The sequence below is a fragment of the Pseudomonas sp. S2_A05 genome, assembly GCF_054668485.1.
This window is the reverse complement of record NZ_CP162775.1, coordinates 114,185-171,146: the sequence shown is the minus strand read 5'-3', so window position 1 is coordinate 171,146 and position 56,962 is coordinate 114,185. Positions and strand designations below refer to the sequence as shown.

51 protein-coding genes and 3 pseudogenes (1 of these 54 only partly in view) are annotated in these 56,962 nt (G+C 60.9%); 25 read left to right on the top strand and 29 right to left on the bottom strand.

The window, feature by feature from the left end; genetic code table 11:
* Positions 1–608, top strand: partial view of a methyltransferase domain-containing protein gene (locus tag AB4O12_RS00830; RefSeq protein WP_460060117.1) — the 3' portion only. The gene continues 199 nt to the left of window position 1, outside the view; 608 of the gene's 807 nt are visible here — the last part of the coding sequence; the start codon falls outside the window, past its left edge; its stop codon occupies positions 606–608.
* Between the two features lie 103 nt (positions 609–711).
* Here AB4O12_RS00830 and pcaC read toward each other — a convergent pair whose 3' ends face one another.
* The 11 genes from pcaC to pcaR all read right to left on the bottom strand — a co-directional run bounded on the left by pcaC (position 712) and on the right by pcaR (position 11,784).
* On the bottom strand, positions 712–1,104 hold the full coding sequence (pcaC, locus tag AB4O12_RS00825; RefSeq protein WP_007917093.1) for a 4-carboxymuconolactone decarboxylase: 393 nt from the start codon (positions 1,102–1,104) through the stop codon (positions 712–714).
* A 10-nt stretch (positions 1,105–1,114) separates the two neighbouring features.
* Positions 1,115–1,906, bottom strand: coding sequence for a 3-oxoadipate enol-lactonase (gene pcaD / locus AB4O12_RS00820; RefSeq protein WP_310214661.1), 792 nt, complete (start codon positions 1,904–1,906; stop codon positions 1,115–1,117).
* An 11-nt stretch (positions 1,907–1,917) separates the two neighbouring features.
* On the bottom strand, positions 1,918–3,282 hold the full coding sequence (locus AB4O12_RS00815; RefSeq protein ID WP_460060114.1) for a 3-carboxy-cis,cis-muconate cycloisomerase: 1,365 nt from the start codon (positions 3,280–3,282) through the stop codon (positions 1,918–1,920).
* A gap of 45 nt (positions 3,283–3,327) precedes the next feature.
* Positions 3,328–4,623 (bottom strand): MFS family transporter, encoded by a 1,296-nt coding sequence (locus AB4O12_RS00810; RefSeq protein WP_041478914.1) that lies wholly within the window; start codon positions 4,621–4,623, stop codon positions 3,328–3,330.
* Between the two features lie 261 nt (positions 4,624–4,884).
* Entirely contained in the window at positions 4,885–5,451 is a 567-nt protein-coding gene (gene pcaG, locus AB4O12_RS00805) for a protocatechuate 3,4-dioxygenase subunit alpha (RefSeq protein ID WP_095180561.1), read from the bottom strand.
* A gap of 1 nt (position 5,452) precedes the next feature.
* Positions 5,453–6,157 (bottom strand): protocatechuate 3,4-dioxygenase subunit beta, encoded by a 705-nt coding sequence (pcaH, locus tag AB4O12_RS00800; RefSeq protein ID WP_041478916.1) that lies wholly within the window; start codon positions 6,155–6,157, stop codon positions 5,453–5,455.
* Positions 6,158–6,193: 36 nt separating this feature from the next.
* Positions 6,194–7,399, bottom strand: coding sequence for a 3-oxoadipyl-CoA thiolase (pcaF, locus tag AB4O12_RS00795; RefSeq protein WP_177434204.1), 1,206 nt, complete (start codon positions 7,397–7,399; stop codon positions 6,194–6,196).
* On the bottom strand, positions 7,396–8,175 hold the full coding sequence (locus AB4O12_RS00790) for a CoA-transferase subunit beta (RefSeq protein WP_016771341.1): 780 nt from the start codon (positions 8,173–8,175) through the stop codon (positions 7,396–7,398). Before AB4O12_RS00790 ends, pcaF begins: the two co-directional genes overlap by 4 nt.
* Entirely contained in the window at positions 8,175–9,032 is an 858-nt protein-coding gene (locus AB4O12_RS00785; RefSeq protein ID WP_024011937.1) for a CoA transferase subunit A, read from the bottom strand. The genes AB4O12_RS00790 and AB4O12_RS00785 overlap by 1 nt, the downstream gene beginning before the upstream one ends.
* A gap of 269 nt (positions 9,033–9,301) precedes the next feature.
* On the bottom strand, positions 9,302–10,648 hold the full coding sequence (locus AB4O12_RS00780) for a 4-hydroxybenzoate transporter PcaK (RefSeq protein WP_041478919.1): 1,347 nt from the start codon (positions 10,646–10,648) through the stop codon (positions 9,302–9,304).
* A 293-nt stretch (positions 10,649–10,941) separates the two neighbouring features.
* Positions 10,942–11,784 (bottom strand): pca regulon transcriptional regulator PcaR, encoded by an 843-nt coding sequence (gene pcaR, locus AB4O12_RS00775; RefSeq protein WP_016771343.1) that lies wholly within the window; start codon positions 11,782–11,784, stop codon positions 10,942–10,944.
* A gap of 631 nt (positions 11,785–12,415) precedes the next feature.
* Here pcaR and AB4O12_RS00770 point away from each other — a divergent pair.
* The gene (locus AB4O12_RS00770) at positions 12,416–12,616 is read left to right on the top strand and encodes a hypothetical protein (protein WP_008080067.1); all 201 of its coding nucleotides are present in this window, start codon (positions 12,416–12,418) and stop codon (positions 12,614–12,616) included.
* Between the two features lie 370 nt (positions 12,617–12,986).
* A complete protein-coding gene (locus tag AB4O12_RS00765; protein WP_016771345.1) occupies positions 12,987–14,462 on the top strand; it encodes an inorganic phosphate transporter in 1,476 nt (491 codons plus the stop codon).
* Positions 14,463–15,454: 992 nt separating this feature from the next.
* Here AB4O12_RS00765 and ccoM read toward each other — a convergent pair.
* The 3 genes from ccoM to AB4O12_RS00750 form a co-directional block, all read right to left on the bottom strand.
* Positions 15,455–15,568 (bottom strand): cytochrome c oxidase subunit CcoM, encoded by a 114-nt coding sequence (ccoM, locus tag AB4O12_RS00760; protein ID WP_016771346.1) that lies wholly within the window; start codon positions 15,566–15,568, stop codon positions 15,455–15,457.
* A gap of 154 nt (positions 15,569–15,722) precedes the next feature.
* Positions 15,723–15,884, bottom strand: a complete 162-nt coding sequence (locus tag AB4O12_RS00755; protein ID WP_016771347.1) for a hypothetical protein — start codon at positions 15,882–15,884, stop codon at positions 15,723–15,725.
* Positions 15,885–15,978: 94 nt separating this feature from the next.
* Positions 15,979–16,320, bottom strand: coding sequence for a hypothetical protein (locus AB4O12_RS00750; RefSeq protein WP_024011931.1), 342 nt, complete (start codon positions 16,318–16,320; stop codon positions 15,979–15,981).
* Positions 16,321–16,572: 252 nt separating this feature from the next.
* On the opposite strand from AB4O12_RS00750, the gene rapA reads away from it, so the two are divergent.
* Entirely contained in the window at positions 16,573–19,419 is a 2,847-nt protein-coding gene (rapA, locus tag AB4O12_RS00745) for an RNA polymerase-associated protein RapA (protein WP_460060110.1), read from the top strand.
* Between the two features lie 110 nt (positions 19,420–19,529).
* Here rapA and AB4O12_RS00740 read toward each other — a convergent pair whose 3' ends face one another.
* Complete coding sequence (locus AB4O12_RS00740) at positions 19,530–20,879, bottom strand: spinster family MFS transporter (RefSeq protein WP_056783397.1); 1,350 nt, start codon at positions 20,877–20,879, stop codon at positions 19,530–19,532.
* 301 nt (positions 20,880–21,180) lie between these two features.
* On the opposite strand from AB4O12_RS00740, the gene AB4O12_RS00735 reads away from it, so the two are divergent.
* The gene (locus AB4O12_RS00735; protein ID WP_024011928.1) at positions 21,181–21,549 is read left to right on the top strand and encodes a YkgJ family cysteine cluster protein; all 369 of its coding nucleotides are present in this window, start codon (positions 21,181–21,183) and stop codon (positions 21,547–21,549) included.
* A gap of 150 nt (positions 21,550–21,699) precedes the next feature.
* The gene (locus AB4O12_RS00730; RefSeq protein WP_460060107.1) at positions 21,700–23,982 is read left to right on the top strand and encodes a putative bifunctional diguanylate cyclase/phosphodiesterase; all 2,283 of its coding nucleotides are present in this window, start codon (positions 21,700–21,702) and stop codon (positions 23,980–23,982) included.
* Here the strand turns inward: AB4O12_RS00730 and AB4O12_RS00725 are convergent.
* Positions 23,873–24,768: pseudogene (locus AB4O12_RS00725) on the bottom strand (NAD(P)-dependent oxidoreductase). The gene AB4O12_RS00730 and the pseudogene AB4O12_RS00725 overlap by 110 nt on opposite strands.
* A 196-nt stretch (positions 24,769–24,964) precedes the next feature.
* Here AB4O12_RS00725 and AB4O12_RS00720 point away from each other — a divergent pair.
* The gene (locus AB4O12_RS00720) at positions 24,965–27,163 is read left to right on the top strand and encodes a hypothetical protein (RefSeq protein ID WP_041478027.1); all 2,199 of its coding nucleotides are present in this window, start codon (positions 24,965–24,967) and stop codon (positions 27,161–27,163) included.
* 282 nt (positions 27,164–27,445) lie between these two features.
* On the opposite strand, the gene AB4O12_RS00715 is transcribed toward AB4O12_RS00720, so the two are convergent.
* Positions 27,446–27,751 (bottom strand): DUF2288 domain-containing protein, encoded by a 306-nt coding sequence (locus AB4O12_RS00715; RefSeq protein WP_016771353.1) that lies wholly within the window; start codon positions 27,749–27,751, stop codon positions 27,446–27,448.
* A gap of 351 nt (positions 27,752–28,102) precedes the next feature.
* Between AB4O12_RS00715 and AB4O12_RS00710 the strand changes: the two genes are divergently transcribed.
* From AB4O12_RS00710 to AB4O12_RS00670, 9 genes are all read left to right on the top strand, one after another.
* On the top strand, positions 28,103–29,230 hold the full coding sequence (locus AB4O12_RS00710) for a branched-chain amino acid ABC transporter substrate-binding protein (RefSeq protein WP_016771354.1): 1,128 nt from the start codon (positions 28,103–28,105) through the stop codon (positions 29,228–29,230).
* 229 nt (positions 29,231–29,459) lie between these two features.
* Complete coding sequence (gene livH, locus AB4O12_RS00705) at positions 29,460–30,383, top strand: high-affinity branched-chain amino acid ABC transporter permease LivH (protein WP_016771355.1); 924 nt, start codon at positions 29,460–29,462, stop codon at positions 30,381–30,383.
* A complete protein-coding gene (locus AB4O12_RS00700) occupies positions 30,380–31,636 on the top strand; it encodes a high-affinity branched-chain amino acid ABC transporter permease LivM (RefSeq protein ID WP_016771356.1) in 1,257 nt (418 codons plus the stop codon). Before livH ends, AB4O12_RS00700 begins: the two co-directional genes overlap by 4 nt.
* On the top strand, positions 31,633–32,400 hold the full coding sequence (gene livG, locus AB4O12_RS00695) for a high-affinity branched-chain amino acid ABC transporter ATP-binding protein LivG (RefSeq protein ID WP_016771357.1): 768 nt from the start codon (positions 31,633–31,635) through the stop codon (positions 32,398–32,400). The genes AB4O12_RS00700 and livG overlap by 4 nt, the downstream gene beginning before the upstream one ends.
* Positions 32,401–33,102, top strand: coding sequence for an ABC transporter ATP-binding protein (locus AB4O12_RS00690; protein WP_003222380.1), 702 nt, complete (start codon positions 32,401–32,403; stop codon positions 33,100–33,102). It abuts the gene before it with no gap.
* Between the two features lie 291 nt (positions 33,103–33,393).
* A complete protein-coding gene (locus AB4O12_RS00685; RefSeq protein WP_016771358.1) occupies positions 33,394–33,699 on the top strand; it encodes a BufA1 family periplasmic bufferin-type metallophore in 306 nt (101 codons plus the stop codon).
* A gap of 25 nt (positions 33,700–33,724) precedes the next feature.
* Positions 33,725–34,612 carry an MNIO family bufferin maturase gene (gene bufB, locus AB4O12_RS00680; protein ID WP_460060101.1) on the top strand — a complete coding sequence of 296 codons (888 nt, stop codon included), beginning with the start codon at positions 33,725–33,727 and terminating at the stop codon, positions 34,610–34,612.
* The gene (locus AB4O12_RS00675) at positions 34,609–35,367 is read left to right on the top strand and encodes an HvfC/BufC N-terminal domain-containing protein (RefSeq protein ID WP_460060099.1); all 759 of its coding nucleotides are present in this window, start codon (positions 34,609–34,611) and stop codon (positions 35,365–35,367) included. Before bufB ends, AB4O12_RS00675 begins: the two co-directional genes overlap by 4 nt.
* Entirely contained in the window at positions 35,364–35,840 is a 477-nt protein-coding gene (locus tag AB4O12_RS00670; RefSeq protein WP_460060097.1) for a DoxX family protein, read from the top strand. The genes AB4O12_RS00675 and AB4O12_RS00670 overlap by 4 nt, the downstream gene beginning before the upstream one ends.
* A 110-nt stretch (positions 35,841–35,950) precedes the next feature.
* Here the strand turns inward: AB4O12_RS00670 and AB4O12_RS00665 are convergent, their stop codons facing one another.
* Complete coding sequence (locus AB4O12_RS00665) at positions 35,951–36,865, bottom strand: LysR family transcriptional regulator (protein ID WP_252877607.1); 915 nt, start codon at positions 36,863–36,865, stop codon at positions 35,951–35,953.
* A gap of 104 nt (positions 36,866–36,969) precedes the next feature.
* On the opposite strand from AB4O12_RS00665, the gene AB4O12_RS00660 reads away from it, so the two are divergent.
* The 3 genes from AB4O12_RS00660 to AB4O12_RS00650 all read left to right on the top strand — a co-directional run bounded on the left by AB4O12_RS00660 (position 36,970) and on the right by AB4O12_RS00650 (position 39,993).
* The gene (locus AB4O12_RS00660) at positions 36,970–37,569 is read left to right on the top strand and encodes a short chain dehydrogenase (protein WP_252883296.1); all 600 of its coding nucleotides are present in this window, start codon (positions 36,970–36,972) and stop codon (positions 37,567–37,569) included.
* Positions 37,570–37,629: 60 nt separating this feature from the next.
* A complete protein-coding gene (locus AB4O12_RS00655) occupies positions 37,630–38,283 on the top strand; it encodes a COG3650 family protein (RefSeq protein ID WP_252868910.1) in 654 nt (217 codons plus the stop codon).
* Positions 38,284–38,379: 96 nt separating this feature from the next.
* Entirely contained in the window at positions 38,380–39,993 is a 1,614-nt protein-coding gene (locus AB4O12_RS00650; RefSeq protein ID WP_041478036.1) for an NAD(P)/FAD-dependent oxidoreductase, read from the top strand.
* A 136-nt stretch (positions 39,994–40,129) separates the two neighbouring features.
* Here AB4O12_RS00650 and AB4O12_RS00645 read toward each other — a convergent pair whose 3' ends face one another.
* Entirely contained in the window at positions 40,130–41,224 is a 1,095-nt protein-coding gene (locus AB4O12_RS00645; protein ID WP_236168019.1) for a PLP-dependent cysteine synthase family protein, read from the bottom strand.
* 251 nt (positions 41,225–41,475) lie between these two features.
* On the opposite strand from AB4O12_RS00645, the gene nhaA reads away from it, so the two are divergent.
* From nhaA to AB4O12_RS00620, 5 genes and pseudogenes are all read left to right on the top strand, one after another.
* Complete coding sequence (gene nhaA / locus AB4O12_RS00640) at positions 41,476–42,660, top strand: Na+/H+ antiporter NhaA (RefSeq protein ID WP_041478038.1); 1,185 nt, start codon at positions 41,476–41,478, stop codon at positions 42,658–42,660.
* A 171-nt stretch (positions 42,661–42,831) separates the two neighbouring features.
* Positions 42,832–44,044: pseudogene (locus AB4O12_RS00635) on the top strand (S-type pyocin domain-containing protein).
* Positions 44,045–44,051: 7 nt separating this feature from the next.
* On the top strand, positions 44,052–44,303 hold the full coding sequence (locus AB4O12_RS00630; RefSeq protein ID WP_095180548.1) for a colicin E3-like toxin immunity protein: 252 nt from the start codon (positions 44,052–44,054) through the stop codon (positions 44,301–44,303).
* Positions 44,304–44,549 carry a colicin E3-like toxin immunity protein gene (locus AB4O12_RS00625; protein WP_252868908.1) on the top strand — a complete coding sequence of 82 codons (246 nt, stop codon included), beginning with the start codon at positions 44,304–44,306 and terminating at the stop codon, positions 44,547–44,549.
* Between the two features lie 22 nt (positions 44,550–44,571).
* Positions 44,572–44,823 (top strand): pyocin S6 family toxin immunity protein, encoded by a 252-nt coding sequence (locus tag AB4O12_RS00620; RefSeq protein WP_252868907.1) that lies wholly within the window; start codon positions 44,572–44,574, stop codon positions 44,821–44,823.
* A gap of 73 nt (positions 44,824–44,896) precedes the next feature.
* Here AB4O12_RS00620 and AB4O12_RS00615 read toward each other — a convergent pair whose 3' ends face one another.
* The 6 genes from AB4O12_RS00615 to dinG form a co-directional block, all read right to left on the bottom strand.
* The gene (locus tag AB4O12_RS00615) at positions 44,897–45,361 is read right to left on the bottom strand and encodes an outer membrane lipoprotein (protein WP_016771369.1); all 465 of its coding nucleotides are present in this window, start codon (positions 45,359–45,361) and stop codon (positions 44,897–44,899) included.
* A 180-nt stretch (positions 45,362–45,541) separates the two neighbouring features.
* On the bottom strand, positions 45,542–46,189 hold the full coding sequence (pdxH, locus tag AB4O12_RS00610; RefSeq protein WP_024011915.1) for a pyridoxamine 5'-phosphate oxidase: 648 nt from the start codon (positions 46,187–46,189) through the stop codon (positions 45,542–45,544).
* A 24-nt stretch (positions 46,190–46,213) separates the two neighbouring features.
* Positions 46,214–47,317: an OmpA family protein gene (locus tag AB4O12_RS00605; RefSeq protein ID WP_305382346.1), complete on the bottom strand. Its 1,104-nt coding sequence runs from the start codon at positions 47,315–47,317 to the stop codon at positions 46,214–46,216.
* Positions 47,318–47,430: 113 nt separating this feature from the next.
* A complete protein-coding gene (locus tag AB4O12_RS00600; protein ID WP_460060091.1) occupies positions 47,431–48,576 on the bottom strand; it encodes a serine hydrolase domain-containing protein in 1,146 nt (381 codons plus the stop codon).
* Positions 48,577–48,786: 210 nt separating this feature from the next.
* On the bottom strand, positions 48,787–51,255 hold the full coding sequence (locus AB4O12_RS00595; protein ID WP_460060090.1) for a beta-galactosidase: 2,469 nt from the start codon (positions 51,253–51,255) through the stop codon (positions 48,787–48,789).
* A gap of 95 nt (positions 51,256–51,350) precedes the next feature.
* Complete coding sequence (gene dinG / locus AB4O12_RS00590) at positions 51,351–53,495, bottom strand: ATP-dependent DNA helicase DinG (protein WP_024011911.1); 2,145 nt, start codon at positions 53,493–53,495, stop codon at positions 51,351–51,353.
* A 97-nt stretch (positions 53,496–53,592) separates the two neighbouring features.
* On the opposite strand from dinG, the gene AB4O12_RS00585 reads away from it, so the two are divergent.
* The gene (locus AB4O12_RS00585) at positions 53,593–54,057 is read left to right on the top strand and encodes a CopD family protein (protein ID WP_016771373.1); all 465 of its coding nucleotides are present in this window, start codon (positions 53,593–53,595) and stop codon (positions 54,055–54,057) included.
* A 200-nt stretch (positions 54,058–54,257) separates the two neighbouring features.
* Here AB4O12_RS00585 and AB4O12_RS00580 read toward each other — a convergent pair whose 3' ends face one another.
* The 4 genes and pseudogenes from AB4O12_RS00580 to AB4O12_RS00565 form a co-directional block, all read right to left on the bottom strand.
* Entirely contained in the window at positions 54,258–55,016 is a 759-nt protein-coding gene (locus AB4O12_RS00580) for a collagen-like triple helix repeat-containing protein (protein WP_122698367.1), read from the bottom strand.
* Positions 55,009–55,290, bottom strand: coding sequence for a DUF1145 domain-containing protein (locus tag AB4O12_RS00575; RefSeq protein WP_016771375.1), 282 nt, complete (start codon positions 55,288–55,290; stop codon positions 55,009–55,011). The genes AB4O12_RS00580 and AB4O12_RS00575 overlap by 8 nt, the downstream gene beginning before the upstream one ends.
* Before the next feature lie 160 nt (positions 55,291–55,450).
* Positions 55,451–56,172: pseudogene (locus tag AB4O12_RS00570) on the bottom strand (OmpA family protein).
* Positions 56,173–56,262: 90 nt separating this feature from the next.
* The gene (locus AB4O12_RS00565) at positions 56,263–56,958 is read right to left on the bottom strand and encodes an OmpA family protein (protein ID WP_024011908.1); all 696 of its coding nucleotides are present in this window, start codon (positions 56,956–56,958) and stop codon (positions 56,263–56,265) included.
* Between the last annotated feature and the right edge of the window lie 4 nt (positions 56,959–56,962).

The window sequence follows — 56,962 nt, the reverse complement described above, 5'->3', positions numbered from 1 at the left end:
GCGTCGACAGCTCGGCGCAGATGCTCGATGAGGCACGCTGCCTGCCGATCCGGGCGTTGTGGAAACATTGCGACCTGCTTGATTGGCAACCTGAGCAACCGGCGGATCTGCTGTTCGCGGCCGCCGTGCTGCACTTTATCGAAGGCCATGAAAAACTGCTGCCGCGCCTGCTCGATTATCTGAATCCCGGCGGCTGTCTGGCGGCGCACATGCCGGACTGGCGCGATGCGCTGTGGTATCGGCTGATGCTCGACACCCTCGAAAACGGCGGCCCCGGTGGCACACCACTGGGCACACCTGAACTGCGCCAGCGCATGGCGGCGCGGCCGTTATTGGCACTGGAAGATTACTATCGGTTGCTCGCGCCCATGACTACGTCGCTGGATATCTGGGAGACCGAGCAGTTGCAGGTGGTTGACGGCAAGTCGCCGGTGTATGACTGGGTGAAGGTCTCGGCGCTGCGGCCGGTGATGCAGGCGTTGAGTTCAGCGGAACAGGCGCGGTTTATCTATCACTACCTGATGCGGGTGCATGAGCATTATCCGCAGGAGGGGGATGGGCATACGTTGTTTGCATTCAAGCGAATATTTATTGTCGCCAGGGTGTGATTCGTTACGGCCGCTACCGCTTTCGCGAGCAGGCTCGCTCCCACAGGGAAATGCATTCCAATGTGGGAGCGAGCCTGCTCGCGAAGGCGTCAGTGCAACAACCTCACTCGCGGGATTCAACCCCGAGTTCATCCCACACCGATTCGGCCAAATGAAACGTCGCGTTCGCCGCCGGTATGCCGCAGTAGATTGCGCTCTGCATGATCACTTCCTTGATCTCGCCACGGCTCACACCATTATTGGCCGCCGCACGCAGGTGCAGTTTCAGTTCGCCCTCGCGGTTCATGCCGATCAGCATGGCGATGGTGATCAGGCTGCGGGTATGGCGGGGCAGGCCCGGGCGGGTCCAGATGTCGCCCCATGCGTGGCGGGTGATCATCTCCTGGAATTCCGAGTTGAACTCGGTCAGCGTGGTCAGGCTGCGATCAACGTGGGCATCGCCCAGCACCGCGCGGCGGACTTGCATGCCTTCGTCGTAACGTTGTTTCTCGTCCACAAAATCTTCCTCACTGAGCCTGCAAAAACGCCAGCACACGGTCGCTGAAATCGGCGCCGGCCTGCACGTTGGACAAATGCGCCGCATGGAACTCGGCGTACTCGGCGTCGCGCACATGGTCGCGAATGAAGTGCCCGCCGGACGGCGGCGTCACCGCATCTTCGCTGCCGGCAATCACCAGCAACGGCACGTTGATCGAAGCCAGTTGTTCACGAAAATCGGCATCTCGCACGGCCGCGCAGTTAGCCGCATAACCTTGTGGATTGGTCGCGGCGAGCATGTCGGTAATCTTCTTCGCGGCCTCGGGATGCGCTGCGGAAAAGTCTGGGGTGAACCAGCGCGCAATCGAGGCATCACGCAGTGCGACCATCGCCGCCGGGCCGTCACGCAACACGGTTTCGATGCGTGGATTCCATACCGACGGATCGCCGATTTTCGCCGCCGTGTTGCACACGATCAGTTTGTGCAGACGATGGCCTGCGTTGATCCCCAGCCACTGACCGATCAGCCCGCCCATCGACAGTCCGCAGAAATGCGCGCGCTCGATATGCAGCGCATCGAGCAGACCGAGTACGTCATGGCCCAATTGCTCGATGCTGTACGGCCCTTCGGTGACCAGCGATTGCCCATGGCCGCGCGTGTCGAAACGCAGCACGCGAAAATGCTCGGTGAACGCCGGCATCTGCGCGTCCCACATGTGCAGGTCGGTGCCCAGCGAGTTGGACAGCACCAGCACCGGCGCAGCGGCCGGGCCTTCTATTTGATAGTGCAGTTCGCCATCGGCGAGTTGAACGAAAGCCACAGCCCTCTCCTTCAGACAGTCAAAGCGTTGTGTTCAGCCACCGCACGCTCGACCCAGACTTGCGCCTGGCCGAGGTAATGCGCGGGGTTGAGAAGATCATCGAGTTCAGCGCCACTGAGTTCGGCGGTGACTTGCGGCTCGTCAGCGAGCACCGCACGCAGATGGCGCTGCTCGGCCACCGCGCGTTTGCAGCACTGTTCGAGCAGATGATGCGCGGTGTCGCGGCCGACGCGTTGGGCGAGGACGATGCTCACCGCTTCGGCCAGCACCAGGCCTTGGGTCAGTTCGAGGTTGCGGGCCATGCGCGCCGCGTCGACTTCCAGACCGTCGGCCAGCAAACGCGCCTGTTGCAGCGAACCGGACACCAGGCAGCAGATCTCCGGCAAGGTTTCCCATTCGGCGTGCCACAAACCGAGGCTGCGTTCGTGCTCCTGCGGCATCGCGCTGAACAGCGTCGACACCAGCCCCGGCACCCGCGTTGCCGCGCCGATCAGCACCGCCGCGCCGACCGGGTTGCGTTTGTGCGGCATGGTCGACGAGCCGCCCTTGCCCGGTGCGGCGGGCTCGAACACTTCCGCCGCTTCGGTCTGCATCAACAGGCTGATGTCGCGGCCGAATTTGCCGAGGCTGCCGGCGATCAGTCCAAGCACGGCGCCGAACTCGACGATGCGATCACGCTGGGTATGCCACGGTTGCTCGGGCAGGGTCAGTTGCAGCTCTTCGGCCAAGGCCTCAGCGATTGGCAACGCCTGTGCCCCCAGCGCCGCGAGCGTGCCCGAGGCGCCACCGAATTGCAGCACCAGCAGACGTGGCTTGAGTTGTTGCAGACGCTGACGGCTGCGCGTGACGGCACCCAGCCATCCGGCGATTTTCATACCGAGGGTCACTGGCGTCGCGTGTTGCAGCCAGGTGCGACCGGCCAGTGGCGTGGCGGCGAAACGTTGTGCCTGAGTGGCGAGCGAGTCGGCCAGTTGTGCCAGTTGGTTTTCGATCAGCGCCAGCGCCTGGCGCAATTGCAAGACCAGCCCGGAATCCATCACGTCCTGACTGGTCGCGCCCAGATGCACATAGCGCTCGGCCTCGGCATCGCTCGAGGCGATCTGCTTGCCCAAGGCCTTGACCAGTGGAATCGCCGAATTGCCGGCCGTGGCAATCGCCTCGCCCAGCGCCGCGAAGTCATACAGACCGGCGTCGCACGCTGTGGCAATCGGTGCCACGGCCGATGAAGGAATCAGCCCGACCCGCGCCTCAGCCCGGGCCAGCGCCGCTTCGAAATCAAGCATCGCCTGCACCCGGCCCTGATCGCAGAACACTTCGCGCATATCGCGGGCGGTGAAGTAGGCATCGAACAATTGATTGCCCGGTCGCTGAGTCATAAACAGTCCTTGCCGGCGCGGGCCTCGCAGCCCGCGCACATGGGTTTACAGATCGTGGTGCAGATACTTCGCCTGCTTGGGCAAACGCAGGCTGAACAGGAAAGCCACCGCCATCATCGCCGTGACGTACCAGTAGAAGGCGTTTTCCATGCCGCCAGCCTTGAGGCTCAAGGCAACGAATTCCGCCGAACCACCGAAGATTGCATTCGCCACCGCGTAAGCCAGGCCGACACCAAGCGCGCGGACTTCCGGCGGGAACATCTCGGCTTTCACCAGACCGCTGATCGAGGTGTAGAAACTGACGATTGCCAGCGCCAGGGTGATCAGCACGAAGGCGAGGAACGGGCTGCTGATACTTTTCAGGCTGAGCAGAATCGGCACGGTGAACAGCGTGCCGAGGGCGCCGAACCAAAGCATCGAGTTACGCCGGCCGATCTTGTCGGCGAGCATGCCGAACAGCGGCTGCATGCACATATACAGGAACAGCGCGCCGGTCATGATGTAGCTGGCGGTCTTGGCGTGCATCCCGGCGGTGTTCACCAGGTATTTCTGCATGTAGGTGGTGAAGGTGTAGAAAATCAGCGAGCCGCCAGCGGTGTAGCCGAGCACGGTGATGAACGCCGCTTTGTGATCGCGGAACAGTGCAGTGATGCTGCCGGCGTCTTTGTGTGCGCGGGTTTCTTTGTTGGTGGTTTCCTTCAGCGAACGACGCAGGAACAGCGAAATCAGCGCCGCCACCGCACCGACCACGAATGGAATCCGCCAGCCGTAGGCACGCAGGTCTTCTTCAGTGAGGAACTGTTGCAGCACCACCACCAGCGACACCGCCAGCAATTGCCCGCCAATCAGCGTCACGTACTGGAACGAGGCGAAGAATCCGCGCTGGCCCTTGAGCGCGACTTCGCTCATGTAAGTCGCGGTGGTGCCGTACTCGCCGCCGACCGACAGACCTTGCAGCAAACGCGCGAACAGCAACAGCACCGGTGCCCAGACGCCGATGTCCTTGTAGGTCGGCAAACAGGCGATCAGCAACGAGCCGAAGCACATCATCAGAATCGAGATGAGCATCGAGTTCTTGCGCCCGTGCTTGTCAGCGACCCGGCCGAAAATCCAGCCACCAATCGGACGCATCAGGAACCCGGCAGCGAACACGCCAGCGGTGTTGACCAGTTGCACGGTGGGGTTATCGGAGGGGAAAAACGCCGGGGCAAAATAGATCGCGCAGAAGGCGTAGACGTAGAAGTCGAACCATTCGACGAGGTTGCCGGACGAAGCGCCGACGATAGCGAAGATGCGCTTGCTGCGCTCTTCGCCGGTGTAGTGGGAGGTGGTGGTTGTCATTGTTTTTCACTCGATAGGGACAGTCACAGTCTAGACATACTTTGCAACAGTCCCGTTCCACATCGGATCATCACCCACGTCTGGATCAGCCTTTATGGCGAGGGGATTTATCCCCGCTCGAGTGCGAAGCACTCGCAAATCAGATACACGCGGTTCATCTGAATACCGCGCCGACTGGTTTTTGGGGCTGCTTCGCAGCCCAGCGGGGATAAATCCCCTCACCACAGGGACTCTGTCCTGCAGGGGATTTGGGGTGTTCTCTCAATAATCGAAGAACACCGTCTCGGCATCGGTGCCCTGCAGAACTACATTCCACTGGTACACACCCGACGCATCCGCCTTGGCCAGCAACGTCTGGCGACGCTCCGCCGGCACACATTCCAGCAACGGATCAGCCACGTTCGCCGGTTCACCTTCAAAATAAATCCGCGTCAGCAAATGCTTGACCAGACCACGAGCAAACACCAGCACCACCAGATGCGGCGCCTGGGTCGAGCCTTTCAACCCCGGCACAGAGCCCGGTTTGATCGTGGTGAAACGGAAGCGCCCTTCGGCGTCGACCGGCACCCGACCGAAACCTTCAAAATTCGGGTCGAGCGGTTTGTCCTGCTGATCTTCCGGGTGGTCGTACTTGCCGGCGGCGTTGGCCTGCCAGACTTCGAGCATGGCGTCGTTGACGACATCGCCATTGCCATCCACCACTTGGCCGGTGATTGCCACGCGCTCGCCGAGGGTCAGCTCGTTGGCCAGGGTTTCGCGGTTCAGCCAGGTCAGGCCGATGTGGTAATACGGCCCGACGGTGTGGGACGTGGTCGCATAGAGCGTCATCTTATTTCTCCATCGGCGTGGCTTCACGGCCGCGCAGCACGATGTCCCAGCGGTAACCGAGGGCGTAGGACGGAATGGTTTTTTCCAGATCGAAACTGGCGATCAGGCGTTCCTTGGCCGAAGTGTCCGGCACGCAGTTGTAGATCGGGTCATACGCCAGCAGCGGATCACCGGGGAAGTACATCTGCGTGACCAGACGCGTAAGAATGCTCGGCCCAAACAGGGAAAAGTGGATGTGCGCCGGGCGCCAGGCGTTGTGGTGGTTGCCCCACGGATAGGCGCCGGGCTTGATGGTCTGGAACTGGTACCAGCCATCGGCATCGGTGACGGTGCGGCCGGTGCCGGTGAAGTTCGGGTCCAGCGGCGCGTCGTGCAGGTCGCGGGCATGGTTGTAGCGGCCGGCGGCGTTGGCCTGCCAGATCTCCACCAGAATCCCCGGCACCGGCAGGCCGTCTTCGTCGAGCACGCGGCCGTGAATGATGATGCGCTCGCCCAGCGGCTCGCCGTCGTGCTGCGCGGTGAGGTCATTGTCCTTCTCGGCAACGTGTTCGGCACCGATGGTCGGCCCGGTGATTTCCGACAGCGAGTGCGGCAGGTGCACCAACGGCTTGGACGGCGAGCGCAGGTTGGTGGATTGATACGTCGGGTGCAGGTAGTCAGGCTGAGTGCCTGCCTGTGGGCGACGGTAACCAGGCTTGTCAGTCATTTCGCTTTCCTCAGTTCTTGTAAGTGCCGCAGCGCGTCAGACACGTTCGATGGCTAGGGCCAGACCCTGGCCGACACCGACGCACATGGTCGCCAGACCTTTCTTGCCGCCAGTCTTTTCCAGATGATGCAGGGCGGTCAGCACCAGCCGCGCACCGCTCATGCCCAACGGGTGACCGAGGGCAATCGCGCCGCCATTCGGGTTGACCTGCGGCGCATCGTCGGCCAGACCCAACTCGCGCAGCACCGCCAAGCCTTGGCTGGCAAACGCTTCGTTGAGTTCGATCACGTCGAAATCGCTGACCGCCACGCCGAGGCGCTCGGTCAGTTTGCGCACCGCCGGCACCGGGCCGATGCCCATCACCCGTGGTGCGACACCGGCGCTGGCCATGCCGAGCACTTTTGCGCGGGCGGTCAGGCCGTGTTTTTTCACCGCTTCGGCCGAAGCCAGAATCAGCGCAGCAGCACCATCGTTGACCCCCGAGGCATTGCCGGCGGTGACGGTTTTGTCCGCGCCGTTGACCGGTTTCAACTTGGTCAACGCTTCAATCGTGGTATCGGCGCGCGGATGTTCGTCCTGGCTAACCACGGTTTCGCCCTTCTTGTGGGCAATCCGTACTTCAACAATTTCTTCGGCGAAGTAACCGGCGGCCTGCGCGGCGGCGGTACGTTGCTGACTGCGCAAGGCAAAGGCGTCCTGATCTGCGCGCGAGACCTTATAGTCGTCGGCGACGTTGTCAGCGGTTTGCGGCATGGCATCGACGCCGTACTGCGCCTTCATCAGCGGGTTGATGAAACGCCAGCCGATGGTGGTGTCCTCCAGCTTCATGTTGCGCGAGAACGCCGCGTCGGCCTTGCCCATCACGAATGGCGCGCGGGACATCGACTCGACGCCACCGGCAATCGCCAACTCCATCTCGCCACTGGCGATAGCGCGGAATGCGGTGCCGATCGCGTCCATGCCCGAAGCGCAGAGGCGATTGAGCGTAACGCCGGGCACGCTGTCCGGCAGGCCGGCGAGCAGCAATGCCATGCGTGCGACGTTGCGGTTGTCTTCGCCGGCCTGATTGGCGCAGCCGAGGAACACCTCATCGACGGCATTCCAGTCCACCGATGGATTGCGCTCCATCAGGGCCTTGATCGGCACGGCGGCCAGGTCGTCGGCGCGCACGGCGGACAATGCGCCACCGAAGCGGCCAATGGGGGTGCGAATCGCGTCGCAGATATACACGTCACGCATCATGCTTCTCCCGGTGCCTGACCGTGGGCGGCAGCGGTGCGCGCTTCAAGATCACGCAGCGCCGTCAGCTCGACTTCGGTCGGCTCAGCGGTGGTTTCAACAGAGTCGGCAAAACGGATCGCCCAACCGGTGGCGGCGACCACTTGCTCGCGGGTCACGCCCGGATGCAGCGCGGTGACCACAAATTCGTGGGTGCCCTCCTCCGGTTCCATGATGCACAGGTCGGTGATGATCCCCACCGGCCCGGCGCCCGGCAGGCCGAGACGTTTACGCGAATCGCCGCCCTCGCCGTGACCGACCGAGGTGATGAAATCGAGTTTGTCGACAAACGAACGCGCCGACTGTTTAAGGATGATCAGCACGCTTTTCGCCGAACCGGCAATCTCCGGCGCGCCACCGGCACCCGGCAGGCGCACTTTCGGCGCGTGGTAGTCGCCGACCACGGTGGTGTTGATGTTGCCGAAACGGTCGACCTGCGCGGCGCCGAGGAAGCCAACGTCGATGCGCCCGCCCTGCAACCAATAGCGAAAAATCTCACCGGTCGGCACCACGGTGTCGGCGGTCTCGGCCAGCTCACCGTCACCGATGGACAGCGGCAGTACGCTCGGCTTAGCGCCAATCGGGCCGGATTCGTAAATCAGCACCACGTCCGGCGATGAAGTCAGGCGCGCGAGGTTGGCGGCTTTCGATGGCAGGCCGATGCCGACGAAGCATACCGAGCCGTTCTTCAGGCGCCGGGCCGCCGCGACGGTCATCATTTCATTGGTGGTGTAAGTCATTACTTGGCCTCCGAAGCAGCGGCCAATTTGGCCTGGAATTCGCTGAAGTCAGCGCAGCCATGGATGTATTCGTTGATCCACGCGGTAAACGTCTCACGGTCGCGAGCGATCGGGTCCCACGCCTGATAGAAACGATTGTCACGCTCGGTGTAACCGTGGGCGTAGGACGGATGCGCGCCGCCCGGCACGTGGCAGACCGCGCTCAAGGCCCAGGTCGGCAGTACGCAAGCGTTCATCGGTGCGTTGAGGTCATCGACGATCTCTTCCACCGTGACGATGCAGCGCTTGGCCGCCAGCGCGGCTTCTTTCTGCACACCGAGAATGCCCCAGAGCAGCACGTTGCCTTTGCGGTCGGCCTTTTGCGCGTGGATCACGGTGACGTCCGGGCGCACCGATGGCACTGCCGCCAGCACTTCGCCGGTGAACGGACAGGTCACGGTTTTGATCAGCGGATTGACCTTCGGCAGGTCGGAACCGGCGTAGGCACGCAGCACCGCGAACGGCAGCCCGGACGCGCCGGCGACGTAGGCGTTGGCGAGGTCGGCGTGGCTGTGTTCTTCGATTTCCAGCGCGTGTGGCCACTGCTTTTCGACCGCGTCACGCAGACGGTGCAGCGAACCCACACCCGGGTTGCCGCCCCAGGAGAAAATCAGTTTGCGCGCGCAACCGGCGCCGATCAGTTGGTCGTAGATCAGGTCAGGCGTCATCCGCACCAGCGTCAGATCTTTCTTGCCTTGACGAATGATTTCATGACCCGCTGCCGTAGGGATCAGGTGAGTGAAGCCTTCGAGGGCGACGGTATCGCCGTCGTTGACGAATTGCTTCACCGCGTCGTGCAGCGAAAGGATCTCAGCCATGGAGCGGGCTCCTGTTCTTGTAAGGAATCGCCAGTGATAAAAAGGCGCGAGGTTCAGCGCCGGAGTCACTGAAGATTAAGCTCGGGAAAATCGCCAAACAATCCGATAATCGACTGAGTGTTCGTTTATCGAACGGATTGTTGTTCAGCTAACAATCAGATCAAAAGCTTCGCGAGCAGGCTCGCTCCCACCTTGGAATGCATTCCAGAATGTGGGAGCGAGCCTGCTCGCGAAGGGGCCAGCCTGTTCAATAACGATCTGCGCCCGATTCAGGTCGCATCCGCATGACTGACCATGCCCTTGATCAACACCGCCGCCGTCGCCAACCCCGCCGGGATCACCAGAGCGGTCAGCACTTGCTCGAAATTCCAGCCCAGGCCGAGCAAGGTTGCGCCCATCCACGCGCCAAGAATCGCGCCGAAGCGGCCGATGCCGAGCATCCACGACACCCCGGTCGCACGGCCCTGGGTCGGGTAGAAGCGCGCTGCCAATGACGGCATCGCCGATTGCGCGCCGTTAACGCACATGCCCGCCACCAGTACCAGCGTCGCCAGCAAAGTGATGTTGCCCAGGCTCTGCCCCACGGCGTAGGCAAACACCCCGGCCAGCAGGTAGAAAATGCCGATGACCTTGTGCGGATTGAAGCGGTCCATCGCCCAGCCCACCCCGACCGCGCTCAACACCCCACCAAACTGGAACAACGCACCGATGAACGCGGCCTGTTCCATGCTCGCGCCGCTGTCGCGCATCAGCGTCGGCAGCCAACTGGTCAGCAGGTAGACGATCACCAGGCCCATGAAATAGGTCAGCCACAACAGCAGCGTGCCGGTGCTGTAAGTGCCGGAGAAGATCACCGCGAAGACATTGCGCGCCTTGACGGTTTTCTGTTCCGGCACGCTGAAGCTCGCAGCCTGGGCGACGGTAATTGGATCGATCGGTGCCAAGGTCTTGCGAACTTTGTCGGTGCCGCGGTTGCGTACCACCAGGTAGCGCGCCGACTCCGGCAGCCAGAACACCAATACCACGGCGAGGATCAGCGGCAGGATCCCGCCGATCATCAACAGCGCGTGCCAGCCGAACGCCGGGATCAGTTTTGCCGAGATGAAACCGCCGCCGGCCATGCCGAGGTTGAAGCCGCAGAACATGCTGGTCACCAGCAGCGACTTCTTGCGCTCCGGGGTGTATTCCGAGAGCAGCGTCGTCGCGTTGGGCATGCCCGCGCCGAGACCGAGGCCGGTAAGGAAGCGCAACACCAGCAGTTGTTCGACGTTGGTGCTGTACGCCGAGGCCAGGCTGAAGCCGCCGAACAGAATCACCGCACCGACGAGTACGACTTTGCGCCCGAAGCGGTCAGCCAAAGGGCCGGAGCCGAGGGCGCCGAAGACCATGCCGATCAGCGCAGCACTCATCACCGGGCCGAGGCTGGCGCGGTCGATGCCCCAGTCTTGCGACAGCGCCGGGGCGATGAAGCCCATGGCGGCGGTGTCGAGGCCGTCGAGAAATACGATCAGGAAACACAGGATCACCACTCGCCACTGATAGCGCGAGATCGGTTGGGCGTTGATAAAGGTCTGCACATCGAGGCAGTTACCCACAGCGGACTGAGGCTGGTTCATTATTTTTATTCCACGCAAAAAACGCAGTCGAACGGCGGCCGGCCAAAGGAAGGCACGGTCACAAGAATAGAAGGTTGTTATCAGGCGTTGCGGTGAACCCGGCAACAACGGGTGGGATACGGACAGTCGGGGAGCGAGCGCATGGTGAGTTGCCTCTTGTCATTATTATGGGGTCGACAGTCCGGCGAGCTCATTCACATCAGCGCCGGATGACGCTGCCGCGACATTAATGATCCGAGGGTTTTAGCGTCAATTCGATAAACGCAACACTGTGCGTTTATCGAACAGCTTCCTCAGGCGAACAACTGCGCACTGAGGTCGCGGCTGGCGCTGAGCAGGCCGGGCAGGAAGCGCTGCTCCAGCTCGGCGCGGCTGACTCGCCCGGCGTGGGTGCTGACATTCAGCGCGGCGACCACTTGCCCGGAGGCGTCGTACACCGGCACAGCGATCGAGCGCAGGCCCTGTTCCAGTTCCTGATCGACAATGCACCAGCCCTGCTGACGCACCTGCTGCAAACATTCGAGCAACGCGTCCGGGGTATGAATGGTGCGGCTGGTCTTGGCCACCAGTTCGGCGTGGTCGAGGTATTCGCCCAGGGAGGTGTCATCCAGTGCCGCTAGCAGAATCCGCCCCATCGACGTGCAATACGCCGGCAACCGCCCACCGACGGAAAGGTCGACCGAGATCAATCGCTGAGTGGTCGCCGAACGTGCGATATAGAGAATGTCATCGCCCTCCAGCGTCGCCATGTTGCAGGCTTCGTGCAGTTGCTCGCTCATACGGTCGAGATACGGCTGTGCGGAAACGGCCAGCGGGGTTGAGGACAGATAGGCGTGGCCGAGGGTCAGCACTTTCGGCAGCAGCGAATAGGTGCGCCCGTCGGTGGTGGCGTAGCCGAGCTTGATCAGCGTGTGCAGACAACGGCGCACGGCGGCGCGGGGAATTTCCGTGCGATGACTGATCTGCGCGATGGTCAGGTGGCGTTTACGTTCCTGAAACGCCTGCACCACCGCCAGACCACGGGCCAAGGACGTCATGAAATCCGGATCACCGGTCAGCGCCTGAATGCGCTTGGCCGGCGAAGCGACGATGGGCGGCGCCACCGACGTGAAGGAGTTGCGCATTTGATCGTTCATTTCTTGTCCTTGTCCGGCACGCATCGATGCCTAGTCAAACGGCTCGCCGCGCGATGCACAAGCATCGCGGCACCAACATTGGGCGATTATCGAACCGCCGACCGATAATCGCAATCCAGCCGCCCGCCCTCCTCTTCATCCTTGAGGCAGCTTTAGCGATTCTGCTCGCAACTTAGTTGTTCCAGTTAATGGCGCCAAAAACAGAACGCCTGTTCTATAACGCGGTCTTTACACTTAACTAGCGGTAAAAGTTGCCGGTAACAAAACCCTCACACATTCAGAACCGTTTTTAACTTGGCAAAGATAGTCATTCCCGAATCGGCCGCTATAATGCACCCTAGTCGCGGCGCTTTAATCAAAAGCCCGCGACTTGCTGAAACGAGGTCCTTCGTCTCAGCTCCGGCCAGCGCCCGGCGCCCATCACACATGCAACGCCAGCGCTCGCTGAAACAGGAAACTGATGCTGCGTCAGTTTTTATCTGGTGCCGTAGCCGCCTGTAACACGGAAGTCTTGATCGCCTCTGCAATGTCTCCGCGCCTGATCGGGCTGTGGATGACTGGCGGGTTCGCTCAATTGACTCGTTGCAGTGTGTTTCACCGGATATTCAATTCAACTCATACAGGTAGCACCGTGACGAAAGACGAACTGCGCGCGGAACTAGAGCGCCAGGAACAACGTTACAAGGAAGTTTACGGCGGGGAAGTCACCACCTACGCCGCTCAGCCGGAACCGGAACGCAAGGCATGGCGCAAGCGCCCTACTGTTCAGGATCAGGTGTTCAAGCAGGAAATCGAAAAGATCGAAAAGGAACTCAAAGCCGAAGAGCCATGAGCCACGGCGGTTGAGCATTCGAAAGTCGGCGTCCGCCTGAGCCACAGCGCGGTGGAAGACGACATCTCGCGCGCCCGCTATCTGCGGGCAGCGGCTGCATCGCTGTTCTGGGGCTTATGAACGAGCGTCCCACAGGTTTCAGAGATATTTCAGACAAGCGTTTGAGCCTTTGCGATGTCTGAAAAAACGGCTCGAAAATATAGTTTATTCAATAAAATCAAGTAGTTGAAAAACCCTGCGTGCTGCTTGGTTTTCACGCCCTGCAACAAATTAAATCGAAGAAGGGTGTGACCAGTGAGCAGACGGGGCATCGATTTCCTGTCTTTTCTGGCATAATCGCGCCCCCTTACGACCGGGTCAGAAAACCTTCATGATCGATTTATTCAGCGGACTGGATGCTTGGGTGCTTGTGAGCCTCTTGCTCGCCCTGACGTTTGTCCTCGCCTTCGAGTTCATCAATGGATTTCATGACACCGCTAACGCGGTAGCCACTGTTATCTACACCAAAGCCATGCCGCCACACCTGGCGGTGTTCTTTTCCGGTGTGTTCAATTTCCTCGGCGTGCTGCTGGGCGGCGTTGGCGTGGCTTATGCCATCGTCCACCTGCTGCCGGTTGAACTGCTGATCAATGTGAACACCGGCCATGGCCTGGCGATGGTGTTCTCGTTGCTCGCCGCGGCAATCGCCTGGAATTTGGGCACCTGGTACTTCGGTATCCCGGCTTCCAGCTCGCACACCCTGATCGGCTCGATCCTCGGCGTCGGTCTGGCCAACGCGCTGATCAACGACATTCCGTTGAGAGATGGCGTGAACTGGCAGAAAGCGATCGACATCGGCGCCTCGCTGGTGTTCTCGCCGATGGCCGGCTTCCTCATCGCCGCGCTGGTGCTGATCGGCCTGAAATGGTGGCGCCCGCTGTCGAAGATGCACAAGACGCCGGAACAGCGCCGCAAGATCGACGACAAAAAGCACCCGCCGTTCTGGAACCGTCTGGTCCTGGTGATCTCGGCCATGGCCGTGAGCTTCGTGCACGGTTCCAACGATGGCCAGAAAGGCATCGGCCTGATCATGCTGGTGCTGATCGGTATTGTCCCGGCGCAGTTCGTACTCGATCTGAACAGCACCACCTACCAGATCGAACGCACCCGCGACGCGACCCTGCACCTGAGCCAGTTCTACCAGCGCAACGCCGATTCGCTGGGTGAATTCCTGGCCCTGGGCAAGAGCGTGGAAGGCGACCTGCCGGAGAAATTCCGCTGCAACCCGCAGCAGACCGAACCGACCATCACCGCCCTGCTGCATACCCTCAAAGGTGTAGCGGACTACCATTCGCTGTCGTCGGACAGCCGCATCGAAGTGCGTCGCTACCTGCTCTGCCTGGACGACACGGCGAAGAAAGTCGGCAAATTGCCTGGCCTGGAAGCCCGTGAAAAGGCTGACCTCGACAAGCTGCGCAAAGACCTGACCACCACCACTGAATACGCCCCGTTCTGGGTGATTCTGGCGGTCGCCCTGGCACTGGGCCTGGGCACCATGGTCGGCTGGAAGCGTGTGGTGCTGACCATTGGCGAGAAGATCGGCAAGCAGGGCATGACCTATTCCCAGGGCATGTCGGCGCAGATCACCACAGCCAGCCTGATCGGCATGGCCAACATTTTCAGCCTGCCGGTGTCGACCACTCATGTGTTGTCTTCGGGTGTGGCCGGGACCATGGTTGCCAATAAAAGCGGCCTGCAGGGTGGCACGGTCAAGACTATTCTGCTGGCCTGGGTGTTGACCTTGCCAGCGACCGTGGCGCTGTCGGCCGGGTTGTTCTGGTTGGCTTCGAAGGCTTTGGGTAGTTGATCGATTGTTGCTTGTGAAGGAGGCGCGATTCTTTGGAATCGCGCCTTTTTTGTTTTTTGGATTGGGGGCATATCCGTTGCTGCGGGTGCTGCCGCTGGCGGTTTCGCTCTTACAGCGAGTCACCTTTTCCAAACGCCAAAAAGGTAACCCAAAGGCTTTGCCCCGGCGTACGGCCCGCTCGCTGGAGCTCGGGGTACCTTCGTTACGGGACCGATCCGGGCGCAGCGGCTCCGGTTGGCTTCGCTGCACCTACACTCGCTGTGTACGACTGCGTCGTACAGTCGCTACGCTCCCACCCCCGGATCGATCCCGTAACGAAGCCTGCCGAAGGGGCAAAAGATCAAAAGCAAAAGCCAAAGCCAGATCAAGAGCCCCTCACCCTAGCCCTCTCCCAGAGGGAGAGGGGACTGACCGAGGTGTTTGGGCGAAACACGCCGACTTGCGATACCGAGTCGAATGCAGGTTTTGAACACCGCAAAAATCGGCTCCCTCTCCCTCGGGAGAGGGCTGGGGTGAGGGGGCGAATCCACCGAAAATCTCAAGCCATGCGACGCTTCTAACCACTCAACAATGAGCGCAAGCTCGAGTAACGCTTTTGATCTTGATCCACCGGCGACGTCGGAAGGCTGAGCGGAGGGATTGATCCGGGCGTGGGAGCGCAGCGACCGTCTGGCGCAGCCAGACACAGCGGAAGGAGGTGCAGCGAAGCAAACCGGAGCCGCTGCGCCCGGATCAGTCCCGAAACGAAGGAACCCGAGCCTGCGAGGGCCGAACGCAGGAGCTAGCGTTTTTTGCTTACTTTTTTAGGCGCTTGTAAAAAAGTAAGTCGCCGTCAGGCGAAACCGCCAGCAGCCGCTACCGAAGCAACGGATATTCACCCAACCCCCCAACAGCCTGGTCGGCCCAAAGGCCGCCAAGGCCGCCAAGGCACAAAAAAAGGGGCAACCGAAGTCGCCCCAAAATGCCTTGCGTGCCCATCAATCCAGAAGAACTCACTTGCGCCGCTTATGCGCATCCTTCCAGATAAAAAATCCAAACCCTGCAAAAAACAGCACCATGAGCCCCACCGTGAGAACCCCGGCAAACACCACGTTATCGAAAAACATGACTGACCTCCCGGCCCTGCTTTGCTTTGCTTTGCTGCGATGGATTCAAATTAACAAACACACAGGCGCACATATTGACCAGGATCAATATCCGCAACGAAGGGAAATAAAGGAGGGGAAATAACTGATCTGCATCAACCAATGCAGCGGGAGATCAACGCTTTTTCGGCTTGTTCTTCGACTTTTTCTTGGCTTTTCCCAACGGCATCGCCTGCTCGAAAGCCTGGCGCACTTCGTTCAGGCGCTTTTCGTTGAGGTCATGCACTCGCTTGGCGCGTTCAGTGCTGAGGTCGATCAGTTTGTCGTCTTGGCTCATGGCGTCCGGCACATCGCAGAAGAGATCACAGCTGCCGTCACCGACAGGATTGCGCCAATCATGCCGCTTGGCGCAGGCGCTGACCAGTCGCTGCTCAAATCTCGATATCAACCCACAAGCCCTGACGCGGCTGATCGTCTATCAGCGGCACCACCGGCACGGTGTTATCGGCATTGAGCTCAGTGCCGGGCACCGCCAGATGCTCTTCGGGATCTTCATCGGCCTCGCGACGTCGGCGGTCACGTTCTTGTTGACGACGCTGTTCTTCGCGCGCGAGCAGACGATCCTCTTCCGGATCACGCTTCTGCAGATCGATCGTGCTTTCGTTGGAGCTTTCCTGCACCGGCACCACTGGCGGGATGTCCGGCCGCTGGCGGATCGGATCCTGCTGGGAAGTGATCGGCACGGCGCTCAAGGGGAGCATCGGTGGCAACATATAAAGGTCTCCTGTCTGCAGGCTATCGGCTGGGGTGCAGGCGCCTTGAGCCGCCTGTCGTAATTGTGTGATGCACCTCGCACCCGTAGGAGCTGCCGCAGGCTGCGATCTTTCATGGGACAACGCAAAACCCAAGTGTTCCCACAGATCAAAAGATCGCAGCCTTCGGCAGCTCCTACGCCAGTAATCTTTGGCCCTGAAGCCGTCATTCCGTTAAGATAGCCCGCTTTTTCAAGGTGGGAGTCAGGCAGCATGGCGCAGCAGTATCAACCGGGGCAACGCTGGATCAGTGACAGCGAAGCAGAGCTTGGTTTAGGCACCGTTCTGGCACAGGACGGCCGCTTGCTGACCGTGCTTTACCCGGCCACTGGCGAAACCCGCCAGTACGCGCTACGGAATGCGCCCCTGACCCGCGTGCGGTTCTCGCCGGGCGACTCCATCACCCATTTCGAAGGCTGGAAGATGACCGTGCAGCAGGTCGACGACGTCGACGGGCTGATGGTCTATCACGGCCTCAACGGGCAGAACGAAGTCGTCACCCTGCCGGAAACCCAGCTGTCGAACTTCATTCAGTTCCGTCTGGCCAGCGACCGCCTGTTCGCCGGACAGATCGACCCGCTGCCGTGGTTCTCCCTGCGCTACAACACCCTTGAACACACCAGCCGCCAGTTGCAGTCCTCGCTGTGGGGCCTGGGTGGCGTGCGTGCGCAACCGATCGCGCACCAGCTGCACATCGCCCGCGAAGTCGCCGACCGTATCGCCCCGCGCGTATTGCTGGCGGACGAAGTGGGTCTGGGTAAAACCATCGAAGCCGGTCTGGTCATCCATCGCCAACTGCTTTCGGGGCGCGCCAACCGCGTGCTGATCCTGGTCCCGGAAAACCTCCAGCATCAGTGGCTGGTGGAGATGCGCCGCCGCTTCAATCTGCAGGTCGCGCTGTTCGACGAAGAACGCTTTATCGAAAGCGATGCCACCAACCCGTTCGAAGACACGCAACTGGCGCTGGTCGCGCTGGAGTGGCTGGTCGACGACGAGAAGGCGCAGGACGCCTTGTTCGCTGCCGGTTGGGACCTGATGGTGGTCGACGAAGCGCATCACCTGGTCTGGCATGAAGACAAGGCCAGCGCGGAATATTCGCTGGTCGAGCAACTGGCCGAAGTGATTCCCGGCGTGCTGCTGCTCACCGCCACCCCGGAACAACTCGGTCAGGACAGCCACTTCGCCCGTCTGCGCCTGCTCGACCCGAATCGTTTCCACGACCTGGCCGCGTTCCGCGCCGAGAGCGACAACTATCGCCCGGTCGCCGAAGCGGTGCAGGAACTGCTCGACAAGGGCCGCCTCTCGGCCGAAGCGCACAAGACCATTCACGGCTTCCTCGGCAACGAAGGTGAAGCCCTGCTCACCGCCGTCAACGATGGCGATACTGAAGCCAGCGCCCGCCTCGTCCGTGAGCTGCTTGATCGCCACGGCACCGGTCGCGTGCTGTTCCGTAATACCCGCGCGGCCGTGCAGGGTTTCCCGGAGCGCAAACTGCACCCGTACCCGCTGCCGTGCCCGGACGAATACCTCGAACTGCCGCTGGGCGAACACGCCGAGCTGTACCCGGAAGTCAGCTTCCAGGCGCAGCCGGACGCCAGCGAAGAAGAGCGCTGGTGGAAATTCGATCCGCGCGTCGAGTGGCTGATCGATCAGCTGAAAATGCTCAAGCGCACCAAGGTGCTGGTGATCTGCGCCCACGCCGAAACCGCGATGGACCTGGAAGACGCGTTGCGCGTGCGTTCCGGCATCCCGGCCACGGTGTTCCACGAAGGCATGAACATCCTCGAGCGTGACCGCGCCGCCGCCTACTTCGCTGATGAAGAGTTCGGCGCGCAAGTGCTGATCTGCTCGGAAATCGGCAGTGAAGGTCGCAACTTCCAGTTCGCTCACCATCTGGTGCTGTTCGATCTGCCGTCGCACCCGGACCTGCTCGAGCAGCGCATCGGCCGTCTCGACCGGATCGGCCAGAAGCACATCATCGAACTGCACGTGCCGTACCTGGAAACCAGCCCGCAAGAGCGCCTGTTCCAGTGGTACCACGAAGCGCTCAACGCCTTCCTCAACACCTGCCCGACCGGCAACGCCTTGCAGCATCAGTTCGGCCCACGCCTGCTGCCGCTGCTCGAAGAAGCCGATGACGGCGAGTGGCAAGCACTGATCGACGAAGCACGCGCCGAGCGTGAGCGTCTCGAAGCCGAGCTGCACACCGGTCGCGACCGTCTGCTGGAATTGAATTCCGGCGGCGCTGGCGAAGGTGAAGCGCTGGTCGAGGCGATCCTTGAGCAGGACGATCAGTTCGCCCTGCCGATCTACATGGAAACCCTGTTCGACGCGTTCGGCATCGACAGCGAAGACCATTCGGAAAACGCCCTGATCCTCAAGCCGAGCGAGAAGATGCTCGACGCCAGTTTCCCGCTGGGCGACGACGAAGGCGTGACCATCACTTACGACCGCAACCAGGCGCTGTCGCGCGAAGACATGCAGTTCATCACCTGGGAACACCCGATGGTGCAGGGCGGCATGGATCTGGTGCTGTCCGGTTCGATGGGCAACACCGCCGTCGCGCTGATCAAGAACAAGGCGCTGAAACCAGGCACCGTGTTGCTGGAATTGCTCTACGTCAGCGAAGTGGTCGCACCGCGCTCGCTGCAACTGGGTCGCTACCTGCCACCGGCGGCGCTGCGTTGCCTGCTCGATGCCAATGGCAACGACTTGTCGCCACGGGTGTCGTTCGAAACCCTCAACGATCAGCTGGAAAGCGTGCCCCGCGCCAGTGCCAACAAATTCATCCAGGCCCAGCGCGATCAGCTGACGCCACGGATCAATGCCGGCGAAGAAAAGATCGCCCCGCGTCACGCCGAACGTGTGGCCGAAGCGCGCCGCCGTCTGGCCGCCGACACCGACGAAGAACTGGCGCGCCTGACCGCCTTGCAAGCGGTCAACCCGACCGTGCGCGATAGCGAACTGCAGGCGTTGCGCACTCAGCGTGAGCAAGGTCTGGCGATGCTCGACAAAGCGGCGCTGCGCCTGGAAGCGATTCGGGTGTTGGTAGCGGGCTAACCGCCCCGCTTCACCGCTGAAAACCAAGAGGCCCGCAGTGATGCGGGCCGATCGTTCCCACGCTCTGCGTGGGAACGATCATGTGGGAGCGAGCCTGCTCGCGAAAACGGTCAGGCAGTCGCCGCAGAAATTTCAGGCTCAACCACCGCCACCAACCCCTCCTTCATCCGCTGTGCATCGCGAACAAAACACCGCGATGCCAGAAACAGAAAGACCATGGTCAGGAACAGCGCTACCGGGATCAGGTACATCGCGTCGTGCAGGCCGACAGCCTTGAACGCTTCGGTCATCTGCTCAGCCCCTGCCGCCAGCATCGCCGTGTGCGCGAAGTGATCCGACAGCCCACCCACGACCACTGGCCCCAACCCGCCGCCGAGCAGATACAGACCGGCAAAGAACAACGCCATCGCCGTGGCCCGCAGGCGCGGTTCGACGACGTCCTGAATTGCCGTGTACACGCAGGTATAGAAGTTGTACGCGAACAGCCAGCCAACGCTGAACACCGCGACGAACACGCCGATCTCAATGCGCCCGGCATGCAGCGCCCAGGCTGTGCACAACGTTGAAATGATCAGACTGAACGCGGCAAACAGCAGCCGCCCACTGGCGAAGCGCTGGTGAATCTTGTCGGCAATCCAGCCGCCAAGGGTCAGCCCGACCAATCCCGTCACGCCAACGATCAACCCGGTTGCCACCGCCGCCTCCTGCAACGGCATGAGAAAGTAGCGTTGCAGCATCGGCACCAGAAACGAGTTGCAGGCATAGGTCGCGAAGTTGAAGCACAGCCCGGCCATCACCAACCACAGGAAGGTCGGCACAGCGAGAACGCGGCGGATAGGCCTGTCGACTTTCTCCTGCGAAACCTGCACGGTTTCAGCCGCGCCGCGTTTCGGCTCTTTGATGAAGAACATGAACACCGCGAGGATCAGCCCCGGCACGGCGGCGATGAAGAACGGCGCGCGCCAGCTGTCGAAGGCCTTGACCATCGCGCCGATGGTGAAGAACGCCAGCAGCAGCCCCAGCGGCAGGCCAAGCATGAAAATACCCATCGCCCGCGCCCGACGGTGCGCCGGAAACAGATCGCCGATCAGCGAGTTGGCCGCTGGTGCATAACTGGCTTCGCCGATGCCGATGCCCATGCGCACGATCAAAAAGCTCCAGAAACTGCCGACCATACCGTTGACCGCAGTCAGCGCACTCCAGGTGGCCAGGCCCCAGCCCATCAGCTTGCTGCGTGAACCGGTGTCGGCCATGCGCCCGAGTGGCAGGCCGGCAATGGCGTAAACGATGGTGAACGCGGTGCCGATGATGCCCAGCTGAAAGTCGCTGAGGTGCCATTCCATGCGGATCGGTTCGATGATGATCGCCGGGATGGTGCGGTCGAAGAAATTGAACAGGTTGGCGAGGAACAGCAGGAACAGAATGCGCCAGGCATTCGCCGCTTGGGTCGAGTTCTGCATGGGTCCGTCTCTTTATTGTTATGAGGGCTTCACTGCCAGCGCGTCGAGCCCGGAACCTGCAATCTAGTCAGCCGCACGGGGGCTGTCTGTCATCATTCGTCAGCCTGATATCGACCCATCGCACTGTAACGAAACGTAAGCCCTTGATAAGTCTGGAATCCCCCGCCATACGGGGCTTTCGCGGCAAAATCCGGCGACAAAAAAATAGTTTCGCGCCCCCCTTCCCAACGCCATGGCAAAGTCTAGAATGGCCGCCGGATCCGTCCGGATCTTCCGATCAATCCCTTTGATACCCCCGCCCATGTCCGAAGCCAGTCCGTGTCTGAATTGCGGTGCCTGCTGTTCCCATTTTCGTGTGTCTTTTTTCTGGGGTGAGTGCTCATCCTCTGGCGGAACGGTGCCCGATGAACTGGTCGCGCAGATCACCCCGAGCCGGGTGGCAATGATCGGCACCGATCGCAAACCGGCGCGTTGCATGTCCCTGGCGGGTGAGGTCGGCAGTGCCGTGGCCTGCACGATCTATGACAAGCGCTCGAGTACGTGTCGTGAGTTCGAGGCATCGTGGGAGAACGGCGAACACAATCCGGACTGCGACAAGGCCCGCGCTGCCCACGGCCTGCCGCCCTTGCCGCCACACTGGAATGATCTGCCGCTGGAGCGCATTGCCTGAGCCTTAGCGCAAATCGCTATGAGGCTAATGGCAAAATCATTACCACCAATGTGCCACTACGCCTTGCAGCGTGAAAACCGCCTCTATACTCCATCCATTCGCCTGCGTTGATTGACGCACGGGCCAGATGAATCCGAGACGGGGCATGCTATGGAGTGGCTTGGTTTGCAGTTTGTTGCCGAGCTGCCGGCGAGCGGGCAGATTCTCCTCGATTGCAGCCACAACCCTTTGTTGGTGATGGTGGCCTATCTGGTCGCCTGCGCGGCGAGTTTCGCCACCCTGGACATGGCAGAGCGCCTGGTGCATGCCGAAGATCCGGGGTCGCGGCGCATCTGGCGCTGGATCGGCGCGACCTGCCTGGCCGGCGGCATCTGGGCCATGCACTTCATCGGCATGCTGGCCTTCCAGACCCCCATCGATATTCAGTACGACCTCGGCATCACCCTCTTGTCGTTACTGATCGCTCTGCTCGCCTCGTGGCTGGCCATGCACACTCTCAGTGAGGTGCAGCCGAGCGCGCTGCATTGCCTGAAGACCGCGTGTGTCATCGGTTTGGGCATCGCTGGCATGCATTACGTCGGCATGGCCGCGATGAAGTCGAGCGCCACCGCCTACTATCAGCCAGGGCTGTTCGCGCTGTCGGTGCTGATTGCCATCGGCGCCAGTTTCACCGCGCTGTGGGTGGCGCGCTATCTCAGCGAAGGCAGCGGGGTCGCGCATCAATTGCTCAAGTACAGCGCGGCGCTGATTCTCGGCGCCGGCATCATCAGCATGCACTTCACCGGCATGGCTGCGCTGGATCTGGTGCTTCCCGAAGGTGCCCTGGCAGCGAGCGGCAGTGAAACCGGGCATTTGCAACTGGGCCTGACCGTGGCGCTGATCATCCTGTTGATTCTCGGCAGTGCGATCAGCGCTGCCCTCGCCGACAAAAAGCTGCAGAACAAGGAAAACGACCTGCGCCGGGTCAACGCCCTGCTCAGCCAACTCGATCAGGCGCGCATGTCTTTGCAGCAAGCGGCCAATTACGACGCGCTGACCAACCTGATCAACCGCCGTGGTTTCAACCAGATGTTCGCCGAAAAACTCAGCCAGAAAACCAGCGAAGGCGGCATGCTCGCGGTGATGTTTCTCGACATCGACCACTTCAAGCGCATCAACGATAGCCTCGGCCATGATGCCGGTGACGCGCTGCTCAAAGTCATCGCCCAGCACATCAAGAGCTCGGTGCGCAGCCACGAAGACGTGGTCGCGCGGTTCGGCGGCGACGAGTTTTGCATCCTCATCAGCCTGCGCGACCGCGAAGAGGCGCGCGGTATGGCGCAGCGCATCATGCACAAGATGAAAGAGCCGATCGAACTGGCCGGCCGGCGCATGGTGATGACCACCAGCATCGGCATCAGCCTGTTTCCCGAAGACGGCACTACCTGCGAAGAGCTGCTCAAACACGCCGACCTGGCCCTGTACCAATCCAAAGGCGCCGGGCGCAACGGTCTGCACTTCTTCAATTCCAGCCTGAAGACCCGCGCCAGTTTCGAGCTGCAACTGGAAGAAGAACTGCGCAGTGCGCTACGGCAAGACAACGCGCTGATGCTCTACTACCAGCCGATCTTCGAAGTGAAAACCGGACGCGTGACCAAGCTCGAGGCGCTGATTCGCTGGCAGCATCCGGTTCACGGTTTGCTCACACCGGATCGCTTCATAGGTATCGCCGAGAACAACGGTTTGATCGCCGAACTGGACAATTGGGTGCTGCGCCGCGCCTGCAAGGATCTTGGCGAGCTGTCGCGGCATGGTTGTGCCGAATTGAAAATCGCCTGGAACTGCTCGCCGCTGAATCTGGCGCGCGAAGAGCTGGCCGAGAAGATCGAGCACGCCTTGCACACGGCGGGCGTTGCCCCGGAACGCCTGGAACTGGAGGTCACCGAAAACGCCTTGATGGGCAATATCGCCGACACTCTGGTGCTGCTGCGGCAGATCCGCGCCCTCGGTGTGTCGCTGTCGATCGATGATTTCGGCACCGGCTATTCGTCGCTGGCCTACCTCAAGCGCCTGCCGCTGAACACCCTGAAAATCGACCGCTCGTTCATCCTCGACATTCCCACCGCCACGGCGGACATGGAGATCGTGCAGGCGATCATCGTCATGGCCCACACTCTGCATCTGCAGGTGGTCACCGAGGGCGTCGAGAGCCTGGAGCAATACGAGTTTCTCGAGCGTTCGGGCTGCGACTTCATTCAGGGTTATCTGCTCAGCCGCCCGGTGCCGCTGGACGAATTGCGCGCGGTGCTCGATGAAATCAACCAGCGCAAACCCGTCCTCGGGGTCAATCCGTTGAGTCTGGCGCGCGATACATTTGCACCAGCGTCGCTGGATCCTTCGCTAAAAAGCCTTGCGCCCCATGCAGGCGCATCAATTGTGCGGCCAATCCGCTGATTGGCGTCGCCGAGCCCTGCTCGCGGGAAAATTTCACTGCTGTGTCGAGATCCTTGAGCAGCGTGCGCACGTGCCACTTGACCGGTTCGAAACGGCTTTCGGCCATTTGCGGCGCAAGGATCTGCAACGGCTTCGAATCAGCAAAGCCACCGGCCAGCGCCTCGGCGATCAGACTGGCATCGACCCCGGCCTGTTCGGCCAACGCCACCACTTCGGCAATCACCAGCGCATTGCACGCGACGATCATCTGGTTGCAGGCCTTGGTCACCTGGCCGGCGCCAACGCCGCCCATGTGCGTGACGCGCTGACCGAGGCTGAGCAGCACCGGGCGTACGCGCTCAAGATCTGCCGCTGCACCACCGACCATGATCGCCAGACTGCCGGCCTCGGCGCCGACCACGCCGCCGGACACCGGGGAGTCAAGCCAGCCCATGGCGGTTTTCTCGGCCAGCGCTGCGGCCATCTCGCGAGTCGCGGTCGGTTCAAGACTGGAGAAATCCACCAATAGCTGGCCGTTTTTTGCCCCTTCGGCGATACCGCCAGTGCCAAACACCACCTCACGCACCACGGCGGTATCGGCCAGACACAGCATGACGATGTCGGCGTGTGCGCACAGTTCGGCAGGGCTCGATACCGGCGGGCGCCGGCCGCAACCAGCGGTGCGCACTTGTCCGGGTTGCGGTTCCACACCGCCAACGGGTAACCCGCCGCCAGCAGACGCCGGCACATGGGCAGGCCCATCAGGCCGATTCCGGCAAACCCCAACGAAGGTAGCGTTGACATCATTTCGCCTCTTTTCGATTAAAGATCACCGAATCATGGCCGATTCATCAACGATCAGGAAAGGATTCCGCCCGGCGATCAGACCAGCCAGCACTACGACGCCCGGGCCGTATTCGCGCACACAAGACGCGAGATCTTATTCCGTGAGGTTCGCCGGCACTGTTCGGCGGGCCAACCCAGTCCAGGTAAATGGCGCACCATGACCTCTAAAAACAACCCCGCCAGTGCAACAGCCGATCTGACCCTGAGCCCCGCCGCGAACAGCGCGTCATTATCCAGACCGACGCCGCCCTCGCGTCCGCTGTCGACCCAGCAATACCTGTACTTCACCGAGACCAACACCGACCGCATCCTCGATAACCTCGACGGCCTGCGCGACTCGGTGTTCCCGCGCCCGGCGCATCAGGAAGGCGACAACGAGCAGCACAACGACCAGGAATTCCCCTCGGTGTGTCTGATCGGCCTCGGTCGCTGCGGCTCCAACATCGCCCTCGACGTGGCGGAGCTGGTGTACAACGCGCGCAAGTTCTACCTCAATGAATTCAACAACGAAGACCGCCCGAGCGACCGGCGTCTGGCCGACAAGGGCTACAGCCCGGCGCAGTGGATCAAGAACAACCTGCGCATCGGTACCAGCAAATCGACCAAACCGGTGTTTCTGGTCGAACCGCTGGTGATGCTTGGCGACCTCGACAAGGACATCGCCGGGCGCATCCGTTTCTCGCGCAAGGGCGAGAAAAGCGGCTTCCTGCGCGACTACAGCAAAATGAAGATCATGGACTTGTCCGAAGTCCACGCCGGTGGCGCCGGTAACGCGCCGATCCTCGGCCAGTACCTGGCGAAGATCATCCTCAACAAGGACACCCAGCGCTTCTCCAGCCCCGACTGGAAAATGATCCACTCGTACCTGATCGACAGCTGCGGGATCAAGGCCAACCAGTCGCGCCTGTATTTCTCGATCTTCAGTGCCGGCGGCGGTACCGGTTCGGGCATGGCCTCGGAGTTCGGTCTGGCGCAGCAGCACTCGTACATGAACAAGACCTTCGACACCAAGCCGATGGATGAGCATGACGGCAAGAGCGGCCATTCGTTTGTGTTCGAGCCGATCTTCACCAGCGGCATCTGCGTGCTGCCGAACATTTCCGACCACCGCAGCGAAATGTCCGAAGCGCTGCACATCAACGCCGGGCGCCTGCTTTGCAAATACCTGTCGGAGGAATGGGATTTCTCCTACAACTTCGCCAACGAAGACAGCAGCGAAGCCAGCGTGATGGGGCGTATCCGCCCGTGGAACGCGATGATGCTGATCTCCAACGACATCATGCGTTACGCCGAAGAAAGCGATGACGGCAACATCCAGAACATTGATGTCAATGCCATGGAGAAGCACGCCAACCAGTACATCTCGCAACAGATCTTCAATATTCTGACGGCGCAGGCAGTCACCACCGACTACGACCAGAACTACTTCCGCCGCGCCGGCATCGACATCGGCGAAACCATCCGCCTGGATGCCAACGACCTGTTCATGAGTCTGGCCGGGCCAGTGGCGATTGCCTACGCCGAATCGGTAGTGCCGGAAACCCCGCCGCCGAGCAGCGACAAGTTCAAGGTCTTCGATAAAGAGCCACAGCGCCTGAACATCGACGACCTGTTCTTCCGTTCGATCGACCTGCCGCACTTCAACAAGGTCACTCAGGCCATCGAAGGCATCAGCCTGCTGCCGATCGAATCCAAGCGTTATCGCGCTTCGCTTGAGCAGTACAAGAATTCCGGCTACGACGCCGCCGCGCTGCACGACCTGCACTTCTTCAAGAACTGCTCGTCGGTGGTGTCGATCGTCTCGCTGCCGAAAGACTACAAACTGTCGTACATGGATCTGAACCGGTTGAAGACCCACCTCAACAGCCTGTTCCCCAACACCACGCTCAAGCGCTATGCGCTGGTGATCGGCGCTTCGGCCAACCTGTCGCTGACCACCCTGATCGCCAAGAGCCCGTGCCTGTCGGACGACTTCCTCACACTGATCGTGGCATTCATCAAGCGCTGCTTTGCGAAGAATCCGTACCGTTTCGACGAGACGCTGGATAACTCGATTCTCGACTTCATCATTCAGGAAGACTTCGACGAGGAGCGGATCGACGACCTGCTCAACGAATTCGAGAACCCGGCGAAGATCCTCGATACCAACTGGTACGCGATCAAACCGATGTACGAGAAAAAGTATCGCGAGCTGATCAACGATAAAGACAAGTTCGTCTCGATCAATGACATCCGCCTGTCGCGTGATTGCGTGAAGAAGTCGATCAAGTACCTGCGCGAGATCTACCGCCACCGGATTGGCAAAACCAAGGTCATTTCGCTGAATAACCATACCGGGAAGACGTTCTCGGTCTGATCCAGCAGCGAGTCGCTCCATTCGCGAGCAGGCTCGCTCCCACAGGAAAGTGCATTCCGGTGTGGGAGCGAGCCTGCTCGCGAAGGCGCCCTCAACCTCACCGACAAATTCAGCTTACGAACATCCAGAAACAATTAAGCAACCCTCAGGCCGCTCAATAAACTGTTCCCGTTACGTTTACGTCACCGTGAGGCGTGGCGATTCTCCACGGCAAGGTGCCATCACGCTACTCCGCTACACACTTGCGGCGCGGCAATCGAGGCACCAAAAGAGTGCAGGCAATTAAACGGCCGCCCTTTCCTGGATCAGAATCCACGGCGAAACCACCACGGCCCACAGCTGCGGATCACGTTCGAAAATATCCAGCGCCCGCGTTTCAGACAGCTTGGCGACCTTGTCGTCGGCCAGCCAGGCCGCGACTTTCTCGCCTTCATCCGAGGCCACGGCCTCAGCGGCGGCGATCAAATCCAGGTCAGGGTCGACCCACAATAGGGCACCCTTGGCGAAGAACGGCTCCAGCTCTTTCCAGGTAATAGATGCCGTTTCACCAAGCAGCTTGGCATAGAGGGTGCTAGGTTCTTGATTCATGGGAGCTGTCCGGAAAAGAAATCGACGCGAATGATAACGTCGGTGGTCCGTCAGAAAAACCCGGTTGCAAATCGCTGCACCGAACGAAAAGAGCAGGAACGCCAGGGAATGCTGCCTTTTGGGATATATGCCCCCGATTGCCCCGCCGCAATTCTGTCTCTTTCATTCAAAAATGCGACACCCCCAAGTTTTGCCCCGTGGCGCCCGCTTCCCAGTTGATCAAGCGGCGCTCTACACTGTACCGGTACAGTTGCCGGGGCATTTTCCGGAGGGTATCGCAAAGATATCTGACCCGGTTCTGCTGCTACGGCGCCAGAACTCTAAAAAATACAACAGTAAGAGTGGAGCACTATGACTAAGGCTACTAAGCAGATTTCCAAACTGTTTGCCGCTATGGTTCTGGCCGGGGTTGCCAGCCATTCGTTCGCAGCTGACACCATCAAAATCGGTATCGCCGGTCCTAAAACCGGTCCAGTAGCCCAGTACGGCGACATGCAGTTCAGTGGCGCGAAGATGGCCATCGAGCAGATCAACGCCAAGGGCGGCGTCGACGGCAAGAAACTCGAAGCCGTTGAATACGACGATGCCTGCGATCCGAAACAAGCGGTAGCGGTAGCGAACAAGGTCGTCAACGACGGCGTCAAGTTCGTGGTCGGTCACCTGTGCTCCAGCTCCACTCAGCCCGCTTCGGACATCTACGAAGACGAAGGCGTGATCATGATCACCCCGGCTGCCACCAGCCCGGACATCACCGCCCGTGGCTACAAAATGATCTTCCGCACCATCGGTCTCGACAGCGCCCAAGGCCCTGCCGCCGGCAACTACATCGCCGATCACGTGAAACCGAAAGTGGTTGGCGTGCTGCACGACAAACAGCAGTACGGTGAAGGCATCGCCACCGCGGTGAAATCGACCCTCGAGAAGAAAGGCACCAAGGTTGCCGTCTTCGAAGGCGTCAACGCTGGCGACAAGGACTTCTCCGCCATCATCGCCAAGCTCAAGCAAGCCGGCGTCGACTTCGTCTACTACGGCGGCTACCACCCGGAGTTGGGTCTGATCCTGCGCCAAGCTCAGGAAAAAGGCCTGAAAGCCCGCTTCATGGGTCCGGAAGGCGTGGGTAACGACTCGATCACCCAGATCGCCAAGGATGCGTCCGAAGGCCTGCTGGTGACCCTGCCGAAATCCTTCGACCAGGATCCGGCCAACGTTGCCCTGGCTGACGCGTTCAAGGCCAAGAAGGAAGATCCGAGCGGTCCGTTCGTGTTCCCGTCCTACTCGGCAGTGACCGTGATTGCCGAAGGCATCAAGGCGGCCAAGTCCGAAGACGCGACCAAAGTGGCTGAAGCCATCCACGCCGGTTCGTTCAAGACCCCGACCGGCGACCTGAGCTTCGACGACAAAGGCGACCTGAAGGACTTCAAATTTGTCGTGTACGAGTGGCACAACGGCAAACCTAAAACCGAAGTTTCGCCTCAGTAAGGCCTTGCCCGACTGACTGCCAATAAAGCCCACGGCGTGCCGTGGGCTTTGTTTTGCGAATGTATGGGCCGCGCTGGCGTGATCCGCCAGTCTGCCCACCTGAAAATCTCAAAACCGTCATCAGCGGTTCGCTGGCAAAACCCGGATTCGAAGTGGATAGAGATCCACGGGGCCGGGCGGGAAAATGACTCCACCAGTGAAATGCGTACAGGTTTTTAGGAGCGCTGTAATGCCTGACCTCTATCACTTCTTCCAACAGCTGGTTAACGGCCTCAACGTTGGCAGCATGTATGCCCTGATCGCCATCGGCTACACGATGGTCTACGGCATCATTGGAATGATCAACTTCGCCCACGGCGAGGTGTACATGATCGGTTCCTACGTGGCCTTCATCGCCATCGCCGGGCTGACCATGATGGGACTCGACAGTGTCCCGCTGTTGATGACTGCGGCGTTCATCGCCAGCATCGTCGTCACCAGTTCCTACGGTTACAGCATCGAACGGATCGCCTACCGCCCCCTGCGCGGCAGCAACCGTCTGATCCCGCTGATTTCTGCCATCGGTATGTCGATCTTCCTGCAGAACACCGTTCTGCTGGCGCAAGACTCCAAGGACAAAGCTATCCCCAACCTGATCCCGGGCAACTTCGCCTTCGGTCCGGGTGGCGCACAAGAAGTGCTGATTTCCTACATGCAGATCGTGGTGTTCGTGGTGACCCTGATCGCCATGCTCGGCCTGACCCTGTTCATCTCCCGTTCCCGTCTGGGCCGCGCCTGCCGCGCCTGTGCCGAGGACATCAAGATGGCCAACCTGCTCGGCATCAATACCAACAACATCATCGCCCTGACCTTCGTCATCGGTGCTGCGCTGGCGGCGGTCGCTGCGGTGCTGCTGAGCATGCAATACGGCGTGATCAACCCCAACGCCGGTTTCCTCGTCGGCCTCAAGGCCTTCACCGCTGCGGTACTGGGCGGCATCGGCAGCATCCCCGGGGCAATGCTCGGCGGCTTGGTGCTCGGTGTAGCGGAAGCGTTCGGTGCCGATATCTTCGGCGACCAGTACAAGGACGTCGTTGCGTTCGGCCTGCTGGTTCTGGTGCTGTTGTTCCGTCCGACCGGCATTCTGGGCCGTCCGGAGGTTGAGAAAGTATGACTAGGAATCTTAAACAGGCACTATTCAGTGCCTTGCTGGTGTGGGCGGTGGCCTACCCGGTACTGGGTCTGAAACTGACCATCGTCGGCATCAATCTGGAAGTGCACAACACCAGCCCTGCGGTACTCGCGACCATCGCGATCTGCTCGGTGCTGATGTTCTTGCGCGTGCTGTTCAACCAGCAGATCAGCAAGGCCTGGCGCTCCTCGCCGGGCATGCCGCTGATCCCGGCCAAGGCCAGCAACTTTCTGACCCTGCCAACCACCCAGCGCTATTTCATCATTGCGCTGATTCTGATCGCCCTGGTCTGGCCGTTCTTCGGCTCCCGTGGCGCGGTGGATATCGCAACGCTGATCCTGATCTACGTGATGCTCGGCCTGGGCCTGAACATCGTCGTCGGTCTGGCCGGTCTGCTCGACCTGGGTTACGTCGGTTTCTACGCCGTCGGCGCCTACAGCTACGCGCTGCTGTCGCATTACTACGGCTTGAGCTTCTGGATCTGCCTGCCGATTGCCGGCCTGATGGCGGCGACGTTCGGCTTCCTGCTGGGCTTCCCGGTGTTGCGTCTGCGTGGCGACTATCTGGCGATCGTGACCTTGGGTTTCGGCGAAATCATCCGTCTGTTCCTGCGTAACCTGACCGACATCACCGGTGGCCCGAACGGCATCAGCAACATCGAAAAACCGACGTTCTTCGGCCTGACCTTCGAGCGCAAAGCCGCCGAAGGCCTGCAGACGTTCCACGAGTATTTCGGCCTGCAATACAACTCGATCAACAAGGTGATCTTCCTTTACCTGGTTGCGCTGTTGCTCGCACTGGCCGCGCTGTTCGTGATCAACCGTCTGCTGCGCATGCCGATCGGCCGTGCGTGGGAAGCACTGCGTGAAGACGAAATCGCCTGCCGCGCGTTGGGCCTGAACCCGACCGTGATCAAGCTCTCCGCCTTCACCCTGGGCGCTGCGTTCGCCGGTTTCGCCGGCAGCTTCTTCGCTGCACGTCAGGGGCTGGTAACGCCGGAGTCGTTCACCTTCATCGAGTCGGCGATCATCCTCGCCATCGTCGTGTTGGGCGGCATGGGCTCGCAATTGGGTGTGATTCTGGCGGCGATCGTGATGATCCTGTTGCCGGAAATGATGCGTGAGTTCAGCGAGTACCGCATGTTGATGTTCGGTGCGCTGATGGTGCTGATGATGATCTGGCGTCCACAAGGTCTGCTGCCGATGCAACGCCCACACATGGAGTTGCGCAAATGAGCCGCGAGATCCTTAAAGTCGAAAATCTGAGCATGCGCTTCGGCGGCTTGCTGGCGGTCAACGGCGTGGCGCTGACCGTCAAGGAAAAACAGGTGGTTGCACTGATCGGCCCGAACGGCGCCGGCAAGACCACCGTGTTCAACTGCCTGACCGGCTTCTATCAGCCTACCGGCGGCAGCATCCTGCTCGACGGCGAGCCGATCCAGGGCCTGCCGGGCCACAAGATCGCCCTCAAAGGCGTGGTGCGTACCTTCCAGAACGTGCGTTTGTTCAAGGACATGACCGCGGTCGAGAACCTGTTGATCGCCCAGCACCGTCACTTGAACACCAACTTCCTGTCCGGCCTGTTCAAGACCCCGGCGTTCCGCAAAAGCGAGCGCGAGGCGATGGAATTTGCCGAGTACTGGCTGGAAAAGGTCAACCTCAAAGAGTTCGCCAACCGCACCGCCGGCACCCTCGCCTACGGCCAGCAACGGCGTCTGGAAATCGCCCGCTGCATGATGACCCGTCCGCGGATTCTCATGCTCGACGAACCGGCCGCCGGCCTGAACCCGAAGGAAACCGAAGACCTCAAGGCGCTGATCGGTGTGTTGCGCGAAGAGCACAACGTCACCGTGCTGCTGATTGAACACGACATGAAACTGGTCATGAGCATTTCCGACCACATCGTCGTGATCAATCAGGGCACGCCGCTGGCCGACGGTACGCCGGAACAGATCCGCGACAATCCTGAAGTGATCAAAGCCTACCTGGGGGAAGCGTAAATGCTGCAGTTCGAAAACGTTTCCACCTTCTACGGCAAGATTCAGGCCCTGCACAGCGTCAACGTCGAAGTCCGTCAGGGCGAGATCGTGACGCTGATCGGCGCCAACGGTGCCGGCAAATCCACGCTGCTGATGACACTCTGCGGTTCGCCGCAGGCGCACAGCGGCAGCATCCGCTACATGGGTGAGGAACTGGTCGGCCAGGACTCGTCGCAGATCATGCGCAAGAGCATCGCCGTGGTCCCGGAAGGCCGTCGGGTGTTTGCCCGTCTGACCGTGGAAGAAAACCTGTCGATGGGCGGATTTTTCACCGACAAGGGCGACTATCAGGAACAGATGGACAAGGTCCTCGGACTTTTCCCACGCCTGAAAGAGCGTTTCAACCAGCGCGGCGGCACCATGTCCGGCGGCGAACAGCAGATGCTCGCTATCGGCCGTGCACTGATGAGCAAGCCCAAGCTGCTGCTGCTCGACGAGCCATCGCTGGGTCTGGCGCCGATCATCATCCAGCAGATCTTCGACATCATCGAACAGCTGCGCAAGGACGGTGTGACGGTGTTCCTGGTCGAGCAGAACGCCAACCAGGCACTGAAAATCGCTGACCGCGCCTACGTTCTGGAGAACGGCCGCGTGGTCATGCAAGGCACCGGTGAAGCGCTGCTGACCGACCCGAAAGTGCGCGAGGCGTACCTCGGCGGTTGAGTGTTATCGCTGCACAAAAAAACGGCCTTCGGGCCGTTTTTTATGCCCAAACGAAAAACACCGATCCTCTGTGGGAGCGAGCCTGCTCGCGAAAGCGCTCTGTCATTCAACATTATGGGTGCCTGACACACCGCCATCGCGAGCAGGCTCGCTCCCACGGGGATACTGCTGAATCCGAAATTTTTTATAAATTTCTCGCCCCACCTGTAACGCATCCCCCCACCCGTTCTCTAGAGGGACAAGCAAGCGCAACAGCACTTGCAGAAACCCTGATAAACCTGGAGAAACATCATGACTGCGACTACCCGTACCCTGTCCGCTACCGCCCTGGTTCTGGCCCTCGGTTCCGCTCTGAGCATCGCCACTGTCTCCACCGCCCAGGCCGCCGATGCCAACATGGAAAAATGCTTCGGCGTGGCCATGAAGGGCAAGAACGATTGCGCCGCAGGTGCCGGGACTACCTGCGCCGGCACGGCGAAAATGGACTATCAGGCCAACGCCTGGAAGCTCGTTCCGAAAGGCACCTGCGCCACCACCGAGAGCAAAACCTCGCCGACCGGTTTCGGTCAGCTCGAAGCCTTCAAAGCCAAGTCCTGATCCACGGCCTGCCTGAGTGACGCCCATGTTCAGTCATCACGAACCGTCCCTGCCGCGCACTCAGGCAGCTCGCACCGAGCTCCCTGCCCGCGCCGGGCTGGGGCTCAAGACCGGGCACTTCCTTGATGTGCTCGGCTCCGTACCGGACCTCGGTTTCTTCGAGGTCCACGCCGAAAACTACATGGTGGCCGGCGGCCCGTTTCATCATTTTCTCGGTCTGATTCGCGAACAGTACCCGCTGTCACTGCATGGCGTTGGACTGTCGATCGGTGGCGAAGGCCCGCTGGACGGCCAGCACCTCAAACGCCTCGCCGAGCTGATCGAGCGCTATCAACCGCAAGCCTTTTCCGAACACCTGGCATGGTCGAGCCACGGCCCGGTGTTCCTCAATGACCTGCTGCCACTGGCTTACGACACGCCGACGCTGAACCGCGTCTGTGCGCACATCGACCAGGTGCAGAACACTCTGAAACGACCGATGCTGCTGGAAAACCCGGCGACGTATCTGGCGTTTGAGCATTCGACGATCGACGAGGCCGAGTTCATCGCCGAAGTAATCCGCCGCAGCGGCTGCGGCTTGTTGCTCGACGTCAATAATGTCTACGTGTCGTGCATCAATCATCAGCGCGATCCTTTGGCCTACCTTGATGCGTTACCGCTGCACGCAGTCGGCGAGATTCATCTGGCCGGCTTCGCTGAAGATTGCGACAACCTCGGCGACCGCTTGCTGATTGACGATCACGGCGCGCCGGTTGATCAGGCCGTTTGGGATCTGTACCGGCAAGTGCTGCGCCGTATCGGCCCGGTGGCGACACTCATCGAACGCGATAATCACGTCCCGACTTTCAACGCATTGTTCGCCGAAGCGCAGCAAGCCGAGACGCTGTTGCGTCGCGCGGAGCGTGCGGCATGAGCACGCAAGCGGACTTCGCCGCCGCCCTGCTCAATGCGCAACTGCCGTATCCCAAGGGCCTGTGCAGCCACAACGGCGCCGATCCGTCGCGGCGTTTTGCGGTCTATCGCAACAACGTGCAGAGTTCGCTGATCAATGCCCTGGCCGACAGTTATCCAGTGGTGCTGCAATTGGTCGGCGAGGAATTCTTCCGCGCCATGGCGGCGATTTTCGTCCAGAGTCAGCCGCCACAAAGTCCTTTGATGAGCCGCTATGGCGAGAATTTCGCCGACTTCATCGCAGAGTTTGAACCCATCGCAGGCGTGCCTTATGTGGCTGATGTCGCGCGACTCGAGCATTTGCGCACTGTTGCCTACCACGCCGCCGATGCGCAGCCGATCCGGCCTGAACAAGTCAGTGCCGCGCTGGCCGATCCGCAGTCGCTGATTGAACTGTGTTTCGAACTGCATCCCTCGCTGCACCTGCTCGACTCTGCGTTCGCGGTGGTGGCGATCTGGGCCGCGCATCAGCAGGAGCCAAGTCTGGCGGGCATTGGCCTCCATCAAGGCCAGCATGCCCTGGTGCTGCGCAACGGTCTCGACGTTGAGGTGTTCGCTCTTGAGGCGGGTGCGAGCGTGTTCATTGGTCATCTGCTCCAGGGCTCGCCACTGCTCGCGGCGGCAGAAAACAGCCCGCCGTTCGATCTCGCGCAAACCCTCGCTTTACTGATTGCGCATAACGCGATCACCCAGCTGAATTACAAGGAGTTGCCATGAACGCTTTTATCCCGCGCGTCATCGCGCTGTTGGAAAAAATCCCGCACAGCCTGATTGCCTTCATCGCGCGTTTTTCCATCGCTGCGGTGTTCTGGAAATCCGGGCAAACCAAGGTCGAAGGACTGGCCGTCGATTTGATTGACGGCACTTTTGAACTGGGCTGGCCACGTTTGGCCGATTCGACGATTCCGCTGTTTCAGAGCGAGTACAACCTGCCGCTGCTGTCGCCGGAAATTGCCGCGCATCTGGCGGCGTTTGCCGAGCATGTGTTTCCGCTACTGATCCTGCTCGGCTTCGCCACACGGTTTTCGGCGCTGGCATTGCTCGGCATGACGTTGACTATCCAACTGTTCGTCTACCCGGATGCCTACCCGACCCACGGCACCTGGGCGGCGGTGTTGCTGTACCTGATGGCGACCGGGCCGGGCAAATTGTCGATCGATCAGCTGATTGCCCGCCGTTTGGCAAAATAAGATCCCCCCTGTGGGAGCGAGCCTGCTCGCGAAAGCGGTGTGTCATTCAACATCGGTATCGACTGAACTGACGCATTCGCGAGCAGGCTCGCTCCCACAGGGAAATCACATCAGCGCTGGAGTCGATCCAGCGCCTCGCCACTGCGCTTGAACCAGCCCATCAGATAATCCGCGAGCACTTGCGTGCGCTTGGGCAAACCACCCTGATACGGGTGCACCAGATACATCGGCATCCGTCGGGTCTGGTAATCGCGCAGCAACCAGCGCAAGCGGCCGTCAGCCAGTTCCGCTTGCAGCAGATACGACGGCAGACGGGCGATGCCGGCGCCGGACAGCGCTGCTTTCTTCAACAGGCTGTAGTGATTGCTGGCAAACGGACCCGAGACCCGCACCCGCAGCAACTCGTGCTGCTGGTGATACAGCCATTCTTCGCGACCGCTGTAATGGCTGTTGAGCAGACAACGATGCTCGGCCAAGGCATGCGGCGTCGCCGGCTCGCCGAAGCGCTCGAGGTAGGCCGGGCTGGCGCAGGTCATTTCGTGCCACGCCAACAGCGGCTTGGCCACCAGCCGATCGTCATTGGCGACTTCGGCGCGAATCGCCAGATCAAAGCCATCGCGCGACAGATCGCGATAGCTGTTGTTCAGCTCCAGCTCGATCTGCACCTCCGGGTATTGCCCGGAAAACTCCAGCAGCAAGCCATCGAAAAAGGTCTCGCCGAGCGACACCGGAACCGTCATGCGCACGGGGCCGGCCATGTCGTCCTTCAACCGCGCCAAAGCCTGCCGTGCGCGTTCGACCTGGACCACCAGCGCCTGTGCCTGCGGCAGCAGCGCCGCCCCCGCCGCCGTCAGGCTCAAGCGCCGGGTGGTGCGTTGCAGCAATACCACACCGAACTGCGCTTCGAGCTGGCTGATGCGTTTGGACAACTGGCCCTTGCTGCAGCCCAACTGCTGCGCCGCAAGGGTAAAACTGCCGGCCTCGCTCAGTACGGCGAACGCAGCGAGATCATCCATTTCGCTCACGGATTGTTTCCAATTGAAAACCAAAGGTTGCCTATTAGTGCGCTTATCCGCTGAAAAAACCACCCTAGACTGAAACCTCATTCACACACATGGGGTACAGCTCGATGAAAATTCTGTTGATAGGCGCAGGCGGCACCATCGGTTCAGCGGTGGACAAAGAATTGTCGCAACGCCACGAGGTCATTCGTATCGGTCGTAACAGCGGTGACTTGCAAGTGGATATCAGCGACAGCGCCTCGATCCGCAAGCTGTTCGAACAGACCGGCAAGTTCGATGCGCTGATCTGCGCGGCGGGCAACGTGACGTTTGCAGCGCTGGACGACATGACTGAGGACAGCTTCGCCCTCGGCCTGAAAGACAAACTGATGGGTCAGGTCAATCTGCTGCTGATCGGCCGCGAGTACGCCAACGATGGCGCTTCGTTCACGTTTACCACCGGCGTGCTCAGCCACGACCCGATTCGCAGCGGTGCCTCGGCAGCGCTGGTCAACGGCGCCATCGACAGCTTCGTCCGCGCCGCCGCCATCGAACTGCCGCGTGGCCTGCGGGTGAACTCGGTGAGCCCGACCGTACTGACCGAAGCCCTGGGCAAATACGCGCCCTACTTCCGTGGCTTCAAGCCGGTTCCTGCCGCGGAAGTGGCATTGGCCTACGCGAAAAGTGTCGAAGGCCTGCAAACCGGTCAGACGTTTCACGTGGGTTAAGGCCCTTGTGATGAGCGGTCAGGCTGCGTAACGTGGCAGCACTTGTCTGGAGAGCCAAAGATGCGTGTTGCCCGTTCGTTCGTCCTCGTTGCCCTGCTGCCGATGTTTGCCGCCTGCCAGTTGTTCGACGGCCAGCGTGAAAGTGTGTCCCATGCCGGACAGACGCGCATGCAGGGGCAACTGACCGCCGCCGACGGCAAACTGGTGTTCCAGCCGTGCCAGGATCAGCGGCAACTGGTGGTCAACGACATCGGCGGCACCAGCGTCCTGCAAGAGGCCGCCACCTTGGCCGACGAGCAGGGCAAGTTGTTTGCCGATGTGCGCGGCAAGGTTTCCGGCGACCGTCTCGACCTCGGCCAGTTGTATCGCGTCGAGCGCTCGGGCACGGCCTGCGACGATCCGAATTTCAAACTGCTGATCCTGCGCGCCGCCGGCCATGGCCCGGAGTGGAACGTCAAGGTCAGCGGCAAAGGCATGGTCATCGAGCGCGACGGCCAGGCTCCACTCGCCGTGCCGTATGTGGAAGAGCAACTGGGCGACGGCCGCTTCAATCTCAGCAGCGAAGCCAACAACCAGCGCATCGAATTGTGGGTTGCGCCACAGCGCTGCGTCGACAGCAGCACCGGCAGCGTGCAGCATATGAGCGCCGAGTTGCGTATCGACGGCCAGGTCCAGCGCGGCTGCGGCTATTTCGGCGGCGCGCGCAACGACTGATCGTTTTTCCCCCACGGATCCGCTCGCGGCGGCTTATAATCGCCGCCTTCAAACGCCCTGGCGCAGTTGTGCGCCCCGCGAATCCGGATCCCCGCCATGTTACGAATCACTGAACTCAAGCTGCCAATCGACCATCCCGAAGAAGACCTGCGCGCCGCCATCGTGCAGCGTCTGGGCATCGCCAGCGATGATCTGCTCGATTTCACCTTGTTCAAGCGCAGCTATGACGCGCGCAAAAAGTCCTCCGAACTGTGCTTCATCTACACCATCGACCTCAACGTACGCGACGAGGCCAGAGTGTTGGGCAAGTTCGCCGACGACCGTAACGTCAACGTGGCGCCGGATGTCAGCTACAAATTCGTCGGCCAGGCACCGAGCGATCTCGGTCAGCGGCCGATCGTCGTCGGTTTCGGCCCGTGCGGCATCTTCGCCGGCCTGCTGCTGGCGCAGATGGGCTTCAAACCGATCATTCTCGAACGCGGCACCGAAGTCCGTCAGCGCACCAAGGACACCTGGGGCCTGTGGCGCAAAAGCGTGCTCAATCCCGAGTCCAACGTGCAGTTTGGCGAAGGCGGCGCGGGCACGTTCTCCGACGGCAAGCTGTATAGCCAGATCAAGGACCCGAAATTCCTCGGCCGCAAAGTCCTGCACGAGTTCGTCAAGGCCGGCGCGCCGGAAGAAATCCTCTACGTCAGCAAGCCGCACATCGGTACGTTCCGCCTGACCGGTATGGTCGAAAACATGCGCGAGCAGATACGCGAACTGGGCGGTGAAGTGCGCTTCCAGGAGCGCGTCAGCGACGTGCTGATCGAAGACGGCCAACTGGTGGGGGTGCAACTGGCCAGCGGCGAAACCCTGCATTCCAAACACGTGGTTCTGGCCCTCGGCCACAGCGCCCGCGACACCTTCCGCATGCTCCACAGCCGTGGCGTGTTCATGGAAGCCAAGCCGTTCTCGGTGGGTTTCCGCATCGAACATCCGCAGTCGCTGATCGACCGCGCGCGCTTGGGCAAATACGCCGGCCACCCGAAACTTGGCGCGGCCGATTACAAACTGGTGCACCACGCCAAGAACGGGCGTTCGGTGTACAGCTTCTGCATGTGCCCGGGCGGCACCGTGGTCGCTGCGACGTCCGAGCCCAATCGCGTGGTCACCAATGGCATGAGCCAGTACTCGCGTAACGAGCGCAATGCCAACTCCGGCATCGTCGTCGGCATTACCCCGGAAGTCGACTATCCGGGCGGCCCGCTCGCCGGTATCGAGTTGCAGGAGCGCCTGGAATCCCACGCGTTCATCCTTGGCGGCAGCGACTACAAGGCTCCGGCGCAACTGGTTGGCGACTTCATCAACGACATACCATCGACCGAACTGGGCGAAGTCGAGCCGTCGTACAAGCCGGGCGTGGCCTTGGGCGATCTGGCCTTGGCGCTACCGGACTTTGCCATTGAGGCGATCCGTGAAGCCTTGCCCGCGTTCGAGAAGCAGATTCGCGGTTATTCGCTGCACGACGCCGTGCTGACCGGAATCGAGACGCGCACTTCATCGCCGCTGCGCATCACCCGCAATGAGTCGCTGCAGAGCATGAACGTCAAAGGCCTGTTCCCGGCCGGTGAAGGCGCGGGCTATGCCGGCGGAATTCTCTCGGCGGGTGTCGACGGGATTCGTATTGCCGAGGCAGTGGCTCGCGATATCCTCGGACTGGAAGCCTGATCAGCATCAGCTGACCCAACACAAAACCCTGTGGGAGCGAGCCTGCTCGCGAAAGCGGTCTGTCACTCAACGAAGTTGTTGAATGTGATTCCGCCTTCGCGAGCAGGCTCGCTCCCACATTGGTTTTTGCGTTTCTTCAGATGTTGGCGCGCAGCACCGAGGTCGGGAGCGCCTCTCCGCGCTCGGCACTTGCCGCCACCGCTGCAATCAAGTCACCCAGTTCATAACCCTGCGCCTTCAGCCATTGCTGATCGTAATACGTGTCGGCATAACGCTCGCCGCCATCGCACAGGATCGCCACGATCGACCCCGACTGCCCCGCCGCTTTCATCTGTTGCGCCGCCATCAGCGCACCGATCAGATTGGTCCCGCTCGACCCGCCGACATGCCGCCCTAAACGCTGCGCCAGGTAATGCATGGCCGCCAGCGACAGGGCGTCCGGCACCTTGACCATCGCATCGATCACCTTGGGCAGGAACGACGCTTCCACCCTAGGTCGACCAATGCCCTCGATGCGCGAGCCGCAGTCCAGACGCAGGCTGGCATCACCGCTCTGATAGAAATCGAAGAACACCGAACGCTCGGCATCGGCACACAACACGCGGGTGCAGTGCTGGCGATAGCGCACGTAACGGCCGAGGGTCGCGGTGGTGCCGCCGGTGCCGGGGCTGGAAATCAGCCAGGTCGGTTCAGGGTGCTTTTCGTAGCGCATCTGCTGGAAGATCGACTCGGCGATGTTGTTGTTCGCCCGCCAGTCGGTGGCACGTTCGGCGTAGGTGAACTGATCGATAAAGTGACCGCCATGCTCGCGGGCCAGGCGCTCGGATTCGGCGTAGATCTGCGTCGGGTCCTGCACCAGATGGCTCTGGCCACCGTAGAAGGCAATCTGGGCAATCTTCTCTTTCGAAGTCGTCGCCGGCATTACCGCGATAAACGGCAATCCGAGCATGCGCGCGAAATACGCTTCGGAAATCGCCGTCGACCCACTGGACGCTTCGATCACTGGCGCGCCGGGTTTCAGCCAGCCATTGCACAGCGCGTAAAGGAACAGCGAACGTGCCAGGCGATGCTTGAGGCTGCCGGTCGGGTGGCTGGATTCGTCCTTGAAATACAACTCGATGCCGGCAAAACCGGGCAGCGGCAAAGGGATCAGGTGGGTGTCGGCGCTGCGCTGGAAGTCCGCCTCGATGATGCGGATGGCTTCGCGTGCCCACTGTCGGTTGTCGCTCATGGTTTCGGTTCTCGTTGAATCAGCCAGAAGATCGGTCTTCTGAAAAAGGTCTGCCGCAAGCTTAGGAAAAATCCCGCAGGCGGCAAAGATACAGCTGAGTCTCAATGTGTCAGGCAACTGCTAGGCTCAGTGCTGCCCGAGCCAGACAGCCTGTAACGACATATAACAAAAAAGAATATAACTTTTGTTTTAACAACTAACGGTACGGGTTAGGGTGTTTCACCTTTTTCTTGATTCGATGGAGAGCGACCTTGCCTCTGCGTAGCACTTTCACGCGTTTCTTTCAGTTGGAAGCCGCCAGCGGTCTGCTATTGATCGCCGCAGCCGTTCTCGCGCTGATCATCAACAACTCACCGCTGTCGTGGCTGTACACCGGCCTGCTCGACACCCCGGTGGTGGCGCAGATCGGCGCGTTGAAAATCGCCAAACCTCTGCTGCTGTGGATCAATGACGGCCTGATGGCGATGTTCTTCCTGCTGATCGGTCTGGAAGTCAAACGCGAAGTGCTCGACGGCCAATTGTCCAAGCCTTCGCAGATCGTCCTGCCCGGCGCAGCGGCGATCGGCGGCATGCTGGTGCCGGCGCTGATCTACTGGTTCCTCAACCGCGACAACCCCGCCGCCCTGAGTGGCTGGGCCATTCCGACCGCCACCGACATCGCCTTCGCCCTCGGCGTATTGGCCCTGCTTGGCAAACGCGTTCCGGTGTCGCTGAAACTGTTCCTGATGACCCTGGCGATCATCGATGACCTGGGCGCCATCGTCATCATCGCAATCTTCTATTCCGGCGAACTCTCGACCCTGTCCCTTGGCCTGGCGGCTGCGTGCATTGCCGCGCTGGTGGCGATGAACCGGCTCGGCGTGGTCAAGCTCGGGCCGTACATGATCATCGGCCTGATCCTCTGGGTCTGCGTGCTCAAGAGCGGTGTCCACGCGACACTGGCCGGCGTGACCCTGGCTTTCTGCATTCCCCTGCGCACGAAAAACGCCGAGTCGTCGCCGCTGCTGACCCTCGAACACGCGCTGCACCCTTGGGTCGCCTACGGCATCCTGCCGCTGTTCGCCTTCGCCAACGCCGGCCTGTCACTGAGCGGCGTCACCGTCGAAAGCTTCACCCACGACGTACCGATGGGCATCGCCATCGGCCTGCTGCTGGGCAAGACCATCGGCGTGTTCGGCCTGACCTGGCTGGCGGTCAAGATTGGCATCGCCGCCCTGCCCCAAGGCGCCAACTGGGGTCAGGTCCTCGGCGTGGCAATCCTCTGCGGCATCGGCTTCACCATGAGCCTGTTCGTCGGCTCGCTGGCCTTCGAACCGGGCGTGAGTGATTACGCCGGCATGGATCGCATGGGCATCCTCACCGGCTCGATTCTCGCGGCGGTGATTGGTTATGCGGTGACGGCGGCGGCGAGTCGCAAGAATTCACAACTGCAATGACCCCTGTGGCGAGGGAGCTTGGCCCTCGCCACAGATTCCTCGCCTGACAGTTACGCAGCGAACAATCCCCACGTCATTAGCGACCCGTCCTACAGCCACACTTTCTCCGCTTCGATAACGTCCTGCAGCCCCTTTCCGAGGGGCTGTCGATGATGAACGAAGGGATGATCAGTGGCGCGGAACAAGGACATTCCCCGGGTGCAAAACCCACCGCAGGGCGACGGGCATCACGTTACCTGGCGGTATATGACGGCCGCAGAACTGGCCGAGCGCGAAGCCGGGCAAAACGCTTACGACGCGATGCTGGCGCGGCAGGAGGCGTTCGAGCGCAGCCGTGAAGTGGCTGCGAAAAAACCTGAAGCCGTGCGTGCCGGCTGTGTATTCGCCAAGTCCTGCAAGTTGCCGGATGCGATTATCGATTACAGCAATCCTTCCGGCATGGTGCCGACCGACAGCCTGAAGGATTACGGCGAGCTGATCCTGCTCGGCGCTCGCGAAGCCGACGCAAGCGGCGGCATTCCTCTCAAGAAAATCAGCGCCAACACCATCCCGGTCGGGTTCGGCAGTCTGGCCTTGGCAGGCTCGGCTTTTGAAGTGCTACCGGCGCTCGCCTCCCCTGCGGCGGCTGCGACTTTGGTGGGGCTGATTGCGCTTTTGATGCCATCCAGCCTGGGCGACAGCGCGCTCTACACCGATGAGCAACTGAGCACACTCAAACAAGCCCGAACCCGCGTGCGCCTGCGCGTCGAGCAACAGGCCGATGGCAGCCTCAAGGGTTACGGTTTCTACACCGGTAAGAACCGCGATTGGGAAATGGTCGATGTCGTGCAGTTCATTGCGCGTGGCGACCGGTTCGTTGCCGATCTGGGTGAAGGCGTCGAACTGCTCTGGACCCCGGCGGTGGATGGCTCGGACATTCTCGGCATTCCAGCACTGGAGGCCGCACCGCAGGCACCGCATATCTGGGTGTATCCACCGACGAAGGCGGCGGACGGGATACTGGTGAATCCGCTTTATCCGCCGGAGTACAAAGATTTCATTCTGGTGTTTCCCACAGACTCGGGTGTAAAACCGATTTACATCGTTGTCAGCTCTGCGAAAGGCACCGCTGAAGCGGGACATACCTATCACCCCGCTCCCGAAACGTCGGATATCACAGCCTTTCCCGATTTAAGAAGAGCAAAAAGAAAACGCCGTTCAACGGTGGGCTCCGGGATCGCTGGATCAATGCAAAAGGCCGAATAATTTATGAATGGGACTATTTACACGGCGAGCTTGAAGGCTACCGCGCAAGTGATGGCAGCCATTTAGGCTCTTACGACCACAGAACTGGTGAACAGATAGATCCACCCAAAAAAACCGTAGTATTAAAAAATATTTATGAGGATTACATGGGACTCAAAGCCAGACTCGAATGGTACGACCAACAAACCGAACTGGGTGAGGGGGAGGAACTGTCGAAAGACTTTGGCGAGGACGGCTCATTAATGGAAGCATTAGGCCTACCGTCGAAAAGCTTCAATAACGGCGGATTTGATGTAAAAGCCGATTGGATCAAGACTCTCCAGCCCCACTTCCAGCATTCCATTCAATTTTCTTCTTACGACTATCAGGTATCGTTCGTTTACCGGGATCAATGGTAGATGGGACTGGAACTGAGATTGGAATGGAACGACACAGCAACCTTGGAGTTTCAGGGGGAAGAGTCGTCAAAAGACCTGGGTGGTGACGAGTCAGTGTTAAACGCCTTGGGGATTCCCGCCGCGGACAACATCAACAATGGCAGTTTCAACGTCGCTCAAAATTGGCTCGCCACCATTCAGCCGTATTTTCAACATCAAATCGATTTGAGAGTTCACGACTATCAAATTTCGTTTGACTACGGCTAACAGCCCCGGAAGTATTAGCTCCATGCACTTTCTTTTAATTACCGGTTTTTTCCCTGACGAAGCCCAAGACGACTCCGTGCAATTCGAGCTGGATATCACAGGCAGCGAGATGAATGAAAAAGTGGCTCAGCTCATTGAATCAAAGCCCTTGGATGAGGTGGAACCCGGCGAGCTGTTGTTGACTCAGGATCAGGTAACCGCATTGGAAAACCTGCTCAACGTCAGTTTTCCAAAGGGCCTCGAATACTTCATGGGCACCTGCGCAACATACTGAATGAGCAATTCACAAACAAAGAAAAACCCCGACCAGTCACCTGATCGGGGTTTTCTTTTACCCGGCTTCCCGCTTAGTGCGAAACGCGGCTGGTTCCGCCAACGGTGGAAATCCGTACCCGCTCGCCAACGCGGAATACTTCATTCTCCTGAACCTGCTGCACATAGGCGCGCATGCTGCCGTCGTCTTCGCGGACGGTGATTTCCACGCCCTGGGTGCGGGTCAGGCCTTCTTCGGTGGCCGAGCCAAGCAGGCCGCCGGCCACTGCGCCGATGACCGCAGCCACAATGCTGCCCTTGCCGCCGCCGATAGCGCTGCCGCCGACGCCGCCGACCACTGCGCCTGCTGCGCCGCCGATCGGGGTCTTGGTGCCTTCGATTTTTACCGGTCGCAGGGATTCGATGGTGCCCATGCGAATCGTCTGCACACGACGCGCTTCGTCACGGGAGTAGGAGTCGCCAGTGAGGCTCGATTGGCAGCCGGTCAGCAACATCGCCATCGTCGAAAAGGAAGCAACCAGCAGAACAGACTTACGCATAGCATCAACTCCAAAAGAACATGTGTTCATTAAACCCCGTGGCCTGGCGCCTGTCACGACACCATCCGGATAAAATTGGCTTCCATTCAGGCCTGGTACAGATGCCCGCGAGCGTCCACTCAAGGTAGCGTCAAATCAACGATCCTGCGCCATCCGCGTTTATCTCGCTCGGTAGACTGCTCAGGGTGCCAGACGTTCCAGAATCCACTCGGCGCCCTGGAGGCGGTAGTTGAGGCGATCGTGCAGGCGGCTCGGACGGCCCTGCCAGAACTCGATGCGCTCGGGCAACAAGCGGTAACCGCCCCAATGTTCCGGGCAGTGCGGCTGGCTGTCGCTGAAGCGTTGCTCGGTGGCCTTGAGCAAATCTTCCAGTTCGCCACGACCGTTGATGACCCGGCTCTGCGGCGAGGCCCAGGCGCCGAGGCGGCTACCCAGCGGACGCACCTGATAATACGCGTCGGACTCTTGCGCCGTGACCTTGACCACCCGCCCTTCGATGCGCACCTGGCGCTCCAGGGTGGGCCAGAAGAAGGTCATGGCGGCAAACGGGTTTGCCGCCAGATGCTGGCCCTTGGCGCTGTCGTAGTTGGTGAAGAAGGTGAAGCCCTGCTCGTCTAGGCCCTTGAGCAACAAAATGCGGCAATGCGGACGACCGTCGGCATCGACCGTGGCCAGGGTCATGGCATTGGCTTCCACCGGCGCCTGCTCGGTTTTCACCGCATCGGCGAACCACTGGTGAAATAGCGCAAACGGCTCGGCCGGGGCTTGCGCCTCGGTCAAACCGTCACGGGTGTAGTCGCGACGCATATCGGCCAGAGCCTGGGTCATGGCGGATTCCTTTTCGTTAGCGGATCACTTCTTGGCGGCGTCGGCTGCGGCGACTTTCTTGTCGGTCGCGGCGGCTTTGGCTGGTGCAGTTTTTTTCGCTGGAGCCTTGGCCGGTGCCTTCTTCGCAGGAGCCTTGGCGGCGGTTTTCTTGGCTGGCGCCTTTTTCGCCGCCGGCACAGCGGCTTTTTTCGCGGCAGGCGCCGGGGTAACCGGTTTGGCCACTGGCTTGACGTCTTGCGCAGCGACCATCGTTACAGGCTTCGGTGCTGGCATGTTGTATTTGCTCAGCAGTGCAACCATGGTGTTCTGCGGAGTCACCAGCAGCTCGACACGACGATTCAAGGCGCGGCCTTCAACGCTGTCGTTGGCCGCACGCGGCGCTTCGGAACCCATGCCGCGCAGCATCAGGCGATCACGTTGCAAGCCGCTGAGGCGGAAGATCGCTGCCACCGATTGTGCACGTTCCTGACTCAGCTTGACGTTGGCCGGTGCGGCACCGCTGGTGTCACTGTGACCGAGCACCAGCACTGCGGTTTTCGGGTCGGCTTCAAGGATTTTCGCTACGCGAGTGAACGGGCCAAGAGTGACCGGCAGCAGCATCGCCGGGCGATCCGGGTTGAACGAGCCTTCGACCGGCGCCGTCACTACCAGCACATTGTCGCGACGTTCGAGTTGCAGATTGCTGTCCTTCACCGCTTCACGCAGACGCGGTTCGTAGTCATCCAGCCAGGCCTGAGTCACCTTCGGATCGGGCATCGGCACGGCTTTGGCGGTTGGCTGATCCTTGCCGCCGAACGGCCACCACCATTTGCCATTGGACTGCGCCTCGGCTTTGGCCACCTCGACCGGTTTGGCTTCAGGTTTGACCTCGGCTTTCAGATCAGCCTTGACCGCTTCATCGCTGGAACCGAACGGCCAGTACCACGGGTTGCTGCTTTCGGTCTTGGCCACTGGCGCAGTCGCCGCCGGTTTCAACGGAGCCGGAGCCGGGGCCGAATCTTTGGCCGCGACTTTGTCGGAAGAACCGAACGGCCACCAACTGCCGCCGTCTGCATCGTTTTTCGGAGTCTGTGCGCAACCGGTGATCGCTACACACAGGGCCAGGGCGAGGGTCTTTTTAGATGACATTGAAAATCCACAAAATGAAGTAATGAAAAATCAGAGCACTTTCGCCCGGATAAACAGCCGTTTTGAAACGAAAATCCCTTCGAGGTTCCGACCCCGGAACCTCTGTTGAAGCTTTACAGACAAGTGGCAAGCAACCGCGCCAGCTTTTGTGCACGCGGATCCATCAAAACGTAAGGCCCCAGGGTATTTGTCACGAAACCGAAAGCCACATCGTGCTCCGGATCAGCAAAACCGATCGAGCCGCCCGCTCCCGGATGACCGAACGCGCGTGGTCCGAGGCCGTAGGTGGCGTTGGGCACGTCCGGTTGATCGAGCATGCAGCCGAGGCCGAAACGGGTGCGGGTGAGCAAGGTCTTGTCATCGCCAAGGCTGTGCTCGCGGGTCAGCTCTTCGAGCATTTCGCTCTCGAGCAGGCTGCCATCGAGCAGGCCGGCATAGAACCCGGCGAGACTGCGCGCGTTGCCGTGGCCGTTGGCCGCCGGTTGCTGCATGCGGCGCCATTCCGGCTTGTTGGTGCTGGTCAGCACTGACGGCGGATTGGTGAAGGCGCGGGTAGTCATGGCCGTCGGTTCGCGCATGGTCACTTGCAGCAGACGCTGAGCCGCAGCGTCGCCGGCGTTGCCCTTGCCACGGGCGATGTGCGCCACGCGATGAAACTCTTCGTCGGCCAGGCCCACATGGAAATCCAGGCCCAACGGTTTGGCGACCCGAGCGACGATCGACTCGCCCGGCCCACGCCCGTCAGCGCGGCGCAGCAATTCGCCGACCAGCCAGCCGTAGGTGATCGCGGCATAACCGTGACCGGTGCCCGGCGTCCACCATGGCGCTTCGGCGGCGAGGGCGTCGACCATGGTTTGCCAGTCGTAAAGGGCTTCAGGGGCGAGCAGTTCGCGCAGCGCCGGCAAGCCGGCCTGATGGCAGAGCAATTGGCGCAGGGTGACGGATTCTTTGCCGGCGGCGGCGAATTCCGGCCAGTAGCGGGCAACCGGGGCATCGAGTTGCAACTTGCCTTCAGCCACCAGTTGCAGCGCGGTAACGGCGGTGAAGGTCTTGGTGCAGGAAAACAGGTTGGCGATGGTATCGCTGTGCCAGGCTTCGGCGCCGTCCTTGTCGGCAGTACCGGACCAGAGGTCGAGGACGGTTTCTCCACCGACCTGGATGCACAGGGCTGCGCCGCGTTCCTGGGGATCGTCGAACAGTGCGGCGAAAGCCTCGCGCACCGCTTCGAATTGAAGCTCGTAATGTCCCTGAATCTGCACCCGCAACTCCCCCGCGAAAACGCTCTACAAAGTGGCCCGCATTGTTCCAGCCCTTGAGGGATTTGGGAACAGGCGCGGGCCAGACGGTTGATCGGCAATTTGTGGCGATCCCTTCGCGAGCAGGCTCGCTCCCACAGGGGATCTCCGCTGCTGTTGATATCCAGTGTGGGAGCGAGCCTGCTCGCGAAGAACGATAACGCGGTCTGAAACCTAGTGACCATTCCCCGAATGCCCACCCGCCTGTGCAGCCTCCGCAGCTTTGCCAGCCTCGGCCTTGCGCCCGCCTTCAACTTCCGCAGCCGGGGTTTTCTGCGCCTCCTTGCCCAGTTGCTCAAGCGCCTGCAGATTGCTTTTGCGCACTGCCTCGACAAATCCCTGATACGGCAGATCGGTCACACCTACCAGACCGAAATGGCCGTTCTCGCCGTCGAGCAAACGCCCGGTCACCGGTTGGTCCAGATACTGGAACCAGTGCACGCCGACAATCGACGGTTCGCTCAGCGCCTGTTTGAGGAAGTTGGCATAGGCCGGGCCGCGATCTTCCTCGTTGGCCAGCTGCGTCACGCCGCCCCAGAAAGGACCTCGGTCGGCCGAGCCGAAGTTGAATTCGGTGATCAGCACCGGTTTGTCCAGGGCTGCCAGCGCGGCGAAGTCGTAGCCGTCCTGCGGCTTGAGCGTGTACATGTTGAAGCTCAACACATCGCAATACTGCGCGCAGGACGCCACGGCTTCAGGCGTACTGGTGGCGAAGCGACCGCCCAGGAGCATCTGGTTCGGCGCGTGCCATTTCAGCGAATCGGAAATGGTCTTGAAATAGGTATCGGCGAAGACCTTCTGGAAGTATTTGAAATCCGCTTCGATCTCCGGATGCTCCGGGTTCGGCAGTGGCGGCACGAAGCCAGGGTCTTCCATCAATTCCCACGCCGGCAACTCGATGCCCCAGGCCTTGGACAGTCCGGCCTGATTGCGGTACTTGTCGCGCAATTGCTTGAGAAAGGCGCGTTTGGCCGGCACGTCGGTGGTCATTTTCAACGTGCCGTAGGCCAGCGCGTAGCGAGCTTTCGGATCGTCGCCAGGGCCGGCCCAGGCCAGTTCGTTGTCGGCGTAATAACCGATCAGCCACGGATCGTCACGGTGATCGCGGGCGGCGATGGCCACGGCGCGCTCGGTGGCCATGGCGAAACGCGGATCGAACGGATCCGGCATGCCACCCCACCAATCGCTGCCGGTGCTGATGCTGGTGTAATCGCCGACGATCGACAGCGGCAAGGTGTACGGCACGCGTTCAGCATCCGCCAGCGACGGCGCGCTCCAGTTGCCCACTGTGTTGAAGCCCCAGGCTTGCAGCCGATCGAGGGTATGCCGGGTCCAGCGTTCTTCATCAATTGCGGCTGTGCACGGAGTGGTTTGCGCGCTGGACGCTTGCACCGCATCGGTCTGCGCCGCTTCGGCAATACCGGATTTTGGCTCGGCAGGCACCGCTGCGGTTTCAGCGGCCTGCACCGAACCGGCCTCAGCCGCCCCAGCCTTCGCCGCTTCGGCAATCCCGGCCTTATTGTCGCTGTCTGCCTTGCACGGTTCGCCGTACAGGCGTTGCAGATTGGCGCCATAGAAGTCGTACCAGCGGCCGTTGCCGTAGCCACGCCCCTGGTCGGCGCCATTGCCGCCACGGTTGTCACCCTCACCGAAATGCGCGGCCAGCGGGTCGTCGTTCTTAGGCAACGATTCAAACATGGATTCACGGCCGGCGACGTAGGTCTGGTTGACCTGCGCGCTGACGGTGTTGACGCCCAACGAATAGAACGGGTGGCCTTCGGGGGTCACCAGATACCAGCGGCCATCGCGTTTTTCCGTGCGGAAGAATCCGCTGGCCTTGAACGCCGGGCCTTTGTTCCAGCCGCCGAACTTGTCCAGCGAAGCCTTTTCACGCTCGGCCAGCCACGTATTCAGCTGTTGCTGCTCTTTGCTGGCGGCGCTTTTCAGTTGTTCGTCGCTGCTGACTTTTTCCGGCCATTTACTACGGGTTGACTGACCGTAGGCGTCGACCAGATTGCCGTACACCGCCCGCGTCACCGATTCGCCGTCCTGCACGCCGAACCGCTCGAGCAACAGGCTCTGCGCAACTTTCGGCTGATCCATCGACAGACTCACCGAGACCACTTGGCTGCGGTCGATCTCGCCAGTGCTGCTGGCCAGCAGGATGCGTTGGCCATCGACGGTCATCGGCATCGGCGGCCCGGCTTTCATGCCCTGGCTCAGCGGCGTCGAAGCCACCAGCGGCACCAGCAAGGTCTGCGCGGGGCCGGCCGGCAGATCGACGCGGCTGACCAGAGTGCGGCCATCGTTGCTCTGGATCTGCACATAGACTGTGACCGCCCAATTCATCGCACTTTGCAGACGCAGGGTCATCATGTCGGACTGCGACCAGTCCCAAGCGCCGGTCTGCGGGGTCAGGCGCAAGGTCGGCCGGGCCACCGGGTTGAACGTCACCCGACGCAGTACTTCACCTTCGGCGGTCTGTTCGGCATTGGCCTGTGGCAGGTCGGCGTTTTCCGTGGCGACCTTGACCACGTCGGCCGGGCGCACGAAGTTGAACAGCGTCTGCTGACCGGCAGGGGCCGCCAGCAACGGCGCGGCAAAGATCAAGGCGAAAACAGCGGGCAACGAACGGCGGATCATAAGAACGGAGTTCTCCCTAACGACCAGTCAAGGCCAGTGGAAAAGCGGTGGCAGAGAGATAGACAACGCGGCGGGCCAATCGGCCCACCCGTGTCTCAGGATATTTCACGACGGAAAGGAGGCAACGCATTGAGGATCGCCTTGCCGTAGCGCTGAGTGACCAGACGCCGGTCGAGCAAGGTGATGGTGCCGCGGTCTTCTTCGGTGCGCAGCAGACGGCCGCAGGCCTGGACCAGTTTCAGCGAGGCATCGGGCACGGAGATTTCCATGAACGGATTGCCACCGCGCGCCTCGATCCACTCCGATAACGCGGCCTCAACCGGATCATCGGGCACCGAGAACGGAATCTTGGCGATCACCACGTGCTCGCAGTAGGCCCCCGGCAAATCGACACCTTCGGCAAAACTGGCCAGCCCGAACAGCACGCTGGAATCACCGCCATCGACCCGCGCCTTGTGCTTGTTCAGGGTTTCCTGTTTCGACAGGTTGCCCTGAATGAACACTTGCTTGCGCCAGTCGCGGTCGAGACCGTCGAATACGTCCTGCATTTGCTTGCGCGAGGAGAACAGCACCAGTGTGCCTCGTGAACCTTCCACCAGATCGGGCAGCTCGCGAATGATCGCCGCCGTGTGGGCGGCGGCATCGCGCGGGTCGGCCTTGAGATCCGGCACGCGCAGCACGCCGGCATCGGCATGATGGAACGGGCTCGGCACCACCGCTGTGACAGCTTTTTTCGGCAGACCGGCGCGCATGCGGAAACGGTCGAAAGTGCCCAGCGCCGTCAGCGTCGCCGAGGTCACCAGGCAGCCGTAAGCGACGTTCCACAAACTGCGACGCAAGGTTTCCGCCGCCAGAATCGGGCTGGCGTTGACCTCGATATCGAACAGCGAGCCGCTTTCGGCCAGGGTCAGCCAGCGTGCCATGGGCGGGCTGTCTTCCGGGTCTTCGGCGGTGAACGCGGTCCACAATTCCCAGTTGCCGGAAGCGCGGGACAACAGGCTGCCGAACAGCGGATACCATTCTTCGGCCTGATTGCTGGCGATGCCGATGTTGACCTCGCCGTCCATGCCTTCCTTGAGCAGGTCGGTCAGGCGTTGAAACAGGTCGTTTAGGCGCGAATAGCCTTTTTTCAGCTCGATGCCCATCTCGCGCATATCCTCGGGAATCACCCCGCCGACAAAGCGATGACGCGGGCGCTCGCGGCCTTCGACGTCTTCGCCGGGTTTGAAATCGGCGATCTGCTCGCAGGCGGTGAACATGAACTGCTGCTGGGTCTTGATCTCCCGCGCCAGCTCGGGCACCTGCTCAATCAGCTTGCCGAGATCGCCCGGCAACGGATGCTGGGCCAGCAGCTTGGTCAGATTCTTGGCGGTGGTTTCCAGCCAGTCGGCGGTGGAACGCAGGCGCGTGTAGTGAGCGAAGTGGCCGATGGCCTTGTCCGGCAGGTGGTGACCTTCGTCGAACACGTAAATGGTGTCGCGCGGATCCGGCAACACGGCGCCGCCGCCCAGTGCCAGGTCAGCCAGGACCATGTCGTGGTTGGTGACGATCACGTCAACCTTGCCCATGCCTTCGCGAGCCTTGTAGAAAGCGCACTGGCCGAAGTTCGGGCAATGACGGTTGGTGCACTGGCTGTGATCGGTGGTCAGGCGCGCCCAGTCGGCGTCTTCCAGCGCGTTCGGCCAGCTGTCGCGGTCGCCGTCCCATTTATTGCCGGCGAGCTTTTCGATCATGCTGGTGAACAGCTTCTGACTGGCCTCGTCGACTTCGATCTTGAAGCCTTCTTCTTCGAACAGCTGCGCGGTGGCGGTTTGTGCGTGGCCTTCCTGCAACAGCATGTCGAGCTTGGACAGGCACATGTAGCGACCACGGCCCTTGGCCAGGGCAAAACTGAAATTCAGCCCGCTGTTGCGCATCAGGTCGGGCAGATCCTTGTAGACGATCTGCTCTTGCAGGGCGACGGTCGCGGTGGCTATCACCAAACGCTTGCCGGCCAGTTTCGCCGTAGGGATCGCCGCCAGGCTGTAGGCCACCGTCTTGCCGGTACCGGTGCCGGCTTCCACCGCGACAATCGCGGGGTCGCCACTGCGCCGGCCTTCGTCATCGGTGTCGATATCCCCGAGGACCTTGGCGATTTCGGCGATCATCAGGCGCTGGCCGTAACGCGGCTTGAGGCTCTTGGCCTCTAGAAAACGCGAATAGGCGCCCTGGATCGTGGTTTTGAGTTCAGTGCTGATCATTGAGTGTCGGGCGCAAAACGCTGGATAAATTTTCAGTGGTTTGATTCGGCGGCTATCATACCCCGCTAATCGATCCCGCGCAGAACGGAGTGACCCAATGACACCTTTTAGCCTCGTTTACCCCCTGCATGTCCTCGCCGCTCTGGTGTGGGTCGGCGGTATGTTTTTCGCCTGGATGGTCTTGCGCCCTGCGGCTGTGAAGGCTCTGGACGGCCCCGCTCGCCTGACCCTGTGGGTGGAAGTGTTTCAAGGTTTTTTCCGTTGGGTCTGGGTCGCGGTGATCCTGTTGCCGATCAGCGGCGTGGGCATGCTGCATCTGCAGCAGGTCGGCTTCGAGACCGCGCCGAAGTATGTGCAGGTGATGATCGGCTTGTACGTGGTGATGACGGCGCTGTTCATCCGCATTCAAGGGCTGATGCTGCCGGAGTTGCGCAAGGCGGTTGAGGCGAAGGATTGGCCGGCGGGTGCGGCAGTGCTGGGGCGGATTCGGCGGGTGGTGGGGCTTAATCTGCTGGTCGGGTTGGTGCTGGTGGCGGTAGCGGCGGCGAGACCGATGCTCTGAATCGCACTATTTTTCTGCTGTGAACACAGTTGTGGCGAGGGGATTTATCCCCGCTGGGCTGCGTAGCAGTCCCGCTTTTGATTTTTAGAGCGGGGCCGCTTCGCGACCCAGCGGGGATAAATCCCCTCGCCACATAATTTCACTCACCAAAGATCTTCACTCACCAAAGCATTTTATTGATCAGAGAGTGGGTCGCAGTTTCAGAGCCGTTGCACGGTAACCGAACCCGCTGCCCCCTCCGGCCCAGGCTGGCCATCCGCGCCGGCCTTGCCGTTCTTGCCGCCATCTGCGCGGTACACCAGGCAGCCCTTGGATTTGCCGCCCTTCCCTGCTTTACCACCGACACCCGCCGGGCCGCCGGCACCGCCAGCCACGTTGACCTTGATCAGCTCGGCCGGGAAATCCCGTGGTACGGCGAGGCGCACCAGCGCACCCGGTGCGCCTGGCTGGCCATCGCTGCCGTCACTGCCATCGGCGCCGTGGCCGGCTGAACCATAGGTGCAGCCCGGATCTTCACCGTTGCCGCCGTCGAGGCCGACGAAACCCGGCGCGCCCCTGCCGCCACGGGCATCGACCGTCAGTTGCGGCGCGCTCAGGGCCTGAAATTGCAGGTTCAGATTGCGCCCGGCCCGGGCCGCTTTTTCATAAGTGCCGGGGGCGCCGCGCGCGGTGATCTGGCTGCCCTCGCTCAATTCAGCGCGCTTGACCTTCACTTCCAGCGCCTGTTCAGCCGGAACGATAGCAATACGTGCTTCGTGGCCCAGACGCAGTTCATCAATGTTCAATTCAGTCACGTTGGACGGGATCAGCAAGGTGCCGTAATCGGCGACTTCCAGTTTCTCCAGTTGCAGCGTGCTGGTGGTGTTGGGCAAGCGCATCAAAGAATTGCTTTGCACGTTGACCACCTGGGCGCAGGCCAGTGGACTGATGAATGCAGCGAGCAGGCAGAGTTTACGCATGGGAAGAAGCCTCCGGAGCGGCCGGGGCCGGGATGGTTTGCAGGTGGAAAACGCCGAACAACAGAATGCGGCCACGATCACGCCAAGGGTGCGGACGACCTTTGAGGCTGCGGTTGCACAGCAGCACTTCGAGTAGATGAATCAGCAACAACAGAGCGCCGGCCAGATTCACCAGCAGATGCAGCGGATGAACAAACGGCACCAGCTGATTGGCCAGCACCACGCAGCAGAACAGCAGGGTCAGCAAACGCCCCAGCCCCCAGAACACCTTCATACGCTCCCCCGTGTTGCGAATTATTCTTTGCACGCACAGTACCGGCTTCTGCGGGGGATAAGCCAGAGGGAAAAATGAAATTTGTGCAAACGCGGATGAAATGGCTGCCGGGGCGACGATCTCGACCCGGCAGCTCTAGCCTGCGCACTACAGACGGTTGCTAACGATTGATGTGCAGCTCGACCCGGCGATTTTCCGCGCGGCCTTCATCGCTGGCGTTATCGGCGACCGGCTCACTCTCGCCTCGGCCCTCGCTGGTGAGCTTGTTCGGCGCCAGCCCCTGACTCAACAGATACGCTGCGACACTGCTCGCGCGCCGCTCGGACAAAGCCTGGTTATAGGCGTCGGAGCCTTTACTGTCGGTGTGCCCGATGACCTTGATGCTGACCACATCGGCATTGCGCAGCTTGTCCATCAAGGTGTCGAGCTGGGCTTTGGCCGCCGGGGTCAGATCGGACTTGTCGAAATCGAACAGCACGTTGCCGGCATCGCTCAAGGTGATCACTTCAGATTGCGGCGCCGGTTCGACCGGTTTGACTGCCACCGGATATTGCGGCAGCGGGCAGCCACGGTGATCGACTTCGGTGTTTTCCGGAGTGTCCGGGCAGCGGTCGCGGCGGTCGAAGACGCCGTCGCTATCTTCGTCGCCATCCTGGGCGTAACAGATCAGCCCGCCGGTGACGATACCCAATGCCGCGCCGCCGCCGGCCCAGCCGGCGCTTTCAATGGCGCCAAGACCGCCGCCGACCAGACCGCCAAGCAGGCTGCAGATCGGCCACGTACGTTGATTGAGGGGGCGGTGCCATCGCTGTGAGTGGCACAACCGGTGAGCAAGCTGCCAAGCAGCAGCACCGGCAAGACGGACCTTGAGAAAAGACGCATTTGTGAACGCTCCTGTGTACCGGCCCATACCGGTTACACAGGAGTAAAGACCCGCATCCGCGACTGCACAAGCCGCGGATGCGAGAGGGGCTAGCGGACGATTTTGATTTCGGTGCGACGGTTCTGTGCACGACCATCAGCCGACTTGTTGTCAGCCACAGGCTGGCTTTCACCAAGGCCCGACACCGAAACGAAGCTGGCACGCGGTACACCCTGCTGGATCAGGTATTCCACCACCGAGTGCGCACGACGATCCGACAGTTTCTTGTTGTAGGCATCGCTGCCGACACTGTCGGTGTGACCGGTCACGGTCAGTTGCGCGGTAGAGGATTCCTGTTTCAAGCGATCGGCGACCTTGTCCAGCACTTGCTTGTCAGGGCCGGTCAGCGTGGCTTTGTCGAACTCGAAATGCACATCACGAATGACGATGGTTTCTTCCTTGACCACAACCGCTTCTTCGACCACTGGCGCAGGCGTTGGTGGCGGGCAACCGTCAGCATCGACCTGCACGCCTTTAGGCGTACCCGGGCACTTGTCGCGACTGTCCGGCACGCCATCGCCGTCTTCATCGCCATCACCATGAACCCAGCAATAGGCCGCTGCCGTACCGCCGACCAGCAGCGCACCGTAGCCAGCCCACGATGCGCTTTCCGTCGCACCGAGACCGGCGCCGACCACACCACCGACCGCCGCACAGGTCGGCCAGTCGGTTTTCTGCAAACCTGCGCAACCAGTCAACACACTGGTTAGCAGAACCAAGGGTAATGCTGTCCGAACTATGCTCATCTAG

Bases quoted from the DNA above. Each gene is read 5' to 3' on its own strand.
- AB4O12_RS00815 (WP_460060114.1), bottom strand. From the start codon at position 3,282: ATGACTCAGCGACCGGGCAATCAATTGTTCGATGCCTACTTCACCGCC.
- AB4O12_RS00810 (WP_041478914.1), bottom strand. From the start codon at position 4,623: ATGACAACCACCACCTCCCACTACACCGGCGAAGAGCGCAGCAAGCGC.
- pcaG (WP_095180561.1), bottom strand. From the start codon at position 5,451: ATGACGCTCTATGCGACCACGTCCCACACCGTCGGGCCGTATTACCAC.
- pcaH (WP_041478916.1), bottom strand. From the start codon at position 6,157: ATGACTGACAAGCCTGGTTACCGTCGCCCACAGGCAGGCACTCAGCCT.
- pcaF (WP_177434204.1), bottom strand. From the start codon at position 7,399: ATGATGCGTGACGTGTATATCTGCGACGCGATTCGCACCCCCATTGGC.
- AB4O12_RS00790 (WP_016771341.1), bottom strand. From the start codon at position 8,175: ATGACTTACACCACCAATGAAATGATGACCGTCGCGGCGGCCCGGCGC.
- AB4O12_RS00785 (WP_024011937.1), bottom strand. From the start codon at position 9,032: ATGGCTGAGATCCTTTCGCTGCACGACGCGGTGAAGCAATTCGTCAAC.
- AB4O12_RS00780 (WP_041478919.1), bottom strand. From the start codon at position 10,648: ATGAACCAGCCTCAGTCCGCTGTGGGTAACTGCCTCGATGTGCAGACC.
- pcaR (WP_016771343.1), bottom strand. From the start codon at position 11,784: ATGAACGATCAAATGCGCAACTCCTTCACGTCGGTGGCGCCGCCCATC.
- AB4O12_RS00765 (WP_016771345.1), top strand. From the start codon at position 12,987: ATGATCGATTTATTCAGCGGACTGGATGCTTGGGTGCTTGTGAGCCTC.
- ccoM (WP_016771346.1), bottom strand. From the start codon at position 15,568: ATGTTTTTCGATAACGTGGTGTTTGCCGGGGTTCTCACGGTGGGGCTC.
- AB4O12_RS00755 (WP_016771347.1), bottom strand. From the start codon at position 15,884: ATGAGCCAAGACGACAAACTGATCGACCTCAGCACTGAACGCGCCAAG.
- AB4O12_RS00750 (WP_024011931.1), bottom strand. From the start codon at position 16,320: ATGTTGCCACCGATGCTCCCCTTGAGCGCCGTGCCGATCACTTCCCAG.
- rapA (WP_460060110.1), top strand. From the start codon at position 16,573: ATGGCGCAGCAGTATCAACCGGGGCAACGCTGGATCAGTGACAGCGAA.
- AB4O12_RS00740 (WP_056783397.1), bottom strand. From the start codon at position 20,879: ATGCAGAACTCGACCCAAGCGGCGAATGCCTGGCGCATTCTGTTCCTG.
- AB4O12_RS00735 (WP_024011928.1), top strand. From the start codon at position 21,181: ATGTCCGAAGCCAGTCCGTGTCTGAATTGCGGTGCCTGCTGTTCCCAT.
- AB4O12_RS00730 (WP_460060107.1), top strand. From the start codon at position 21,700: ATGGAGTGGCTTGGTTTGCAGTTTGTTGCCGAGCTGCCGGCGAGCGGG.
- AB4O12_RS00720 (WP_041478027.1), top strand. From the start codon at position 24,965: ATGACCTCTAAAAACAACCCCGCCAGTGCAACAGCCGATCTGACCCTG.
- AB4O12_RS00715 (WP_016771353.1), bottom strand. From the start codon at position 27,751: ATGAATCAAGAACCTAGCACCCTCTATGCCAAGCTGCTTGGTGAAACG.
- AB4O12_RS00710 (WP_016771354.1), top strand. From the start codon at position 28,103: ATGACTAAGGCTACTAAGCAGATTTCCAAACTGTTTGCCGCTATGGTT.
- livH (WP_016771355.1), top strand. From the start codon at position 29,460: ATGCCTGACCTCTATCACTTCTTCCAACAGCTGGTTAACGGCCTCAAC.
- AB4O12_RS00700 (WP_016771356.1), top strand. From the start codon at position 30,380: ATGACTAGGAATCTTAAACAGGCACTATTCAGTGCCTTGCTGGTGTGG.
- livG (WP_016771357.1), top strand. From the start codon at position 31,633: ATGAGCCGCGAGATCCTTAAAGTCGAAAATCTGAGCATGCGCTTCGGC.
- AB4O12_RS00690 (WP_003222380.1), top strand. From the start codon at position 32,401: ATGCTGCAGTTCGAAAACGTTTCCACCTTCTACGGCAAGATTCAGGCC.
- AB4O12_RS00685 (WP_016771358.1), top strand. From the start codon at position 33,394: ATGACTGCGACTACCCGTACCCTGTCCGCTACCGCCCTGGTTCTGGCC.
- bufB (WP_460060101.1), top strand. From the start codon at position 33,725: ATGTTCAGTCATCACGAACCGTCCCTGCCGCGCACTCAGGCAGCTCGC.
- AB4O12_RS00675 (WP_460060099.1), top strand. From the start codon at position 34,609: ATGAGCACGCAAGCGGACTTCGCCGCCGCCCTGCTCAATGCGCAACTG.
- AB4O12_RS00670 (WP_460060097.1), top strand. From the start codon at position 35,364: ATGAACGCTTTTATCCCGCGCGTCATCGCGCTGTTGGAAAAAATCCCG.
- AB4O12_RS00660 (WP_252883296.1), top strand. From the start codon at position 36,970: ATGAAAATTCTGTTGATAGGCGCAGGCGGCACCATCGGTTCAGCGGTG.
- AB4O12_RS00655 (WP_252868910.1), top strand. From the start codon at position 37,630: ATGCGTGTTGCCCGTTCGTTCGTCCTCGTTGCCCTGCTGCCGATGTTT.
- AB4O12_RS00650 (WP_041478036.1), top strand. From the start codon at position 38,380: ATGTTACGAATCACTGAACTCAAGCTGCCAATCGACCATCCCGAAGAA.
- AB4O12_RS00645 (WP_236168019.1), bottom strand. From the start codon at position 41,224: ATGAGCGACAACCGACAGTGGGCACGCGAAGCCATCCGCATCATCGAG.
- AB4O12_RS00630 (WP_095180548.1), top strand. From the start codon at position 44,052: ATGGGACTCAAAGCCAGACTCGAATGGTACGACCAACAAACCGAACTG.
- AB4O12_RS00625 (WP_252868908.1), top strand. From the start codon at position 44,304: ATGGGACTGGAACTGAGATTGGAATGGAACGACACAGCAACCTTGGAG.
- AB4O12_RS00620 (WP_252868907.1), top strand. From the start codon at position 44,572: ATGCACTTTCTTTTAATTACCGGTTTTTTCCCTGACGAAGCCCAAGAC.
- AB4O12_RS00615 (WP_016771369.1), bottom strand. From the start codon at position 45,361: ATGCGTAAGTCTGTTCTGCTGGTTGCTTCCTTTTCGACGATGGCGATG.
- pdxH (WP_024011915.1), bottom strand. From the start codon at position 46,189: ATGACCCAGGCTCTGGCCGATATGCGTCGCGACTACACCCGTGACGGT.
- AB4O12_RS00605 (WP_305382346.1), bottom strand. From the start codon at position 47,317: ATGTCATCTAAAAAGACCCTCGCCCTGGCCCTGTGTGTAGCGATCACC.
- AB4O12_RS00595 (WP_460060090.1), bottom strand. From the start codon at position 51,255: ATGATCCGCCGTTCGTTGCCCGCTGTTTTCGCCTTGATCTTTGCCGCG.
- dinG (WP_024011911.1), bottom strand. From the start codon at position 53,495: ATGATCAGCACTGAACTCAAAACCACGATCCAGGGCGCCTATTCGCGT.
- AB4O12_RS00585 (WP_016771373.1), top strand. From the start codon at position 53,593: ATGACACCTTTTAGCCTCGTTTACCCCCTGCATGTCCTCGCCGCTCTG.
- AB4O12_RS00580 (WP_122698367.1), bottom strand. From the start codon at position 55,016: ATGCGTAAACTCTGCCTGCTCGCTGCATTCATCAGTCCACTGGCCTGC.
- AB4O12_RS00575 (WP_016771375.1), bottom strand. From the start codon at position 55,290: ATGAAGGTGTTCTGGGGGCTGGGGCGTTTGCTGACCCTGCTGTTCTGC.
- AB4O12_RS00565 (WP_024011908.1), bottom strand. From the start codon at position 56,958: ATGAGCATAGTTCGGACAGCATTACCCTTGGTTCTGCTAACCAGTGTG.